The 57671-nt window shown below is 33.1% G+C and carries 48 protein-coding genes (1 of these 48 running past the window's edge); 19 read left to right on the plus strand and 29 right to left on the minus strand.

All coding sequences use genetic code 11. The features are described from left to right. The 3 genes from B6K90_RS17510 to B6K90_RS17520 all read right to left on the minus strand — a co-directional run. Window positions 1-1298: DEAD/DEAH box helicase (locus tag B6K90_RS17510; protein ID WP_139840754.1), on the minus strand; the 1298-nt coding region annotated here is incomplete at its 3' end. Window positions 1299-1652: 354 nt separating this feature from the next. Beyond that, entirely contained in the window at window positions 1653-5891 is a 4239-nt protein-coding gene (locus B6K90_RS17515; protein WP_088014056.1) for a S8 family serine peptidase, read from the minus strand. A 168-nt stretch (window positions 5892-6059) separates the two neighbouring features. Continuing rightward, on the minus strand, window positions 6060-7340 hold the full coding sequence (locus tag B6K90_RS17520) for a helix-turn-helix domain-containing protein (RefSeq protein ID WP_088014057.1): 1281 nt from the start codon (window positions 7338-7340) through the stop codon (window positions 6060-6062). 481 nt (window positions 7341-7821) lie between these two features. Between B6K90_RS17520 and B6K90_RS17525 the strand changes: the two genes are divergently transcribed. Beyond that, window positions 7822-8082 (plus strand): VOC family protein, encoded by a 261-nt coding sequence (locus B6K90_RS17525; RefSeq protein WP_167555415.1) that lies wholly within the window; start codon window positions 7822-7824, stop codon window positions 8080-8082. A 137-nt stretch (window positions 8083-8219) separates the two neighbouring features. On the opposite strand, the gene B6K90_RS17530 is transcribed toward B6K90_RS17525, so the two are convergent. Then, window positions 8220-9149 carry a DMT family transporter gene (locus tag B6K90_RS17530; protein ID WP_088014059.1) on the minus strand — a complete coding sequence of 310 codons (930 nt, stop codon included), beginning with the start codon at window positions 9147-9149 and terminating at the stop codon, window positions 8220-8222. A 139-nt stretch (window positions 9150-9288) separates the two neighbouring features. On the opposite strand from B6K90_RS17530, the gene pdxR reads away from it, so the two are divergent. Together pdxR and B6K90_RS17540 are read left to right on the plus strand one after the other, a co-directional pair. Continuing rightward, on the plus strand, window positions 9289-10722 hold the full coding sequence (gene pdxR / locus B6K90_RS17535) for a MocR-like pyridoxine biosynthesis transcription factor PdxR (protein WP_088014060.1): 1434 nt from the start codon (window positions 9289-9291) through the stop codon (window positions 10720-10722). Between the two features lie 30 nt (window positions 10723-10752). After that, window positions 10753-11607, plus strand: a complete 855-nt coding sequence (locus B6K90_RS17540; protein ID WP_139840756.1) for an FtsW/RodA/SpoVE family cell cycle protein — start codon at window positions 10753-10755, stop codon at window positions 11605-11607. 475 nt (window positions 11608-12082) lie between these two features. On the opposite strand, the gene B6K90_RS17545 is transcribed toward B6K90_RS17540, so the two are convergent. Together B6K90_RS17545 and B6K90_RS17550 are read right to left on the minus strand one after the other, a co-directional pair. Beyond that, window positions 12083-12943 carry a pentapeptide repeat-containing protein gene (locus B6K90_RS17545; protein ID WP_088014062.1) on the minus strand — a complete coding sequence of 287 codons (861 nt, stop codon included), beginning with the start codon at window positions 12941-12943 and terminating at the stop codon, window positions 12083-12085. 138 nt (window positions 12944-13081) lie between these two features. After that, on the minus strand, window positions 13082-14116 hold the full coding sequence (locus tag B6K90_RS17550) for a DUF3048 domain-containing protein (RefSeq protein WP_088014063.1): 1035 nt from the start codon (window positions 14114-14116) through the stop codon (window positions 13082-13084). Between the two features lie 223 nt (window positions 14117-14339). On the opposite strand from B6K90_RS17550, the gene B6K90_RS17555 reads away from it, so the two are divergent. Then, window positions 14340-14558 carry a hypothetical protein gene (locus B6K90_RS17555; RefSeq protein WP_088014064.1) on the plus strand — a complete coding sequence of 73 codons (219 nt, stop codon included), beginning with the start codon at window positions 14340-14342 and terminating at the stop codon, window positions 14556-14558. Window positions 14559-14750: 192 nt separating this feature from the next. After that, the gene (gene gloA2 / locus B6K90_RS17560; RefSeq protein ID WP_088014065.1) at window positions 14751-15137 is read left to right on the plus strand and encodes an SMU1112c/YaeR family gloxylase I-like metalloprotein; all 387 of its coding nucleotides are present in this window, start codon (window positions 14751-14753) and stop codon (window positions 15135-15137) included. Window positions 15138-15752: 615 nt separating this feature from the next. Here the strand turns inward: gloA2 and B6K90_RS17565 are convergent. The 8 genes from B6K90_RS17565 to B6K90_RS17600 form a co-directional block, all read right to left on the minus strand. Beyond that, window positions 15753-17936: a glycoside hydrolase family 65 protein gene (locus B6K90_RS17565; RefSeq protein WP_088014066.1), complete on the minus strand. Its 2184-nt coding sequence runs from the start codon at window positions 17934-17936 to the stop codon at window positions 15753-15755. Window positions 17937-18104: 168 nt separating this feature from the next. Next, window positions 18105-18506 carry a VOC family protein gene (locus B6K90_RS17570; protein WP_088014067.1) on the minus strand — a complete coding sequence of 134 codons (402 nt, stop codon included), beginning with the start codon at window positions 18504-18506 and terminating at the stop codon, window positions 18105-18107. Window positions 18507-18563: 57 nt separating this feature from the next. Then, complete coding sequence (locus tag B6K90_RS17575) at window positions 18564-19655, minus strand: threonine aldolase family protein (protein WP_235821838.1); 1092 nt, start codon at window positions 19653-19655, stop codon at window positions 18564-18566. Window positions 19656-19743: 88 nt separating this feature from the next. After that, window positions 19744-20352, minus strand: a complete 609-nt coding sequence (locus B6K90_RS17580) for a methyltransferase domain-containing protein (protein WP_088014069.1) — start codon at window positions 20350-20352, stop codon at window positions 19744-19746. Between the two features lie 94 nt (window positions 20353-20446). Next, window positions 20447-21511, minus strand: coding sequence for a DUF871 domain-containing protein (locus B6K90_RS17585; RefSeq protein ID WP_088014070.1), 1065 nt, complete (start codon window positions 21509-21511; stop codon window positions 20447-20449). A gap of 168 nt (window positions 21512-21679) precedes the next feature. After that, window positions 21680-24061 carry an immune inhibitor A domain-containing protein gene (locus B6K90_RS17590; RefSeq protein ID WP_088014071.1) on the minus strand — a complete coding sequence of 794 codons (2382 nt, stop codon included), beginning with the start codon at window positions 24059-24061 and terminating at the stop codon, window positions 21680-21682. A gap of 385 nt (window positions 24062-24446) precedes the next feature. Next, entirely contained in the window at window positions 24447-25301 is an 855-nt protein-coding gene (locus tag B6K90_RS17595; protein ID WP_088014072.1) for a MurR/RpiR family transcriptional regulator, read from the minus strand. 177 nt (window positions 25302-25478) lie between these two features. Beyond that, window positions 25479-28994: a S8 family serine peptidase gene (locus B6K90_RS17600; RefSeq protein ID WP_088014073.1), complete on the minus strand. Its 3516-nt coding sequence runs from the start codon at window positions 28992-28994 to the stop codon at window positions 25479-25481. A 912-nt stretch (window positions 28995-29906) separates the two neighbouring features. On the opposite strand from B6K90_RS17600, the gene B6K90_RS17605 reads away from it, so the two are divergent. The 6 genes from B6K90_RS17605 (at window position 29907) to B6K90_RS17630 (ending at window position 35338) form a co-directional block, all read left to right on the plus strand. Beyond that, the gene (locus B6K90_RS17605) at window positions 29907-30329 is read left to right on the plus strand and encodes a VOC family protein (protein ID WP_088014074.1); all 423 of its coding nucleotides are present in this window, start codon (window positions 29907-29909) and stop codon (window positions 30327-30329) included. A gap of 193 nt (window positions 30330-30522) precedes the next feature. Continuing rightward, entirely contained in the window at window positions 30523-31293 is a 771-nt protein-coding gene (locus tag B6K90_RS17610; protein WP_088014075.1) for a MurR/RpiR family transcriptional regulator, read from the plus strand. A 191-nt stretch (window positions 31294-31484) separates the two neighbouring features. Then, the gene (malX, locus tag B6K90_RS17615) at window positions 31485-33047 is read left to right on the plus strand and encodes a maltose/glucose-specific PTS transporter subunit IIBC (RefSeq protein ID WP_088014076.1); all 1563 of its coding nucleotides are present in this window, start codon (window positions 31485-31487) and stop codon (window positions 33045-33047) included. A 20-nt stretch (window positions 33048-33067) separates the two neighbouring features. Further along, the gene (locus tag B6K90_RS17620) at window positions 33068-34258 is read left to right on the plus strand and encodes a MalY/PatB family protein (RefSeq protein WP_088014077.1); all 1191 of its coding nucleotides are present in this window, start codon (window positions 33068-33070) and stop codon (window positions 34256-34258) included. A 176-nt stretch (window positions 34259-34434) separates the two neighbouring features. Continuing rightward, window positions 34435-35112, plus strand: a complete 678-nt coding sequence (locus B6K90_RS17625) for an MFS transporter (protein ID WP_088014078.1) — start codon at window positions 34435-34437, stop codon at window positions 35110-35112. After that, window positions 35084-35338, plus strand: a complete 255-nt coding sequence (locus B6K90_RS17630; protein WP_088014079.1) for a hypothetical protein — start codon at window positions 35084-35086, stop codon at window positions 35336-35338. Before B6K90_RS17625 ends, B6K90_RS17630 begins: the two co-directional genes overlap by 29 nt. A 45-nt stretch (window positions 35339-35383) precedes the next feature. On the opposite strand, the gene truA is transcribed toward B6K90_RS17630, so the two are convergent. Further along, window positions 35384-36127 carry a tRNA pseudouridine(38-40) synthase TruA gene (gene truA / locus B6K90_RS17635; protein ID WP_088014080.1) on the minus strand — a complete coding sequence of 248 codons (744 nt, stop codon included), beginning with the start codon at window positions 36125-36127 and terminating at the stop codon, window positions 35384-35386. Window positions 36128-36371: 244 nt separating this feature from the next. On the opposite strand from truA, the gene B6K90_RS17640 reads away from it, so the two are divergent. The 3 genes from B6K90_RS17640 (at window position 36372) to B6K90_RS17650 (ending at window position 40320) form a co-directional block, all read left to right on the plus strand. Further along, window positions 36372-37490: a CdaR family transcriptional regulator gene (locus tag B6K90_RS17640; protein WP_088014081.1), complete on the plus strand. Its 1119-nt coding sequence runs from the start codon at window positions 36372-36374 to the stop codon at window positions 37488-37490. Between the two features lie 86 nt (window positions 37491-37576). Continuing rightward, entirely contained in the window at window positions 37577-38989 is a 1413-nt protein-coding gene (gene glcD, locus B6K90_RS17645) for a glycolate oxidase subunit GlcD (protein WP_088014082.1), read from the plus strand. Continuing rightward, window positions 38986-40320, plus strand: a complete 1335-nt coding sequence (locus B6K90_RS17650) for a (Fe-S)-binding protein (RefSeq protein WP_088014083.1) — start codon at window positions 38986-38988, stop codon at window positions 40318-40320. The genes glcD and B6K90_RS17650 overlap by 4 nt, the downstream gene beginning before the upstream one ends. A 112-nt stretch (window positions 40321-40432) precedes the next feature. On the opposite strand, the gene B6K90_RS17655 is transcribed toward B6K90_RS17650, so the two are convergent. From B6K90_RS17655 to anmK, 13 genes are all read right to left on the minus strand, one after another. Next, the gene (locus tag B6K90_RS17655; protein WP_088014084.1) at window positions 40433-41860 is read right to left on the minus strand and encodes an Ig-like domain-containing protein; all 1428 of its coding nucleotides are present in this window, start codon (window positions 41858-41860) and stop codon (window positions 40433-40435) included. Between the two features lie 118 nt (window positions 41861-41978). Further along, on the minus strand, window positions 41979-42152 hold the full coding sequence (locus B6K90_RS23815; protein WP_167555416.1) for a hypothetical protein: 174 nt from the start codon (window positions 42150-42152) through the stop codon (window positions 41979-41981). Window positions 42153-42405: 253 nt separating this feature from the next. Further along, entirely contained in the window at window positions 42406-42783 is a 378-nt protein-coding gene (locus B6K90_RS17660; RefSeq protein ID WP_088014085.1) for a cysteine-rich CWC family protein, read from the minus strand. A 251-nt stretch (window positions 42784-43034) separates the two neighbouring features. After that, window positions 43035-43889 carry a MurR/RpiR family transcriptional regulator gene (locus B6K90_RS17665; RefSeq protein WP_170927400.1) on the minus strand — a complete coding sequence of 285 codons (855 nt, stop codon included), beginning with the start codon at window positions 43887-43889 and terminating at the stop codon, window positions 43035-43037. A 202-nt stretch (window positions 43890-44091) separates the two neighbouring features. Continuing rightward, window positions 44092-44982: an N-acetylmuramic acid 6-phosphate etherase gene (gene murQ / locus B6K90_RS17670; RefSeq protein ID WP_088014086.1), complete on the minus strand. Its 891-nt coding sequence runs from the start codon at window positions 44980-44982 to the stop codon at window positions 44092-44094. A gap of 81 nt (window positions 44983-45063) precedes the next feature. Further along, window positions 45064-45972 (minus strand): BadF/BadG/BcrA/BcrD ATPase family protein, encoded by a 909-nt coding sequence (locus B6K90_RS17675; RefSeq protein ID WP_088014087.1) that lies wholly within the window; start codon window positions 45970-45972, stop codon window positions 45064-45066. 55 nt (window positions 45973-46027) lie between these two features. Next, the gene (locus tag B6K90_RS17680; RefSeq protein WP_088014088.1) at window positions 46028-46345 is read right to left on the minus strand and encodes a PTS lactose/cellobiose transporter subunit IIA; all 318 of its coding nucleotides are present in this window, start codon (window positions 46343-46345) and stop codon (window positions 46028-46030) included. Between the two features lie 35 nt (window positions 46346-46380). Then, window positions 46381-47721 carry a 6-phospho-beta-glucosidase gene (locus B6K90_RS17685; protein WP_088014089.1) on the minus strand — a complete coding sequence of 447 codons (1341 nt, stop codon included), beginning with the start codon at window positions 47719-47721 and terminating at the stop codon, window positions 46381-46383. 30 nt (window positions 47722-47751) lie between these two features. Next, window positions 47752-48039 (minus strand): hypothetical protein, encoded by a 288-nt coding sequence (locus tag B6K90_RS17690; protein WP_088014090.1) that lies wholly within the window; start codon window positions 48037-48039, stop codon window positions 47752-47754. A gap of 80 nt (window positions 48040-48119) precedes the next feature. Further along, on the minus strand, window positions 48120-49418 hold the full coding sequence (locus B6K90_RS17695; RefSeq protein WP_088014091.1) for a PTS sugar transporter subunit IIC: 1299 nt from the start codon (window positions 49416-49418) through the stop codon (window positions 48120-48122). Between the two features lie 33 nt (window positions 49419-49451). Then, window positions 49452-49757, minus strand: coding sequence for a PTS sugar transporter subunit IIB (locus B6K90_RS17700; RefSeq protein WP_088014092.1), 306 nt, complete (start codon window positions 49755-49757; stop codon window positions 49452-49454). A 176-nt stretch (window positions 49758-49933) separates the two neighbouring features. Continuing rightward, window positions 49934-51028 (minus strand): DUF871 domain-containing protein, encoded by a 1095-nt coding sequence (locus tag B6K90_RS17705; protein WP_088014093.1) that lies wholly within the window; start codon window positions 51026-51028, stop codon window positions 49934-49936. An 11-nt stretch (window positions 51029-51039) separates the two neighbouring features. After that, window positions 51040-52188, minus strand: coding sequence for an anhydro-N-acetylmuramic acid kinase AnmK (gene anmK, locus B6K90_RS17710; protein WP_088014094.1), 1149 nt, complete (start codon window positions 52186-52188; stop codon window positions 51040-51042). Between the two features lie 371 nt (window positions 52189-52559). On the opposite strand from anmK, the gene B6K90_RS17715 reads away from it, so the two are divergent. Both B6K90_RS17715 and B6K90_RS17720 read left to right on the plus strand, forming a co-directional pair. Further along, on the plus strand, window positions 52560-53756 hold the full coding sequence (locus B6K90_RS17715) for a M20 metallopeptidase family protein (RefSeq protein ID WP_088014095.1): 1197 nt from the start codon (window positions 52560-52562) through the stop codon (window positions 53754-53756). A gap of 226 nt (window positions 53757-53982) precedes the next feature. Continuing rightward, complete coding sequence (locus B6K90_RS17720; protein ID WP_088014096.1) at window positions 53983-54747, plus strand: DUF2935 domain-containing protein; 765 nt, start codon at window positions 53983-53985, stop codon at window positions 54745-54747. A gap of 79 nt (window positions 54748-54826) precedes the next feature. Here B6K90_RS17720 and B6K90_RS17725 read toward each other — a convergent pair whose 3' ends face one another. After that, entirely contained in the window at window positions 54827-55513 is a 687-nt protein-coding gene (locus B6K90_RS17725; RefSeq protein ID WP_167555417.1) for a response regulator transcription factor, read from the minus strand. A 522-nt stretch (window positions 55514-56035) separates the two neighbouring features. Here B6K90_RS17725 and B6K90_RS17730 point away from each other — a divergent pair. From B6K90_RS17730 to B6K90_RS17740, 3 genes are all read left to right on the plus strand, one after another. Next, window positions 56036-56938 carry a LysR family transcriptional regulator gene (locus B6K90_RS17730; RefSeq protein WP_088014098.1) on the plus strand — a complete coding sequence of 301 codons (903 nt, stop codon included), beginning with the start codon at window positions 56036-56038 and terminating at the stop codon, window positions 56936-56938. A gap of 306 nt (window positions 56939-57244) precedes the next feature. Further along, on the plus strand, window positions 57245-57508 hold the full coding sequence (locus B6K90_RS17735) for a CD3324 family protein (protein ID WP_088014099.1): 264 nt from the start codon (window positions 57245-57247) through the stop codon (window positions 57506-57508). A 148-nt stretch (window positions 57509-57656) separates the two neighbouring features. After that, window positions 57657-57671: the start of a FusB/FusC family EF-G-binding protein gene (locus tag B6K90_RS17740; RefSeq protein WP_088014100.1), read on the plus strand. The gene runs 621 nt beyond the window's last position; only the first 15 of its 636 coding nucleotides appear in the window; its start codon is at window positions 57657-57659; its stop codon lies off the right edge, out of view.

Here is a 57671-nt window from a genome sequence, read left to right on the forward strand (position 1 = left end):
GTTCTTTCCGCTCTTCCTGTATTTCCTGTTCTTTCCGCTCTTCCTGCATTTCCTGTTCTTTCCGCTCTTCCTGTATTTCCTGATCTTTCCGTTCTTCCTGATCTTCCTGTTCTTCCTGATATTCCCGTTCTTCCTGATCTTTCAGTTCTTCCCGTTCTTCCTGATCTATCTGCACTCTCTGTTCTTTCTACTCTTTCCATTTCTTTTCTCTTAATTGAAAGATTAAGGTCTTTCTCAATCATTTTCATTTCTTGAAAATCTTTCGGAGTTACAAATGTAATTGCTGTACCAGTATCTCCTGCACGACCGGTTCTTCCTATTCGATGTACATAGCTTTCAGTATCTAGAGGGATATCATAGTTGAAAACATGAGTTACACCATCAACATCAATTCCTCTGGCTGCTACATCTGTTGCTACAAGATATTGTATTTTTGCTTCTCGGAACAACTTCATAACTTTTTCACGCTTTCCTTGCGTTAAATCTCCGTGAAGTTCCTCTGATAATAATCCTTTTCCTTTTAGCTGTTCATTTAACTTATTAGCTCTTCTCTTAGTTCTACAAAAAATGATTGCCAGGAAAGGTTCTGCCTCTTTAATTTGACTCAACAATGCATTATATTTTCCACGATCTGTTGTTTCAATTATTAATTGTTCAATTTCATCTAGTGTAATTCTCTTAGCTTTTACTTTAATAATCTCTGGCTTTTTCATGTAACGCTTTGCTAGTGATTGGATTTGATCTGGCATTGTAGCAGAAAATAATAGCGTTTGTCTCGATACAGGAGTTTGATTGATAATATCTTCTACCTCATGTAAAAAACCAATATGTAACATTTGATCTGCTTCATCAAGTACTAAAAAATCAACTTTATCTAATTTTATTGTCCCTCTTCTTAAATGGTCTAAAAGTCTACCAGGTGTAGCAATAATTAAATGTGCTCCACCTTTTAGCTTACGTGCTTGTTGTTCAACGTCTTGGCCACCATATACAGCAAGTACACCGAAGTCTTCACTAACAATCCTTTTCGCCTCAGCTGTTATTTGTAGAGCTAGTTCTCTTGTTGGAGCAACTACTAATGCTTGAGTATGTGGTAATTCTAAATTAATTCGTTCAAGGATTGGAAATAAGAATGCAAAAGTTTTACCCGTCCCTGTTTGTGCTTGACCTATCAAATCCTTCCCTTCAAAAACGATCGGAATTGCCTTCTCTTGAATCGGGGTTGGCTCATTTATACCCAATTCAGTTAAATACTCCGTCAACTCTTCGCTTAAACCTAAACTAGAAAATTTATTCATTATATTTACCTTGCTTTCTATTTTCTATCATTAACAATAATGGTTGTTTCATATATTTACTTATAAATGACTAATCTATTGTATCACAACGATTATTAAATCTTTTATAGAATAATCCTATTTAATTGAATTCGTAAATTCGGTCAGATATCTTCTGCATCAAGTTATTTTTCTCAATCTTTCGGCGAAATAAACAAGTATTTAAAGAAAAATTAAATATAGAGTTAAAGTAAAACAGGAAATGCAGTGACTAGGATATTCCAACCATTTAAAGGAGGTTAGAAAACATGCTTCAGATCAAAAAAAAACGGTAACCCTTTTAAAGGTTACCGTTTTTCTAGTTACACTATTAAATTACTCTAATCCTAGAGCTTCTAATACATCATCTAATGTTTTGCTCTTATACTTTTTAGCTGCTTTTGGTGAATTGTCATTCCATGGATTTTGCATTAGGTAGTTATTGATGACATATTGCATATCTTTTGCATCAACAACACCATCATAATTAATATCTGCCGCACGCTTATTTGTACCCCAATAAGTTTGGATGTATAAAGCATCTTTCACATCGATGACATTATCTTTATTCACATCTCCAGCAGGTGCATTTTCATAATAGAGAGCTTTCGAGTAAGGTTTCACTTCCCCATTTTCTTTCAGACCGATCGTGAAGGTTTTCTTAACAGTGAAATGTCCCGGAATATCTACCTCTAATGTAAATGGTTTATCCGTTATTGGCAGGTTAGATGTAAAGTGCCAAGGGAAACCACTATTACTTCCAAACGAGTTTGGATATTCTTTTCCTGCTTCATCTGTCACTTTGACTTTTGCACCTGCCTTTACATAATCCAATGTTGATGGCTCATCAAGTTGAGGAAGCATAAATGCTTCTCCATAAACCCATGATTTCATGAAGGAGTAAGTTCGTTCCACCTGATAAGGAAGACTAATACCAAAAGAGGATTTCGTTGTGCTATCCGTATTTGTGTACGATACATTGAATTGTGATAAACCTAGGCTTGTACTTTCAGAATCACCTTTCACTTTGTATGTTATATCTACCATTGGAACTTTTCCGGAAACTCCTGTTTGAGCTGCATCACCAATTAAAGTTGCAGTAATATCTGTTCTTTTTACCTTTATTCCGTCTACTTCCACATCTGTATTCACTGTCTGAATATCTACTTTTCCTTTCAATGCTGCATTTGGTTTAATACTTACTAACTCAGCATTCAATAAGCTTTGATCGTAAAATGAATACACGGCTTGCTTCATATTTGCCATATTGTTCATGGAAAGGGTAACTGTTACCGTTTCGCCTGCTTTTACTTTTTGTTTATCAGCGATAGCTGTTCCATACGGTGTCCCTTGTTTCACATAGTATAGGGATTTATGGCCATAATAGTTCTGTACTGTCGCCATGTTTTCCGCATACATGTCCACTTTAAATGGTTGGATTGTCTTGTTCAACGGGATTTGTGCAGTAAAATTGCCGTCACTGTTCACCGGAACCGAAACAGTCCCCCCTCCTAATAGTTTACTAGGAACCGAATAGAAAACTTTATTATTCCCTTGAGAAGCATTGATACCGCCAGTTTTCATATCGTCCACATCAGGATCATAGACTGAACCTGTTAACGATACGACTTGCTGATCAAGGCTATATTCATAGATGCCAGAATCCGAGTTTAGATTTAGTGTAGGCTGGGTAACGCTATAGTAAACGGGAGCGTCTGCGCTGAAGGTTTTTCCTTGATCATTTGTGCCTACAAGTCTGATTTTGTATAATCCTGGTGCAGTTTGTTCCTTATCATATGCAATTGGTTGATCTGGATCTCCTGTTAATGGATAATAATAACCTTCGTTCATTGCACCTCTTAAATAATATTCAATATTCTCATCCGCACCCATGCCGTCCAAAGTGCCAAGGAAGCCAATTTCTTTGTTCGTTTTCGGATCGAAAAGGAATAAATCCATCGTTCGCATATGAGAATTTAATTGGAAGTTAAGACCGATTGACCATCTTATTCCGTTATACCCCGCCTCTACCGCAGTCGTAAACGTAGGTGGATTTCCTGCAACATGGTGAATACCTTCTTTTACTGTATGAATCGCAAATGGAATTTTATATGTTTCATTCGGATCCTTTTGATTTGTATAAACCACATAACCTTCATATGTTCCAAGCTTTGCAGTTTTAGGTACATGAATCATTGCATCCATATTTGCACTGCTGTATCGTTTCACTTTTACAGATGACTTAACATCTAATGTAACGCCATTTTCAGCAGCATCTTGGTCTGCTCTAGAGTCATTTGTGAATCTTCCGTCCAATTTTTGGAATTGAACCTTTACATCATATGTTTTATCAACTGAGCTTTTATTAAATAAAGTCATAGAACGTTGATCTATAATATCTTTACTAGAAATAGCTTGTTCTCCAAAACTTAATGCACCAGTAATATTTTTAATTTGTTTAATTCCTTTACTCGCTAAAGTTGTTGCCTCATTATTACTTGCATTGTCCTTTACAGTTGAAGTTTTATCTTTCACTTGAATTTCCGTCTGAGCATGAACAGCATCATAAGGATTTACACGTCCTGCACCAACTTCATATACACTGTATTTATCAGATAATGGATCTGCTGTATTCATAAGTGTTGATTTAATATCTGAAGGAGACATGTCTGGGTGAGCTTGTTTTAATAATGCTGCTACCCCAACAACGTTAGGAGTTGCCATTGATGTTCCAGATAAACGCTCATATGCATATTGATAGTTCCCAATCTGATCTGCTCCATGCATATAAGAAGGAACAGTAGAGAAAACAGATACACCAGGTGCTGTTACTTCAGGCTTAATATCATATAGCACACGGGATGGACCACGTGAGCTGAATGGTGCCAACTTATCGCCCACAGTCACTGTTTGTTTCATATTACTAAATGTAAAGTCTAAAGGTATACCTGCTGATGCACCAAATAAAGGTAATTTAGCTGCGAGGGCTTTTCCTTGTGCGTTACTTAATAAAAATGTCGGAAGTAATCCGTAACCATCTCCAAGATACACATCACCTAATGGAACATCTGCATCATATAAAACTACTGCTTTTGCTCCATGTGATTTAGCTGTGGCAATAATTTGAGTAATTCCAATGCTACCTCTTTGCGCCAGCACAACTTTTCCCTTTACATCGATTGGAATCGAATTACCTTTACCATCACTCATAAAATAACTAGGGTCATTACCATATGCTACATTTACCATTTGCAAAGTTTGCCCTTCAAAGTCAGCTACGTTATCAGTTAAACCTTGGGCAGCTAACTTTAGATCAACAGGTATATCGCCTGTTGAAGGATGCAATGCACCTGAAAAACTTGGAATTGAAACAGATGTATCACTTGCACCAACTGTAATTGCTAAAGGAGCGTTACCAGGAGCACCAAGGGAATACATTCTATCTCCAGAGTTTCCTGCTGCGACAATCGCTGTTACACCTGTCAGTACAGCATTGTTTACCGCAATACTCGTAGGATATAATGGATCATTATAATTTGCTCCAAGTGACATATTAATAATGTCCATATCATCTGACACCGCTTTATCGATACCAGCCAAAATAGCTGAAGTAGATCCAGATCCATATGGTCCTAAAACACGATAAGAATATATATCAGCATCAGGTGCAACACCCTCTACAGCAAAATCTGCATTATTTTTTGCTTGTCCTGCAATAATTCCTGCAACATGTGTACCATGCTCAGTGTAGTAAGCTTCTCCGTTTGTAGCCAATTCAGGCTGACCAGACTTCTTCCAATCTGCATACGACGTTTCCATCGGGTCATTGTCATTATCGACGAAATCATATCCACCTTTAAAAGCACCTTTTAAATCTGGATGATTATAATCAATACCAGTATCAAGAATTCCAACTTTTACTCCTTTTCCTGTAAAACCCTCTTGGTGAAGTTTTTCAACGCCAGGAAATGTAACCATCGTATGAGTTGCAGCTTGCTTAGTCGTCGTCTCTTTAATTGAAGGTGGCTCTACTTGAACCTGCATATCACTCCATACTGCTTTTACAGCGCTAGATTTAAGTAGCGACTTTACTTTGTTAGCTGGTAGAGTCATAGAAACTCCGTTAAATGCTTTTTTATATGAACGCTTAATTGAATATGGATTTTTCTTCGCTTTTAATTCACTGCTAAAAATTGTTTTTAAGTCTTTTTGGAACGTTTCGTGTGAAGCATCCACTTTTTCCTTTGCGGCTTCTGCTGTTAGATTGACTCCATCCGATTCTGCTTCTAAAACTGCAGTCTGCTGAGGCTTGTCCTTAAACTCAACAATAATCGATGTAAGCTTGTCACTTGTTTGATCGACATCAGGAGACAATTGAAGTCCCTCTTTGTCACTCATCTTCAATTGCTTGATTGCCTCACGTTGCTGTGGAGTAAGTTGTGCTAGTACTTGCTCAATCTTTGAAGTTGCTTGTGCATGAACTTGGTGTGAAAAGGAACCTGGTGTCATTGTAGTACTAATAAGTCCTGTTGTTAATGCTAATGTTGTAACATTTCTAAACATTTTCTTTTTCAACTACTATCCCTACTTTCTTTTCTTAATAAGTTCATTATAATGAAATTTGATACAATTTAAGTTCCTGAAAATTATGTCAAGTTGCACTTTTTTTAAAAAATTTTTTTTACTATTAAATTCTATTAATCTATCGTTCATAATCTCAATTTCATCTAAACTAAATTAGTACTATATAAAGTTTCGAGTCGACCCCTCTTTGATACCATTAATACTTAATAATTGTATATACTTATTTATTTGGTCTGAATTAGCATGGTTCTTAAATCTCCAGTAAATCCGAAGACATTTATTAAATCGTTCTAAGTTACCTATTTGATTAGCTGTATAAGCCACATCTAGTAATTCATCCAATCCTTTTTGTACCTGTAAGCTTTCACACCAGTACAACGCATGTGCATAGCGAAACTCCAAAGATACCTTCTGTTTTAACCACGTTTCTCCATTTACAGATAACTCATCAATCGTATGTTGATATAAATCTAATATTCTCTTAGCATCGTCTAATCGGTTTAGTTGTATGTAAGCCTCAATCACCTTTGGTAAACCAACATATACATCCTCTCTATCTTCTAACCAAGTAAGATACTGGTCTACATACTCAAGATATCCATAGTCTAAATATGAAGCAAATCGATTTCCTCTAGCAAGATCAGCAAAATAATCATTTACTTGCGCATATTGTTCTGTTAGTTCAATTATTTCCTCAAGAGAGCCTCCTAGACGTGCCAACGCAAAGCTTTTATACATAAGAGCTCTCCCACAATACTCTCCGCCTTTAACTAGTTTCTTTAATCTTTCGGAATAATAAAGTACCTCTTCCCAATTCTCGCGCCTATAATAGAACGCAGTAATCCATAAATAAGCTTCTATCCTAATCTTTTTTGGCATACAAAATAGATACTCCAACACATACGTCAATGCATGCTGACCACTCTCGGTCATTCTTAAAATATAAAATCTCCTAAAATAACTAATTGCTAACTGTTCTAACATGTCTTTCGAATAATTTTCTATAATAAGATTATATAAAGTCAAAGCTTTTTCTTCTTTTCCAACTTTAAATAACTCTTCTGCAACGAAGAAAATGTAATGTAAATAAATGGTTCGCGCTGAATCTGATTTTTCAGTTGTCATAATTTGTAATAGATTTTGACAATGTTCTTCGTAACCATTAGTAAAACATTTAAATAAAAACTGTACAGTTTTACGCTTGTCCAACACCCATTCCTCATTAAAGCATTCCTCAACAAAATATGAATAAAGTGTGCCTTCCTCCAATCCAATAGCTTCTGAAATGGCATCCAAATATTTTAGTGTAAGCGAGCGCTTATGATTGAAAATACGACTTATTTCACTAATATGAATACCAGACTCCTGAGCCAAGTCTGTTTTTGTCCAGCCTTTCTCCCGGCATATACATTGAATTTCTTTATATAAAGCTGCGTTCATTCTTCTCACCTACTAATCATTTTCATAATGCTTCGATTTTTCTATTTATAAAAAATCCTAATTATCCAAGGATTACATTTTCATTATAACGAGACTTGATATGATTTTATTTCTGACAAATCTAGTCAATTCGTATTTAATCAGTAATAACATTTGAGTATTTAGTATCGAAAAAGGGCTCTCCATTCGTCACATAATGACTTATAGAGAACCCATTAATTAGTTAATATAATATGAATCTACATTGCAAGAAACCTAGGCATTAAAAAACTCTTTAACTGAAATACTTGAGATGTGATCCATTTTTTAATGATAAAAAAGGTTAGCATATACTCTGTAAAGAATAGATAATACAGTAAATATAAAGGAGCTGATTAAATGAATGGCGTTTTAGATATTGTTATTTTCTGTAAAGATACAAACTCTTCTAAAAATTGGTATGAAAAAAGTTGGGTTTGAATATTTAAGAGGTCACGATGATATGTATTGGTTTAAGGTTGGGATTGGCGAGCTAATACTCCATCCTACAGATACGCAATCAAATACTGATGCAGTCTTTCAATTAGTCGTAAAAGAAGTCGATCCACTATTTGAAAGTGTACTAGAAAAAGAATTGACACTATTAGACTTCCCAAATGGAGAAAAAGTCATCACAGAACCTACTGTTCAACCATGGGGCTATAAAGAATTTTACTTAAGAGATCCAGATGGTTACATATGGGCATTTGTTCAAAAAACATAATTATAGAATTATCTAAAGCGGCCCCAATAAATGAAGAAAACCCACAGGGTAATTCATTTTCCTAGTGGATTTTCTTTGTTCTATATGTTTTGTTCAAATAACTTGATTGCCCATTATATCGACGAAGTTCACGATCATTATTTGGAAATATTCACTTCTTTCTTAAATAGCCTTCCCTGCTTTCTATACATAGAAAAAGTTGACCAATTTGCAATGAATACACCAGATAATATTAATATACCGCCAATTGCCATAATTGGTTTAATCGGTTCATCCATTACGAAATAGCCTAAGACAGTAGCAATTAATGGTGATACATAAAGCCATGTTGATGGGAAGACTGGGTTTGTTTTCGATAGTAACCAACTGTATAATCCGTGTCCCCCAATTGACCCTATAAAAACTAGATACAATATTGGCCACTGAGCATCCCAGGAACTTAAACTTGCAATTTTCGGTTTTTCCAATAAAAACGAAAATAAAAGAAGAAATATTCCACCATATAACATTTGAAAAGCATTGATTAAAAATGGTGACACAGTACTAAATTCTGTTAATATTTCTTTTGAGGAAATCGATCCCAATCCGTAAAAAGCTTCTCCTAATAATACTGCGATACAAGCAGCAACCCATAAGTAAGAGACATGTTGACTTATACCAGGTAAACAAACAAAAACTACACCCGCAAAAGCCATTAATAACGCTATTAGTTGTTTACGCTCAATTCCCTTATTATTTCGCCTTAATTGGAAAAGTAAAATCATCATTGGACCAGTTGCAGACAAAACTGCAGCTAAACCCGATGTTATATATTGCTCAGCCCAATATAATGTTGAAAACGTCATAAAAGTTAAGCAGAATCCAATATACATAATTCGTTTTGAAAAAATAAATTTCTTCACATTTACTCCTTTGAGAAGGAAATATAAAATGACAATCAGTCCCGCTAATGTAAATCGAATGCCTGCTGAAAATAAAGGCGAAACTCCCGACTCGATCCCAAATTTTATTGCAAGAAATGTTGTACCGAAAATAATGCAAATAAAAATATAATTAATAATGATCATTTCATCACCCCTTTGATAAAAGTATTATATTAAAGTCGGAGTATAACAGTATAATAGAGCATATAACAGTTAGCTTTATTTGCATTGACGATTAATCTTTTTTCAATTAATTTATAACTAAAAAACTAGTGGTGAATAGATGAAAATTCAAATTCATAAAAAATCAACAGTTCCGATTTATCTCCAAGTAAGTACTCAGATTGCAGGTAGCATTCAAAGTGGCCTACTTTTGCCGAACGAAAAATTACCATCTTTGCGGATATTAGCCGAAGAACTATCAATAAGCGTTTTAACAGTTAGAAAGGCTTACAAATGGTTAGAGACTAACGGCTATGTTACAGTTGAGCCAGGTAAAGGTGTATTTATCAGTAAGAAAGTAAAAAAAACATCAAAAATGGATCCAAGTTCTAACTGGCAACAGACTTTAGGAATCAATATTGTAAGATCCCAATATTTAATAAATAGGGAACAGTTAAAATATGATTTTTCAAAGGCAGTTGTCTATCCACGTCTCCTTCCAAATAAATTTTTAGCAGATGAAATGCAAAAACTATTAAGAGATGATGCATCAATATTAACTACCTATGGACCTGTTCAAGGAGATTTTGAATTAAGAACGGAAATTATTAAACATTTATTTGAATTTCAAAAAATACGATCTAAAGCTGAAAATTTAATTATTACAAGCGGCGTTCAGCAAGGAATTGACTTAGTAGCACAGGCATTATTAAAACCTGGAGATTCGATTATAGTCGAAAGTCCATGCTACGGTGGTGCACTTGATATTTTTATAAATAAAGGGATTCATATAATACCTGTCGAGATGGATGAAGAGGGAATTCGATCAGACTTAATTGAAGATATGTGTATTAAATTTTTACCGAAATTAATTTACGTTAACCCGACCTTTCAAAATCCAACTGGAATCTCAATGAGTAATTGTCGTAGAAAAGAATTAATTGAACTAGCACAACTGTATCAATTTTTTATTCTGGAAGACGATTCGTTTAGTGATATTTATTTCGAAAAAGCAATTCAATATTACCCAATTAAGTATTATGATCAATCAGATCATGTCATCTACATTAAAGGATTTAGTAAAACGTTAGCACCTGGAGTTAGAATTGCTGCAATGCTAGCAAATGGACCAGTACTGGAATGGTTACTTGCAATTAAAGCCTCAATGGATGTAGGTAGCCCTTTACTTACACAAAAGGCGATTTTACCATTTCTACGAACCGATCGAATGCGAAGTCACGTTGAAAAACTACGAATCGCTCTACAAATCCGACGCGATACAAGTGTTGAAATACTTTCATCTCTTAGTGATCAGTTGTATTACCGGATCCCTGATGGTGGATTTAATTTGTGGCTCACATTTCATGAATCTAATCTAGATATTTTTAACTTATTAAGAAAAGCTAATCATGAAAATATTTCATTCTTACCTGGTGTAGCTTGTTTTAACAATAATACAGATATTTCTTCATTTCGTATTAGTTACTCACTTGTTAGCGAAAATGACTTATCCCAAGGTTTAGAGAAACTATGTAAAATAATCAAACAAATATAAATTTTGTAAAGGAAGGCTATTTAGAACAAGATGCTTAATTCAAAACTAATAAACTTATTACCACTCGTAATAGTCATGCCAGCAATGATAGTAGGAGTACTTGCTATGATCAATAACCAAGTGTCCCCATCCATTTACGGTCAAAATATTTTTATTTCTATTGTAGGAGGAATAATCTCCTTTTTAGTTCTGTTAAGAAATCAGAAATCCACTAAGAAAAAGACGAATATCATTGTCATAACATGCTTACTCATATTATTTTTGCTTACTTTTTTTGATGAAGGACTACTTGGTGTACATCGCTGGATAGCAATTGGTCCAATAAGGTTTAATATTGCTTTAGTTTTAGTTCCATTATTAATCATACAACTATCAAGCTTAATGAAATCAAAACAAATATGGGTCACTAATTGTTTCATACTATTTTTTACACTTTTGTTATTTTTTCAACCTGATGCATCTCAACTAACAGCCTTTACGATCTCTATCTCATTTTTATTACTAAATATGAAAAAAAGTAAAAGCATTCAAATACTCTTATTAATTGTTTTTATACTTTTACTTGTCTTAAGCTGGTCACATTTAGATCATCTCGCTCCAGTGTCTTATGTTGAGGACATTTTAAGTTTAGTAAAAGATATTGGAATTGGATGGCTAGTTATTGCGATAATTTCACTAATTATTTTACCAATGCCATTTTTCTTATTTCCTCCAGAAAGTGCAAAACTGTTATCGTTTAGTTTAGGGATTTATTTTACGACTAGTATTCTCTCAAGCTTTTTTGGAAACTTCCCAGTACCAATTATGGGTTACGGAACATCTCCTTTTATTGGTTACTTTATTGCTATGACTTGGTATGTAAACAAAATAAAAATGAACCACTAAAAAAGAACTTTGTCAATTAAGATGGAATTTTATCACTGATAAATAAGTTGAGTGATTTTGATTTCCACTACAGTGTGCTCGCTTTCCATGGGGCGAGATTCTTTAGCCTTCCCGCTAATCCCATAGGAGCCTGGCACCCTTTCGTTCCAATCAATTTCTTAATAAAAAAGAATATTCTAAATGAATTCCCTTAATAAATCTAATTGTTAGTCAAAAAAGAAATTTGTCACAATAATAACGTAAATTATGTTGAATTTTTGCAAGTTAATTAAAAAAATATATCATTAATCAATTGCAATAAGAGACGATTAAAAAATCATATTTAAAAATATTGCAAATTTCATCGTATATCATTAAATGTTCGTATTTTTTATATTGACTACAATATATTTCAACACTCTGAAAATCAGGATTTTGGAACTTTGTCTACACACTGAAATGAACCACTAAAATGGTTCATTTTTAATTTTTATATTCACCAGTGAGATGGTCTTTTCAGTGTAGTTGGTAATTTTGTATGATAATCTCCCTTTGCTGAGTTAATTTGGGCTTGAGTAAGAAAGATGCTTCCTGTAAGATCAGCTCCACTCAAATTAGCATCTCGTAAGTCTGCACCGATTAAGTCAGAACCTCTTAAATCGGCTCCTCTTAAATCAGCAGCAATTAGATAGGCTCCTCTTAAGTTTGCTCCGATAAAATTTGCATCCTTTAATTTAGCACCAATAAGGTCTAAAGCTCTTCCAGTAACTTTTTGATGCTTTTTATTCGAATTAAATTTTTTCAAAGCCACGGCCCTTGCTAGTTCACTAGCACGTAAAAGTAAAGAGTTAACTTCTGCACGGTGAGCTATAATATCTAAGTTTAATATTAATTCAGGGTCCATAAGTGTTAGCTTTTCAGTTTCTTCTAGAATTGTTTTTATTTCATGATGAATCTCATTTGCAGCAGGAAGCATCAAACATTCATTCAAATACCAGAGCATTTCATGCAGCTGCTTAATGATTGGAAATACTTCATACATATCATTAGCTAATTTAGGATTTTGTCTCCAATCTTTTCCATTAAAGGTTACTTGAGATACTTTTTGTCCCGCTCCAAAGCAATCAAAGACAGTACAGCCTTTGAAACCCAATTCTCTTAAATTATTGTGAACTCCGCACCGAAAGTCTGATTGTAAATTATGACAAGGTTTACCAGCAATTTTATCATTAGCAAAATCAGCTGAAGCGGCAAATGGTAATGCTACACAGCATAAGCCAAAACAACTTTCACAGTCCGCTTTTAGATCTTTATAACAATCGTCCACTAATCCTATATTTTCAAATTTTCCAGCCAAAATTGACCCTCCTTCCTGTTATAAATAAACAAGAATAATATTTTTTATCGTAACATCGTAAGTTTTTTTGGTCAAACATGGGTAGTTTTCATTCCTGAATAATAAAAAGCAGATAAAAATTATCTGCTTTTATGTAAACTATTTAATTGTTACATCCTTTAAAGACGGTACAAAGTTAATCCAAGTTTGACCTGGAGATAACTTTATTTCAGTACCATCTATTGTAAACGGAATAATTCGACCATCTACATTCTTCCATTGTATATTCATATACTTTCCATCAACAATATAATAACCTTTTCCACCATTTTCGATATCAATTGAACGTCGGCCATAGCTATCAATAATTTTATGAGTTGCTTCAACGACTAGTATATTTTTAATTTGAAGCCCCTTCCCGTTCAAGGCATCCTTTGCGACAATTCCATTTTGAACTCGCTGAAATTGTTTAGTTGAATTCGAATATTTGTAGGTTACATTATTTCTTGCATCATGAGAATATTTTATAAAAACTTCTGCAGCATTTTGCCAGGAGCTATCAAATGCTAATTCTTTCTGTGTAAAGTCTAATGGAATAACTTTTTCTGTATAAGCATAATGTCTTTGAGCAACTCCTTTTTCAATACCTTCTTTTAAAATATAAGAATTATGAGGTGCTTTTCTCGTTTTGTCTCTTTTAAATAAAGTACCGTCGTAGATTAGTCCGTTTAATGCATCAATCATCCCTGAATCCATCATTTGTTTCGCTTTTGGACTATTTCCATGACAAATAAATAATGCATGGTAACCATTTGCCAAATTGATGTAATAATCTCTCGCACTTCTTACAGGCCCAATCTTTTTTGGTATATTGCTCTGAAAAATGGCTAAAAATCTTGTAATATCTCCTTCTGCTAAAATTTCATAAACAACATCAGCATTACTTAGACCACTTTGAGGTCTAGCTAAATAATAATTATTCACCATAACTGCAACAGGTCTTTGTTCACTAGCTTGACTTATTGGTAATCCATTTAAAGGAGCATATATCGTATCAATTTCTTCTTTATCAATCACATGTTCATTCGAAGGATTTTTATTCTCATTATTAACTGTTTTTACAGACTTTTCGCCATGCTTACATCCTACTAGAAGCATACTTATCATAATGATCGATAAAATTTTCTTATGCATTGGCTACCTCACAATCTGTTATTTTCTTAAATTGTATTAAATAACTTTTAAAATAGAAATAATTTATTAGAATTTTTCAAAAATAAAACATTTATCTAACAATTCAATTTTTCCCTTAATATATGAACCTATATTGTTAAATAATCAGCTTAAATTTGTTCTTATTTTATTTAATCTTAAATATTGTATAAAGATAAGAATTGATTAGAGGAGTTGAAGCTATATGATTGTAGTTCACTATATTGAGAAAAACGTTGAACTATTAAACCAACTACTCAAAAATGTCCCCTCTGAGGGTGATGCTATTTTCATTAAAGGTCGAAAAGGAAAAGTATTAAGTGTTAACCAAATAAATGATAAACATGTTCATGTAATTGTAGAACTAGAAGTTATTAAAAAAGTACAGGTTTTAGCAAAAGATGATAAAAAAAGAAGAAGATAAAATTTTAAAACTTAATGGGAGATTATTCCCATTATTTTTTTTGAGTTTTACCCATTTTACACTTCACAAATCATTTTTCACTTAAAACTATGAACTATACTTTCCATATTAAATATATTCTTTTACCAAACATGCACTAATCATGATAAACTAGGAAAAGTTTGATTAATCAAAGCAAGAAGGAGTTTTAATATGGAGATTAAGAGCATCCACCATGTCGCTATTATTTGTTCTAATTATGAATTGTCTAAGCATTTTTACATAAATTTATTAGGGTGTAAGGTAATTAAGGAAACCTATCGAGAAGAGCGAGACTCTTATAAATTGGACTTAAGTATTGGAAATAATGGACAAATTGAGCTATTTTCATTTCCTAATCCACCGAAGCGAGTAACAAATCCAGAAGCAGTTGGGTTACGTCATTTAGCCTTTACAGTAAGTAATATAGAAGAAAGTGTTCAATACTTAAAACAAAATGATGTGTTTGTAGAACCAATTCGCATTGATGAGCAAACAAATAAAAGATTTACATTTTTCCATGATCCAGATGGCTTACCTTTAGAATTGTATGAAGAGTAGATTGAAAAAAATCAAAACAAAATCTTAATGAAAGATTGTCATGCTGTTGAAAAAGAACTTTGTCAATTAAGATGGAAATATATCACTGATAAATAAGTTGTGTGATCTTGATTTCCACTACAGTGTGCTCGCTTTCCATAGGGCGAGATTCTTTAGCCTCCTCGGTCCTCGGCGTTCTCCTGTGGGGTCTTTAGCCTTCCCGCTAATCCCATAGGAGTCGAGCACCTTTCCGTTCCAATCAACTTATTCATCAAAAAAAGTCTACAATTAAAATCTAATTTAGTATCCTTTACTTAGAGTAAAATATCAGTTTATTAAACAGTTTGTAGGTCAATATAGTTCGAACATTAACTTATAAACATACTATATAGGAAAAATCATCATATCTTGACCCTATAAATAATATTTTGAAAAGATGGTTCAAACAATTTTATCAACGAAATCATTATTATCAAAATCCCCTCCACAAAAACTACTACATTACAAAGAAAATCAAAAATTTGATGAAAAGAGTTCACTTAATGCTCGAACTTTTCAATATTGACTTTAATATATTTCAATCGCAAAAACAAAACACAATCTAAATCTAAGATTGTGCTTGTTTTCTCTCTTTTCTTAAAAAGATGTCTTTATTTTTTCTGTTAAATTAAATGTTTCACCATTAATTTCTAATGTTACTGGTGGACCATATTCTTTTGTGACTGTTATTGTTTTTTTTGCAATTGTGACTTCAAGTTTTGCTCCTTGCCATATGAAAGGAAAGATCATTTTATCCCAATTTGAAGGTAATTTTGGATCGATTTTTAAGCGATTTATGTCCATGGAGATATTTGCAAAGCCAAAGATTGCTACTAGCCAATTTGCTCCCATTGGCGCAGCATGAATTCCATCATCTGAAGATTTTGGATTTGGTCCTAAATCGATTAAACATCCTTCTTGAAATAATAGGTAAGACTCTTCTTGATAATCACATCTTGCAGCAACAATTGCGTGAATTGATTTACTAATTGGAGAATCATGAACAGTAAGCTCTTCATAGTATTCTAAATTCTTTTTAACGATTTCCGTTGAGAACAATTCAGGGAAAAGATAGAGCAACATTACAACATCGGCTTGTTTTAATATTTGTAGTTCGTTTAGTTCTTGTAGAGAATAATCTAATAAAATTTCCCGACTAGCAATAGATTGTCTATATTCCGTTAAATCAATCTCTGGTTTACTTAAAAATGTATCATCTTGTGGAATGATATTTTCATCATTAGGTTTAGGTAAATAAATTCGTTTTAGAAAATCATCACACTTTTGCGTTAATTCTGCATCTGGATCATTGTATTTTCTCATAAAATTTAACGCATTCTGCACATTAAAAAAAGCCATGTAGTTCGTATAAGCATTATTATCAACCTGAACAGTATATTCGTCTGGACCGATGACATTTTTAATGAATAAATCACCATTTTTATCGGTTGTCCTACTCACCCAAAAGCGCGCAGTTTCTTTGAGTAGTTCAAGTCCATCTTTGGCCATAAAACTTTCATCTAGCGTATTTTCATAATATTGTACGACAGCAAATGCAATATCAGCTACAATATGTTCACTTGATTTTGCTTCTGAACCTTTAATTGTTTCTTCTTTTCCGGAAAAAGCACTTGCACAAGGAAATAAAGTCCCCTCATAACCTGATTGATATGCATTTACTTTTGCTTCTTTAATATGATGATAGCGATATCTTAGCAATCTTTTTGCAATCTCTGGTTCAGTAAATAAGTGAAACGGTGCAATAAACATCTCTGTATCCCAAAATATTAAACCATTATTGCCCTCACCAGTTAATCCCCTTGCACTTATACTCAATCGATCATCATGCCCAGGAGTCATTGCTTCAATATGGTATAAAGAAAAATCTAGAGCTAACTGATCTGACTTATCCTTTGAAGTAATAACTATTCTTTTTTGCTTCCAAAAATCCTGCCACTTGATTGTCGTACTATCTCTTAAATTATCATAACCCTCTGATAAATATTTCTGTACAGTATTAACACTAGCTGCAGAAGGTTCTTCCCGTAACATATCATTAGAAGTATAAACTGAGCTAATTTTTGAAAACTCAACAGATCGCTCAACGACGAGCTCTTGTGTAATTGAGGCTAGAAGCTGATTATTTAATGTAAAATATGAAACTTCACTCTCATTAGGCGTTAAACAACATGTTGCGATAGCAATTTTATGCTTCGTCTCAGTTGTTTGATAAACACCATGCATAATTCTTTTATCCAGTATTCTTACTAATTCTTCAGTAAGTTCATTCTTTTGTTGCCTGACACACTCCGCATTAATACCTGTTTTTATTTTAATTAAGGCATTACAATCTAAAGCTGTGACAGTAATTTTTGAAGCAAGTAAATGTAAATCATCTTTTGAAACAAAACGCTGAAACAAAAAGTGGAACCGATTTCCATCTTTATTCTTCCAAATTACCTCTCTGATTAATTCGCCGGTCAGCATATTTAATTTTCGATCATAAAAAGTAAATTGACCAGTTTTGTTTGAAAAAATTTCACCATTTATTTCAATTTCCATTCCAATTAGATCTGGGAGAGTCACAATCTTTGTCGTTTGACTTGGAGATAGCTGATTATAGATACCTGCTATATACATCCCCCTAGTTTGTCCTTCATATTCTTCCTCATGACAAGATCGCAAACCTAAGTAACCATTACCTAATGCCATTAAACTTGCATATTTATTAATTAATTGTTCATCAAATTCCTTTTCAGTAATCATATTTACTTCATTCATATAGTTAAATTCTCACCTTTATAAAAATTCATATAGTAAAAGTTTGCAATAAATCTTCTTATTTTAAACTTGATATGATAAAAATATTGGATGATTTGTTAAAAATATGATTACTGACGGTAAAAAAAATCGTGTCACTGTTCAAACACGATTTTTTCTTGCACTTGTTTAATTATTTTTTACAAGAGTTAATTGCCAAGATACACCAAATTTATCATTTACCCATACAAATTTTTCACTGAATGGATATGACTGCAAAGGCATTAATACTTCTCCATCTTGGCTTAATTGTTTGTATGCATTTTCAATTTCTTCATCCGTTTCACAAGTCACATATAATGAAACAGCTGGAGTAAACGTAAATTTATGTTTAACAGTACTATCAATGCACATAAATTGTTGGCCGTTTAATGTGAAAGTAGCATGTATTACTTTCCCTTCAAACTCCCCCATATCTGCTCCGTAACGTGTAATATTCACAACCTCTGAATCTTTAAATAATGACATATAAAAATTCATTGCTTCTTCTGCTTGTCCTTCAAACATTAAAAATGTTGTAATTTTTTGCATTTAAGTCAACTCCCTTTTCATTTATATTAAAAATTCATTGCTTAAACAATTTTGGCTTTATAGTGATTTCATTTCCTCATTTAATTTCATAAAAATACTGTGAAGATCCTCTTTAGAGATCGTTGAATAGAGGTCTCCAATACTAATCTCGCAATAACAAACTTCTTCATTAACTGGCCTTAAGTTACCGGTAATACCAATTTTTGTTTCTTCCTGAATAGATTGAAGTATGTTTTTAACCTTTTCGAGCGGAGCATTAAAATGGACATGAAACATATTAGAAACAGGAATAGCTGGTACTGTATTGATTGCGTGACAACTATTAAACAATCTTGCTAACTCAACTGCATCGTCATAGTATTGGCCCATTTTATTTGCTCGTTGATCGAAATAAAAATTTGCACTTATTATGTAGGGATAAAGACTAATTAAATCTCCACCATGTCTTCTTTTCCAAACTTTTGATTCGTTGGTAAAATTTTGATCACCAGCAAGTATTGCGCCAGCGACTCCCCCAATGCCTTTATAAAATGATATATAAACACTATCAAATAAGCTACAAACTTCAGAAGCTGTCTTCTTATAGTATGGGAGTATTTCCATTAATCTAGCACCATCTAAATGCAATTTAATTCCCTTTTCACGGCAGTATGAAGAAATTGACTCTAGCGTTTCATATGTTGGTAGTTGTCCACCAATTTCTCGTTGTGGTAATTCTAGCAATAAACAAGAGATTTCCTCATCCATTGCCAATACATCCTCTAGCTCAATAACGCGACTTTTATCTGCTAGTAGAATGGGCTGTATATTATGTAGTTTTTTCAAACCATCTTCTTCATGAATTTCTAAATGTGATAAAGGATGGTAAGCAACTTTATTGATTCCTTTTTGATCACACCAAATTCTTAATGCGATTTGCTGAGCCATCGTACCGCTAGGAAAAAACACTGCTGATTCCTTTCCTAAAAACGCTGCCATTTTTTCTTGAAAATCTTCAATAAAATTCCCTACTCCATACAGATCGCTTTCTTCATTACCATTTAAGTCATTTAGCGCATCTTTTAGTACTTGAATATTTCTAAATCCATTACCCGCTAATTGTACATTTGTATTTTTAAAAGATTCTATAAAAGGATTAATATTATTCAAATTGAACTCTTCCTTCCGACTATTAAATTTACTTATATTCCACTTAAAAAAATTCTCCATAAAGACCAATAAATCCTTGAATGATAATTTAATAAGTTAATCGATAAACTAAAAATCTTTCATATTGATTTTTCTTATAAGCATCTGCTAGTATGAGCTCTTGTTTTAACTCAAAGGCTGTCTGGTTTTCCAAAAAGTAAATATAATCATCAGAACTATAATACAAAATGATCTCAACTTCTCTTTTTGATTGCTCAACTGATATTAAAATGTTATTAATGATATTCATAAAAATTTGGATTGAAAATGGATTAAAAAAATAGAAACGATTATCCAATGGATTAATTTGATAATCTTCAGCCAAGCAACAATAAAACAAAATCTTATCTTCATACATCTTTGTTTTCTTTATGTAATTCTTTTTATTTTGAACTGCATCGTAATAATATTTTTCATTCATTTCAATCCCAACAACAGTAGCATTAAATAAACTATTTATATAGAAGTTTAATCTCCCTTTACCGCATCCGAAATCAACTATTCGATCATTACTTGAAAGGATATATTGTTTAAATAATTGTTCTAATGCACTATAAGGTGTTGGCTCATACCGATGATAATGAAAGGATTCATTAAATCCTTTTTGCTCTCCCTCTGTTTTTATATTCAGTAGATCATCATAATACTTATCGTCCATCTTTCCACGACCATTCGAACTAATATTTTGTCTGTATCTTTATCATACCGTTTCTACATAGTTCAGTCTAACCTTACAAAAAGAAGCGTGTTATTTATACACGCTTTAACTTAAATTTCTTACCCGCTCCAATATATTGTAATAAAGATAGATCATCTTCAATAATCTTCCCAATTACATTTACTTTCTCATCACTTGGTAGATTAGTTAGCATAATTTGTAGCTCACCTCCGTATCTACCATATAATTCATTATCAATTGTCACTGAACCCTTTGCTCTATTAATCGTATTTGCTGGCTTTAAACTTTTTTCACCAAAACTACCGTATAATCTAGATTCCATTGATCGAAGACAATCGCGTGCAGGATCTTCACGATTCGTGTGAACTTGCTCCACTATGGAAAGCATTTCTTCTTCTTGGGAATATGGTTTATATCTTAATTGAATAAATTCTTTTGTTTTTGATAAAGCCTCCATCGTTTCTATTTTTATACTAATATCACCAACTAAAACTTTATCAACGTGACAGTTTTGAGTTAGATCTAAATAAGCCAGCAGAGGGTTTATTCCACGATGTTTTTCTAACGTTGGTAATCCTTTATATAGCGGTCCTCTCATTTCATCGTTTCCAGGAATAAATGCCATTGTTGAAATCCCACAGCTTTTTAACCATTTGTTTTTTTCGATTAAATAAGATGTTGCTAAACCTGTTTCTGGACGAGGATAAAAGTTATGCCAAGCCTCTACATTTTCTGTTTGTAATCCGTAATTAAGCAATTCGTCTAAAAATACAGGCGTAAGTGTACTAGCATTAAGTGCAATCTTCATTTTTTTAGAAAGATCTGCTATTTGGTTTTCATTTAATCCGTAATCTACTCGTAAACCAGTAACTCCCCAATTTTGTAATTCGCTTACGTTTGAGTAATCTAACCCTAAATGTGTAAGTGATTTTGCTGAAATATCTGCCATAAGCTCCATTTCATTTTCTATTGCCCATGTACCAAGTAGTTGAAGAAGTGTTTTATAAGTCGAAGGGTCATCTTCTGGTATGTGTAAAGACGTAAAAATTGAATGAAATCCATTATTTTTCGCTAATTCGATATATTTTTTATTCTTATCAATATTTTTTTCAGATAAATAGATTGATATACCCAACATAGTCACTTTCCCTCTTCCTTCTATTAGATTTAAACTATTTGGTTTTCATTTTAAACTCACGAAATTAAAAGTCAACAAAATATATAAAACAAATGAAATTTAGTTTCACAAAAAGATGTAAAAATAATAAAGAAAGGCAACATTACGTTGCCTTTCTGGAGTACATTCTTATTTATATACTACGATTGATCCAACTGATTTATCAGTAGATTGACCATTAACTCGAACTTTTAAGCCATAGTGTCCGATATTACGACCTGCATCTGGTAAGAATGCATTATTATAGTCTTTGCTATCATTAAATAAAGATACGCCTGCTTGACTTGGTGATGTCAATTTTTCACCTGTTGTATAACTAATGTTATAACCAGATGTTGAATTTAATCCAAATGCTGCATCCGCAACAGCGTAGCGTGAAATTGCTTGATCACCGTAGTTCCATAATAAATTCGTATCATCATGTGCGTCAACAACACCTAAGAAGCCATCACCTGGGTGAACACCTGTCCAGTTTTCTGTAAAGCTATCATCAACATACCATACTACTAAACCACCATCATAGCTTAATAGAGAGTTTCCGCGTCTAACATGAGCTAAACCTTCGTCAGCACCTTTATGGTTACGCCATTCTAATAAGTAGTAATGATTTGAATATTTATTACCATCGAATTTTGAGAATCCTTTTAATGTAAATGGAGATGTTGCACCTTCAGCACCATCATTCACAATTGTCGTACCATCTGCTACTACTTTAATATTATCTGCAAAGAATCCAACATTTGAAGTACCCCAGTCAGTTGCAGAACGTAAGCGAAGCTGAATTTTTTGGCCTTTATATGCTGATAAATCAAAGCTTTGTGCTTGCCATCCATTTGAATTACCAGTGAAGCCAGGCATAGAGTTTAAAATCGTCGGATAACCTTCAGAAACAACATCACTTCTAGTGTTACCGTTTCCTAATGATTTCCAAGTAGCTCCATTGTCAGTTGAAACTTGAACAAATGCGAAATCCCATTGAGCTTCCATATCGTACCAAGCGTCAAAAGTTAATGTTGCTGAAGCTTTTCCTGTTAAATCTACATTTGTTACTAAACTATTATCCATTTCATCTGCTTGTCCACCCCAGTATTCATAAGTGCCAGCAGCTGGAGTATTAACAGGTGTTACCTTTTTCGGTAAATTCACTTGAATCGCTTGGTTGTTTTGACCAAGTGGTGAATTTGCTTGATCTAATAAGAATTGAGTACCTTTTGTCGATACATCTTCCCAATTTACAACAGTTGGGTTTGTCCATTTTCCACCTAATGTTGATTGGAAATATGATTTAGCCCAAGGTGAGAAACCAGTTGGCTCTGTTCCAGGAATTTTTCCTGCCCAAGAACCTGCTGACATGATTGACCAATATTCAACTGCTTCACCAGCACCTGAGTAAATTGTATCGTACTCATCTGGTAAACCTAAATCATGACCGTATTCATGAGCAAATACACCTGTCGCTCCGTCTTCAGGCATTATTGTATAATCATAGAAACCTGGTAAACCTTCTCCACGTACATCTGTATCGTCAACATATTTAGCAGAGCGGTGTGACCAAATTGCATTGTCTCCTTGTGCTCCACCACCAGCTTCTTGTCCCATACCTGCGTGAATAATTTGAAGATGGTCAACTAAACCATCCGGCTCCCAGTAGTTTCCATCTCCATCTAAATCATGTGGATCTTCTAAATCATAATCTTGTAATGGAATTCCTGCAGCTAATGCAGCCTTATAAGTATCGACTATCAATTGTTTTGATCCGCCTGGCGCTACATTATCATGTCCAGATTTAGAATCTTGTCCGTAAAATACAGCCGTACCAGGTACCTTTAACCAACCATATGCTTGTCCGTCTACTGTATAAGTTCCACCAGATTGTTGTTCATAATATTGTTTTTGTGAAAGGAAAGTTTCTCCGTTTGGACCTTTCACACCATTTTCACCAAAAATCATATCTTCATAGTGTTGTGTAGTAAAATCTGGGTACCAGTTGTCTGTTTCTTCCTTCTTAATTTTGTTATGAGTAAGATCAGAATACTCTACCATTAATGTTAAAAGTTTACCCTTCTTTTGAACACCTGGTGAAGCTGATTCTTTAACTGGATCAGGATTTCCTTTTAAATGACCATTTTTCTTACCGTTTCCATGTAATAGGCCATTATTAAAATCTTTAAATTGACTATGTTTAGTAGCTTCTGCTTTCTTTACTTTACTAGCAAGTGGATCTTTATCTGTTACTAGATCCGCTTTACCTTTAACCTCTAAATATTTTTGTAATGCAGCTTGTTTCTGTGCTTGAGAAGCATTTCCAGAAATAACTCCACGTTTAACTAATGCAGCTAATAACCTTTCGTCATTAACTAACGATAAATCTAAAGTACTTTTTGAATGCTCAGCTAATGCACTATGTACTTTACTTAAACTTTCAGAAGATGCAGTTTGTAATGGAATTCCAGAAAATAAAGTTCCGGCAGCCATTACTGAAGCAAAACTAGATACTACAAACTTTTTCAAAATAAATCCCCCTTTAATCATTTTCAAAGCCTATTTTAATAATATTCTAAAAATTCTTTAAAAAACAGATGATTTTTTTCATCAAATTCTAACAAATTTCACAAAAAATTTACAAAATATTTACTTTTCAGTATAAAAAGCTGGCGAAACCAATCATTTTTTATAGATTGCTTTTTTTCAACTTCCGTCTATATTCTTATATTATTCTATCTATCTAGCATATTAAATTAGGTCTTTAGTATTATTAAAAATACATAAAATAAAATATTTTCAAATGTAAAATATGTAAATCTAACCAGAAAGGAAAGAAATGTCAAAAATTGAAAAGAGAAATTTATTTAACTTATTTCACAAAAAAAAGAAGATGACCTTAGCTCATCTTCCTTTACCTTCTTAATTTCCCCGCTTCTTCACTATACTCATGAAGCTTACTAGACACTTTGTTACCGATTCGATTAAAGCATATCACATATAAAGAATCGATTATATTTTGTTGTGCCATTTTAGAGGCTATACTTCCTATTCGATTATCTTGTTCCATATCAGGCGTGCAAAGCTTGATATCAGCTTCCTTAAATAACGGAGATTTGCCAAGTTTAGTAATCGCAATGATCGTTGCTCCCTTTTTCTTAGCAAAACGAGCAAGCTCTAATACATCCTTTGTTTTCCCTGAATTTGAAACGGCAACAAAAATATCGCCTTCTTCCATATGACCTACTAAAGTGATGACCATATGGAAGTCAGGAGACATTATGGCATGGTAGCCAATTTTTCCAAATTTATATGCTCCGTCCATAGCTGAAACGGCAGAACCGCCTACTCCATAAAAAATAATCTTTTTAGCTTTTACAATTTCTTCGGTTGCTTTTTCCAATTCTCTTTTATCTAAAGTTGAAACTGTAGCTTCAATAGCTGCTTTATTTACATATGTTACTTTATTAAATAAATCATACGGTGTGTCTTTCTTATCCATTACAGAAAAATCATTAATATTCATTTCAGCTACGGTCAAATCTCGAACTAATGCGATTTTAAAGGCTTTAAAACTACCGATTCCTATTGTTTTGCAAAATCTAACAACACTTGCTTCACTAGCTCCAGTATTATTCGAAATATCTTTAGTCGTTAAGTTGGGTACAATTTCAGCATGATCCATTATATATACCGCAATTTTCTTTTCGGCTTGCGTAAATCGATCCATATAATTTTCAATTTTCGATAAGATTGTTAAATGTTTCATTTACTAAACACCTTTCTGCTAAAAAACATACAAATTACTAATATTCTCTATTATGAACCAAATGTTCAGAAAATCATATTAATAACAAAATTAAAGTTGTTATTTAGTTCTTTGTACATTTAAAATTTTGTTAAATATAAAAAGTGTAGGAAACTATATTCCTACACTTTTACTTTTTTATTGTTTAACTGTAACTGTTTGTGGTGTTACTGAAACTTTAAATCCATCTTTACTAGATACATCCGCAGATATTGTATACGTTCCATCTGGTACATCTGCTTCGGGAGTCCATTTTAAGTGGATTTCATTATCATTTTGTACATCTATTGAATCAATTACCTTACCGTTTGAATCTTTAATATAAATTTTCCAATTTACATTGTTATTTGCAAACGCATTAATTCCAGCAGGTGTGCTAGCATTTACATTTTTATTTGGATACACACTGAAGTAACTAACAAGCATTCCCTCATTAATATATGAAGGATCTCCCCAAACTGTATAACTTTGGTTTAGTGCATAGTCTGCACCTAATACTACAATGCTCTTTGGCTCTTCTTTTACTAGCGTAGATGTTTCACCTTGAGCTAAAGGCTTATATTTGCCGTTATACCAAACGATTGCACCATTATAACCACTTCCAACATCATCCGCTTTAAACGAGATTTCGTATTGGCCGTCTTTAGGTGTTACTTTTATATCTGAAACAACTGGAGCAACTGAGTCAATATGCACTGGAAGTTTTACGATTTGTGGCTTCGCACCATTATAATCAAGCGTTGTTTTGATTACATAGTTATAAACGCCATCCTTTACTACTTGCCCATTTTGATCTTTTAAATCCCAACCATATCCAGTATTCAAATAGTCTCCAAAAGACATAATGTTTTTACGAAATTTCCATGGCTTACCAGTATATTCGCTAAAATCACCTAAATATTGAACTAACTTACCTTTTTGATTTTCTACGTACATTTCTGTTTTTGCTAAATTACGAAGTGCTGTAAATGATGGGTATACTTCTTTCAACGGAGTATTAGGAGACATAACAATTCGATCCATATTAAAACTTCCTGTTCTTGGATCATAACCTAATGGGAATACCCCTTCTGCCCCTATTTCATCATTCCAAAGTGTAGTATAACCTAAGAATGCATCTTTCTCATATGCTGCTGGATCAATATTTTTAGGCTCATCCCAATTACCATTAAAGCCCATATATGGCATTGTTAAAGGTACTGCCGAATCACTATTTTTCCCTGTTGGTACAAGTTTTACAAACCCTTCAACAAATTCATTTTTCTTTAATGTTCTAGGTAAGCGAATCTCTACATTTAAGTTCTTCTTTTGACCCGCTTTAATTTTTAATGTTGCACTTTCTGAACCAGTTAGTTTTTTACCGTTAACATATACAGATGCCCCTTCAATACGTTTGCTTGTTAAAGTTAAATAATCTTTTGTATCTAGTACCCCATCAGCATCTAAGTCGAACTGCTTCGTCTCAATACCATCTGTTAATAGGTCCACATCAACAGTGTACTCATATTCATCTTTCTCTTTCACTGTTTGAAGCGATTCAACGTTTAAACTAAAGATTGCTCTATCATTTTTAATTTCTTTTAATGCAACTGCTCCCGCCTGTTCAAGTGGTGTATTTTTTCTTGTAATGATTACAGGCGTTTTAATTGCATTTTGAATTTGCATTAAACCAGATCCTTGAACACGTGGTGAATATGGTACTTCATTATTCGTACGAGGATCCTGTACTAGTTTAGAAGTGTTCATTAAAGCAATTTTCGCCTTTAATGCTGTACTTTCTGAATGTTTTAACCCTTTTTCATAAAGCGATTGTAATACTAATGCTGAACCACCAGCAACATGTGGAGATGCCATTGATGTACCGCTCATTACTTCATATCCATTGTCTGGTACAGTAGAGTAAATATTACCTCCTGGTGCAGATATTTCAGGCTTAAAGTCTAAAGTATGTGGAGCCCCATAAGATGAGAAATATGACATCGTATTCTTATTTGGGTTTTCAACATATACCCCTTTAGATGGTTTCATTTTTACAACATAACCACTTTTTAACTTAGTAATTAATGCATTGCCAAGCGCTTTACTTGTTGTAGCTGCTTGCACATTAAAATAAGGGCTCCAATAAACTAATGGATAGTCAATATCATCTTCAGCAGGAACAAGAATTATTGCTTTTGCGTTCTTTTTCTTCGCTTCTGATTGAATATAATTATAAGTAGCATATCTTTCATTTGGTTTTGCTACTACAATTTTACCTGTTAAGTCAGGAAGATTTTTGAAATCAGCCGTTTTACCTTCTCCAACATATACCATTTCATATGAATCTAATGGTGATAACACTTTTGACAGGTTAAAGCTATATTGTGATTGGTCTTGGTATGGAAGCTGTATTCCATTTTCTTCTTTTAGCGTATTCATATGTATATTTGTATTTTCATATGAAGCAACAGATAACGCGAAAGGACTTACACCAGGTTCTCCTACCGTACCAATATCAGGATTTTCAGCATATGGTTTTAAAGCAGATTGCAGTAAATTATTTTGTGTACTATAAGCAGAGTTTCCACCCGCTACAACTACAAGCGTACCTTGCTCAGTTGCTTCACGGATCACTTTTTGAATCGGATCATCTACTTCACTAACAAATCCTGAATCAGTTCCTAAACTCATATTAATGACATCTGCTCCCATTGTTACCGCATGCTCAATCCCTGCAATGATGTCATCCTCATATGCTCCATTTGCTGTATCAGAGAATACTTTTTCTGCTAATAGCTGTACGCCTGGGGCAATACCTGCAACACCATCATTTGAATCATCACCATTTGCACCAACTGTACCTGCCACGTGCATACCGTGCTCATTTCCTGTACCATGTGGAATGACATCTGTATCATGATCCGCCCAGTCATACCCGGTTGGAACTTTGTCGCTATACCAAACATCTGGGGCACTCGTTTGATCCAGCTTACTTTGAATAGTTTCTTTCGTCCACTTCTCTTTTGCTTTACCTTTTTCAGTGATTGTCATATCTTTATGTGTATAATCGATTCCAGTATCGACAACAGCTACTAGCAATCCTTCACCTTGGTATCCGTAACTTTGCCAAACTTTTTGAGCTTGTACTAATTCTTTACTTGCCCCCATAGATGGTTGGAACTTTCTAGCGATATGTACATTCGTTACACCTGGTGTTGCTTGAATATCCTTTAAATTACGATATTCAGTTTCCAAACTAAATCCGTTGAAGCCTTCATAAAAACGTTGCTTTATTTTAGGAGCTGATCTTTCCTTTGAAATTTGTGATATTACTTGATCCTGCTTTTGTTTAAAACGTGTTTTCTTTGCTTGAGTACTTGTATCTGTAGTCGCTGGCTCTTCTACTTCAACAATTACACGTACTTTATCAGTTGGTTTATAAGCTTGGACATTTTTTAAATCTTTATATCCAAATGGGTCTACAGCTTCTTCCCCGACCGATTTCTTCTGCTCCTGTGCAAAAATATTTTGACCATGTTTTGCAATTTCTTCTAAACTTGGAGCTGGCACTTGATTTTCGTTTGTTCCTTCTGCAAATCCAGTTGATGTAAATAACATAGAAGCTAAAGTTGTCGTTGCAAGGACTTTGTAAGGAAAGCTTTTTCTCTTCTTCATTTCTAATCTCCTCTTTTAGTAACTTTAATGTTCTTAATCTATTAAAATAAAAATAGATTCAAACTAAACCGATCCAATAAATTGTTATTACTTATTAATAAACTTGATACTATATTAATTTTAATTACGTTCACTCTATAATCATATTGGGTTATTCTTTCAGACTTTTGGCATATTCTATTTGGAGAAAACTTAGAGAATTAAGGTAGAAAAAAAGAGGATTCTGGCATATCCAGTCGAAAAAGTTCGAAAAAAGTTTATAAACTCGGGAGAATTAAATTAATAGGTTGAGACATTTTAAGGTTTATATAAAATAAAAGAAGCATTTTCTAATTTCCAATCCAGGTCTATTATTTTTAGAAATAGGTAAATATATGGCATCAACAATAGTCTGAATAATCTATCTTTACTATTTTTATGACAAGTTTCTACTTATTTTTCACCTGAACATTTGTAATGCTGGTGAGTTACTCTAAAATGGAGCATTTTTTATTAAAATTGAAGGTAATTTACTAGAATCGAATAAAACTTGATCGTTTGGATGTCTTTATTGGTTATTCCCTTGTTTTAATTGCTATTATGTTGTTTTATTTGCGATACTTCTATTTTAATTGCGGTTTCACTTTTTTAATTGCGAATCCAAGATTTTAATTGCGATTCTCGAATTTTAATTGTTATTACTTTTTTAATTGCGTCCCGAGATTTTAATTGGGATTCAACATTGCGGTTTCACTTTTTTTAATTGCTCTCCCTCAAGATTAATAAGGTTTCTCCTCTTCATCCCCCCTTAAATAAAAATCAGAAATTTCCATACATTCTCTAAATCTTAGTTTGTTAAATTACCTTTTTTTGGATAGAATGGATTTGTAGGCTTTAGGAGTCTTGAATACATAACATTAGGAGAGTGAAAAAATGCCAATCGATGTTTATTTAAATTTTAATGGAAATACTCGTGAAGCAGTTGAATTCTATGCAACTGTATTTAACACAGAAAAACCAAAAATTATGACTTTCGGTGAAGCACCTGCAAATCCAGAATATCCACTACCTGAAGAAGCGAAAAATTTAGTTATGCATACTAGACTTAATATTAGCGGTAGCAACGTTATGTTCTCTGATACATTCCCTGGTTTCCCTTTTAACCAAGGCAATAATATTCATTTATCTTTCTTAAGTGAGGACCTAGAAGAACTTAGATCTGTCTTTAGTAAGTTAAGTGATGGCGGTAAAGTAGAAATGGAGCTACAAGAAACATTTTGGAGTAAAGCTTATGGTAGCCTAACAGATAAATTTGGCATTCATTGGATGTTTAATCACGGAACTGGTGAATTTTAATTAAGATATAAAATAAATAAAGGAAATGAACCCTATATTAAAAGGATTCATTTCCTTTTTTATTTTCATCCATCTCTATTCCACTTCGTTTTACGGGTCATCTTTCCTTTCTCCGATCAATATTTCTGTTCATTCAAAATAATTACTATATAATAAGATATATTTCTAGTTCTCTAAAAGTAGGTGAGATTTTATGCAAATACTATTAAAACGTTTATCACAAAATAGAGAAAAACTTAGCCAGCTTGAAAAACAAGTATTGGATTATATTTTACAAAATACTGATTATATTACGAAGCTTAATCTTGATGAATTATCAAAAGAACTTTATGTATCTACAGCAACAATTAGTAGAACATGCCAGCAATTAGGATTTCGTGGGTTTCAAGACTTAAAATATACTCTTTCAATGGAAACTAATAAGGTTCAAAGTCCAGTATCTTCTACCTCTTATCTCCTTAATACGCATATTGAGAGAATGAAAGAAGAAATGGAAAAAACATTGGAATATATTGATGAAGAAAAGATTAAGTTAGCTGCTAATTATTTAAAACAGAGTACACATGTTGAAATATTTGGAGTTGGTAACTCTCTTCCCGCTTGTGTCGACGCTTCTAGAAAACTCATGTTTGCAGGAAAATTATGTAACGCGCGCACTGATTGGGACGAACTACGTAGTGCTGCAAATAGTTTAACAGAAAACGATTTGGCTATACTAGTTTCATATAGTGGAGAGACTTTACATATGCTAGAATTTGCTCATATTTTAAAAAATAGGAACGTTAAAACGATTGCTATAACTGGAAACCACTCGAATCGTTTACAAAAAGAAGTGAATCTATCACTTCAAGCTTTTATTACAAACACTTACTTTGGTGAGCTTGATATGACTTCAAGGTTTCCATTAAGCATGGTACTAGATTTCATTATTATTGCTTATTTAAACGAAATGAAAATATGTTAGTTAATTAAAGGAGACAGAAGTAGTCTATTATTAGACCACTAATGGCTCTTTTTATTTATCAATTTATTTATCTACTTAAAGTAAGCAATATACAAAAAATGTACACGCTTACATAAACACCTCAAACGGTTGTTAAACGTTTTTGCCGTGAGTATTCTTAAGACATAATAAAAAACGAAGGAGCTAAAAACATGGCAAAGAAAAAGTCCGTTAAATCACAACTTTGGGAATTTTTTCAAGGGCTAGGTAAGACTTTTATGGTGCCCGTAGCTTTATTAGCTTTTATGGGTCTTATTTTAGGAATCGGAAGCTCATTTACTAGTCCAACAACAATTGAGACATTCCCATTTTTAGGAAACTCCGTACTCCAGGTTATTTTTAGCTTTATGTCCACTATTGGTGGATTTGCATTTTCATACTTACCAGTATTGTTTGCAATGGCCATTCCGTTTGGACTTGTACGATATGAAAAAGGGGTCGCTGCTTTCTCTGGATTTGTTGGTTATGTCATCATGCACTTATCGATTAATTTTTATTTAACTGAAACAGATCAGTTAGTAGCAGCAGATAAAATGCGCCAAGCTGGTCAAGGCATGGTTATGGGTATACAAACAATTGAAATGGGTGTATTAGGCGGAATCATCGCCGGAATAATTGTCTATTTATTGCACAACCGCTTTTATAATATAAAACTTCCAGATGCATTTGCATTTTTTGGTGGTGCTCGCTTTGTTCCCATCGTAACGACACTTGCATTATCAGTTGTTGGGATCATCATTCCGATGATCTGGCCAATTTTCGCAATTGCCATTACAGGAATCGGAAGTTTAATTCAAAAATCTGGCGTTTTCGGGCCATTTTTATTTGGTGCCGGTGAGCGTTTGCTATTACCATTTGGGCTTCACCATATTTTAGTTGCAATGATTCGATTCACAGAAGCTGGTGGTACTGAAGTCGTTAACGGTCAAACGGTTTCTGGAGCTCTAAATATTTTCTATGCACAATTAAAAGCCGGTGCTCCGATCAGTCCTATGGCGACAGCTTTCTTATCACAAGGGAAAATGCCAACTTTTATGTTTGGTTTACCTGCAGTAGCACTTGCGATTTATCACACTGCCCGACCAGAAAATCGGAATAAAATTAAAGGACTATTAATTTCTGGTGTTATTGCAACTTTTGTAACCGGTATCACAGAGCCAATTGAATTTTTATTCTTGTTCATTTCTCCACCTTTATATTTCATTCATGTTATTTTAACGGGACTAGGTTTTATGGTAATGGCTTTATTACATTTAACAATTGGTAACACAGACGGTGGAATATTAGACTTTATTATCTTTGGCGTTTTACAAGGAGTTAAAACAAAATGGTATCTCGTACCAGTAGTAGGAGCAATTTGGTTTGCCGTATACTATTCAGTTTTCAGATACGCAATTTTAAAATTTAATTTAAAAACTCCTGGTAGAGAAGAAGTGACTGATGAACAACAAAGTGAGGAACCATTGGTTAAAGGTACGAATGCTCAAGCTTTAAAAATTCTTACTGCCTTAGGTGGGAAAGAGAACATTCAATCACTTGATAACTGCATTACAAGATTAAGACTTGTAGTAGACAATATGAATATTATTAATGAAAAAGTTTTAAAGGATTGCGGTGCACTTGGTGTTGTGAAATTAGATGAACACAATTTACAAGTCGTTATTGGTCCACAAGTAGGAATTCTTAAATCACAAATAGAAAAATTATCATCATAAAAAAATTGGGGTTGTACGCAATGAAATACAAATTTGATCAGACAGTTGATCGAACTGGAACTTATTGTACACAGTGGGACTATATTGAAGATCGATTTGGAGTACCAGATTTACTCCCATTCTCGATTTCAGATACTGACTTTCAATGTCCTGATGAAATAATACAGACTTTACAAAAACGAATGCAGCACGGTATATTTGGCTATACGCGATGGAATCATGCTGAATTTAAAGAATCAATTATTAATTGGTATCGTAATCGATTCTCTTGTGAAATAAAAGAACATTGGATTGTTTATAGCCCTAGTGTCATTTATTCAATCTCGAAAATAATCAAATACTTAACGAATGAAGATGATCATGTCGTAATACAAACTCCAGCATATGATGCGTTCTTTAAAGTAATTCAAGATAACAATCGTTTCATTTCTGACAATCAATTAATCTACGAAAATGGTAAATATCGAATTGACTTTAATGATTTAGAACAAAAACTATCTCATGAACGTGCCAAAGTTCTTCTACTATGTAGTCCGCATAATCCTACGGGTCGTGTTTGGACAAAGCATGAATTAGAAACAATCGTAGGTTTATGTAATAAACATAATGTATTTATCATTTCTGATGAAATTCATATGGATATCGTTTATGAACCTAATGCCCATATTCCGATTATTAACACTAGCATCAATTTGAAGAATGTATGTATTTGTACTTCTGCAAGTAAAACGTTTAACACTCCTGGGCTAGGTGGATCATATATGATTTTACCTAATGAAATGATAAATAACGACTTTCTTCTATCTTTAAAAAATCGAGATGGCCTTTCATCTGCAAGCGTTTTTGGGACGTTAGCAACAATCGAAGCCTACAAAACCTGTGGGGACTGGGTTGATGAATTGGTCGAATATATTCAAGATAATTTAAAAACAGTCGAAAACTACCTTAACAAACATCTTCCAAAACTGAAATTTACCTTACCAGAATCAACATACCTAGCATGGATTGATATTTCAGAGCTATCTTTTTCTAGCGAGCAAATACAACACGCCCTTGTTCATCAAGCAAAAGTAGCTATCATGCCTGGAGAGACATATGGTGAGGTGGGAAAAGGATTTATCCGTATGAATATCGGATGTCCAAAATCCAAGATCCTTGAAGGATTAGATAGGCTAAAAAAAGCAATAGATTACTTAGAAAGTAATAAATAGTTAATTTAATAAACCTCTAAAAGGAAAAAGATCAAAATCTACTTTTAGAGGTTTATTATTTGAAGAATTAGTTAAAAATTGCTTATTCAAATTTTTGATCAAGTAGTTATTAATTATAAGCAACATATATTCTATTAAATCGTTTTTTTTAGAATATATATTAGGGAAGTGTTTGAATGACGTCCACTGAAGTTTCTAAGCCATTCTCAAACTGGCATGTCTTACTTTCTTTTGCTGTACTTGCTGGAATTAGTCAAATGCTTTGGTTAAATTTTGCACCTTTGATCTCATTTTTTAAATCACATTATGAAGTTTCAGAGTCAGATATTAATTGGTTATTGATTGTATTTCCTTTGATTTATATTTTACTTTCAATTCACTCCGGTAAAGTAATTGACCGAACCGGATATCGATTTAGTGTTTTAATAGGTGGCATTTTCATGACAGTTTTTTCTACTATTAGAATAATTGATTCAAGCTTCTCATTTTTACTAATTGGTCAAATAGGAATTGCAATCAGCCAACCTTATATTTTAAATGCAATATCAAGTTTAGTAGTTGACTGGTTTCCTAAAAATAAACAAGCTACCGCCACTGGCATTGGAACAAACGGTATGTTCATCGGTATGGCAGTAGCTTTAGCAGGGACACCGCTTCTTGTAGATTTTTTTGGATTCCAACCAACGTTAGTCATCATGGCTATTTTTACAATCCTTGCAACACTCGTCTTCTACTTCATCGGTCGCCATAATACAGATTTCAAACAAGATCCTAGTACTTGGGAGTGTCCTTGGATTCATATTTTTACCGGCATTTGCTTTACTATTGTCAGCTACAGAAGAGCTAGTTGGTGAAAAAGTATCTGGTGTAGCGACAGGACTACTTTTAATGGCAGGAAATTTAGGTGCCGTAATTGTAATCGGAGCGATGCAACTATTTAAAGGCGAACAGTCAACGTGGAATCATTCGGTTCTTTTTATGCTAATTTTAATGTTAATTGGTTTTTTCCTTATGATTTTATTTAAAGAAAGAGCTACTTTGGTGTTGGGTAACAAGAAAAATGATGACGAACAAAAGTAAAAAAAGCATTGGAAACATAAATTCCAATGCTTTTTTATTATAAAGTTATGACTTAAATTCAATTTTCTCCAAATATAAACCGCCAGGATCTGCAAGATTACTCACTTGAGCACGATCCTTTAATTCAATAATTTTCGATATATTTTCTGCTTGTAATCTACCTGCTCCAACTTCAATTAGTGTTCCTACAATTTTTCTTACCATATTGTAAAGGAAACCATTTCCACTTATTCTTATTTGAATAAATCCGTCTATCTTTTCAAAATCAATTGAGTAGATTTCTCGTACCATTGACTTCTTTTTAGATTTAGCATTTGAGAATGCTGTAAAATCATGTTCACCTAAAAAGTACTCAGCTGCCGCTTTCATTTTTTTGAGATCTAGTTTTTCTTCTACATGCATACTATATTTGCGCATAAACGGATTCGTATATTCCTCATTCCAAATTTTATATATATACGTTTTCGCACTAGTATTATATCTTGAATGGAAACGGTCAGATTCAATCGAAACTTCTTTTATACTAATATCTCTAGGTAAATAACGATTTAAATAACTTCTAATTTCTAATTCTGGTATGTTCTCTTTTATTTTAAAATTAGCAACCTGTTCAAATGCGTGTACACCTGCATCCGTTCGACTGCTACCAATAATTTCAATTTCTTTCCCTACCATTTCTGATATTACATTTTCGATTTTACCTTGAATTGTATTTTCACCATTACCAAGTCTTTGCCAGCCTTTATAACGGCCCCCATCATACTGAATGACTAATTTATAATTGTTCATCTCTTGCTCCTTTATCTAACTCTATGTATGTACTATTTTCATTTTACTTAAATATCTTAAAACTTATCTTTTATTATTCCTGCTCTTAACACTTTACCACTTTTTTATTACATATCCTATTTTTAGCCTATTAGCTCTTAATTCATAACTTTTTTCACTTTTTCACAAACTACTTTAAGACTATATAGTAGAAAAGAGACTTTTTACATTATACTAATAGTAACAATTGTGATGGGAGTTTGACATGGTACTTGATGAGTTGGCATTAAAGATCATTAATGAAGTTAGAAAGTTAATAAAAGAGGATATCATTATTATTAATACAGACGGCATCATTATAGCCAGTACAGACCCAGCACGAACTGGTACATTTCATGAAGGATCTTTAATTGCAATTAATGAGAGAAAAACGTTTACGATTACATCTGATGATGAAAATCGTTTAAATGGTGTGAAGGCTGGAATTAATCTTCCTATTTATTTTCAAAATGAAATAGTTGGAGTAATTGGAATTACAGGAAATCCAGAACAAATTTCTCCTTTTGGAGAAATGCTTCGTAGGATGACAGAATTATTAATTAGAGAAAACTATTATACAGATCAAATTGATTTGCACCAAAGAGCTTTAGAAGCATTTGTATTTGATTGGATTCAAGATATGGAGTGGGATGATTATTTTTATGAACGTTCTACTATGCTAAATATTGATTTAAACTATATTAGGCAGGTTATTATTTTTGAATGGGAAAATTCCAATATGATCCCAATCGATACAAGACAGTTAATAATTGATTTAACAAATCGAAATAAAGATGACGTATTTGTTCGTTGGGGCAATAATCGAATTGTATTTTTGATGAAAGTTGATAAGACGAATAAAGATATTCATAAACTACAAAGAATGAATGAACTTTATGAGATCATAAAAAGCCGATTAAACTCCCCCATTGCAGCAGGCGTTGGGCAACAGATCACTCCAAAACAATTACATAAATCTTATCATCAAGCGGCTCGAGCATTAAAAGTTGCATTAAAAACTAATTCAATTATTTTCGATGAAGATTTAACAATTGATTTAATTCTGCAGGAACTTTCACAAGAGATTAAGAAAACATTTATAGAACGGACAATTGCACCTATATTAAGTGAAGAGGATTTATATATTACAATTAAAGAATATTTAAATCAAAATCAATCTCTTAAAAATACCGCACAATCTTTACATATTCATATAAACACACTTCTGTATCGCCTAGGTAAAATTACTGAATTAACGAAATTGAATCCTAAGGATATCCAAGATTTAGTTAAATTGTATATCGGAACATACCTATTAGATGATTCTACAAAAAAACACCGATAAATGGTGTTTTTTCTGTATGTTCCTCTATAGTAAATTCATCTATTAACTCTTTATACTTGAATTAAGATAATGGGGGGAATTTATTTATGATTACAAATGACATTGCTCAAAGATTAATAGCAATTGTTGGAAAAGAAAATTTTGATGATTCAAAAGTGGAAAGACTCGTATATTCTTACGATGCTACACCGAATTTGCAATCTCTCCCGGATGCAGTCATTAGTCCTCGTTCTACAAAAGAAGTATCCGAAATTGTTAAAATCTGTAACGAGCATCACATTCCGATTGTACCTAGAGGCTCTGGTACGAATTTATGCGGTGGTACTTGTCCAACAGATGGCGGGATCGTTATTTTATTTAAACACTTAAACAATATTCTTGAGATAGATGAAGAAAACTTAACAATTACAGTTCAGCCTGGTGTAGTGACTCTTGATATGATTAATAAAATCGAAGAAAAAGGTTTATTTTATCCACCAGATCCCAGCTCAATGAAAATTTCTACAATAGGTGGAAATATTAATGAAAATTCAGGTGGCTTACGTGGATTAAAATATGGTGTAACTCGTGATTATGTCATTGCACTTGAAATTGTATTAGCAAACGGAGACATTATTCGAACTGGTGGAAAGCTAGCAAAAGATGTTGCAGGATATGATTTTACTCGTTTATTTGTTGGATCTGAAGGAACTTTAGGTATTATTACTGAAGCTACATTAAAGCTTATTCCAATGCCAGAAACGAAAAAAACAATGCTAGCATTATATGATAGCCTGGAAGATGCAGCCAAAACAGTTTCTAAAATTATCGCTAATAAAATTATTCCTACTTCACTTGAATTTATGGATCAACCTACTCTAGAGGTTGTTGAAAACTTTGCGCAGATTGGGCTACCAACCGATGTAAAAGCTGTTTTATTAATTGAGCAAGATGGTCCAAATGAAGTTGTAAACAGAGATATCGAATTAATAAAATTAATTTGTCAGCAAGAAAAATGTATTTCAGTTAGCGTAGCTAAGTCTGAAGAAGAAGCAGTAGCATTACGTACGGCTAGACGCTCTGCTCTTTCAGCTCTTGCACAATTAAGACCAACAACAATTTTAGAGGATGCAACTGTCCCTCGTTCTAAAATTGCTGAAATGGTCTCTGCAATTAATGTGATTGCTGAAAAACATAATGTAAAAATTTGTACATTTGGTCATGCAGGTGATGGAAATCTACACCCTACTTGTCCTACCGATGCTCGTGATCACGAAGAAATGGAACGAGTGGAAATGGCCTTTGCAGAGATATTTGAAAAAGCAATTGAACTAGGTGGTACGATTACTGGTGAACACGGTGTTGGCATCGTAAAAGCTCCTTACCTTGAATTAAAGCTTGGTAAAGAAGGCATTAACGCAATGCTTGCTGTCAAATCAGCTTTAGATCCGAATCATATTATGAACCCGGGTAAGGTCTTTGCAAAAGACAGTCGTAAAAGAATGGTGGTGTCAAAATGACAACACTTCAAGAACAACAAGCTATCGGTCAACAATTTAAAGAGCGAATGAACGAAGACGAGCTTTTAAACTGTATGCGATGCGGTTTTTGTTTACCAAGCTGTCCAACTTATATTGAATCTGGTCAAAAAGAATCACACTCACCGCGTGGGCGCATCGCTTTAATGAAAGCAGTAACGGATGGATTAATTGAACCAGATGAGGATGTGGAACGTACACTTGAGCTTTGTCTTGGTTGTCGTGCATGTGAGCCTGTTTGCCCTTCTGGCGTGAAATACGGCCATTTACTAGAAGAAGCTAGAGATATTATTGCACAACACAAAAAGCATTCACTTCCTGCACGAGCTGTTCGTAAAGTTGTTTTTAAAGAACTTTTCCCGCATCAAAAGCGTATGAGACTTGCTGTTGGTCTATTAGGCTTATATCAACGAACAGGCCTTCAAGTCGTTGCTAGAAAAGCTGGAATTATGAAGCTTATACCAAATAATTTATCTGCAATGGAAAAGGTTTTACCTAAGGTCCCGACTATGAAACAAATGAAGTCACGCCCTGACTATTTGCCACCATTAAAAGAAAAAGTTAAGAAAGTTGCATTTTTCTCTGGATGTTTAATGGATACAATGTTCCTAGAAACAAACAATGCAACGATGAAGCTTTTACAATTAGCTGGTTGTGAAATTGTCATTCCAAAAGACCAGGCGTGTTGTGGTGCATTACATGGTCATAGTGGTGAAAAATCAATTGCAAAAGATATGGCAAAGAAAAACATCGAGGCTTTTGAAAATCTTGAAGTAGATTATATTATTACAAATGCAGGTGGCTGTGGTGGTTTCCTAATTGACTATGATCACCTTCTTAAAGACGATCCAAATTGGAAAGATCGAGCTCTTTCGTTTAAAAATAGACTAAAAGATATATCTGAAATTCTCGTAGAAGTTGAATTTCATAAAAAAGTAAAATTAAGTTTACCAGAACAAATTATTACGTATCAGGATTCATGCCATTTAAGAAATGTCATGAAAACCGCTTCTGCTCCAAGAACATTATTGAAGTCAATTCAAAATGTATACTATCATGAAATGAAAGATGCAGATCGTTGCTGCGGCTCAGCTGGTATTTATAATATCGTCGAATCCGAAATGTCGATGCAAATACTAGATTACAAGATGAAGCAAGCAACAAAAACACAAGCTACTACAATTGTAACGGCTAACCCTGGATGCTTACTACAAATGAAGCTAGGTGTCGATCGAGAAAATCAATCAGAACATATGGAAGTTGTACACATCGTTGATTTACTTTTAAAAGCAGCTGAATATAAAGCAAACTAATTCTAAAAAAACACGAGGAACTTAATTTTCCTTGTGTTTTTTACTGCCATACTACGTCATGACTTTATACAATAAAAAGCCAAGGAATAAATCCTTGGCTCCTATATAAATATTAATGTTTTACAACTGTGTATGTTGTAGCAGCACTAGTATTTCCTGCTTTATCTTTTGCAGTTACAGAAATAACTGTTCCTTTTTTCTGTGCTTTAATACTAACTGAATAAACTCCGCTAGTATTAGTTGTTGCAGTTCCTAATACCGTAGTACCCTTCTTAACCGTCACAATTGAACCTTTTTCAGCTTTTCCAGTTACTTTTAAATCATTGTCGTCTACTTTATTAATTGTTGGTTTGCCTGGAGGGATTCCATCAACAACAGTTACAGTATTTGCTACACTTGTATTTCCTGCAGCATCTTTAGCAGTTACCGTTAATTTTGTACCAGCTAATTGAACGGCGATTTTCGCTGAAAACGTTCCAGTAGATGTCGCCTTTACAGTCGCTAGTGTAGTTGTACCTCTCTTAATCGCAACAGTAGAACCCGCTTCCGCTTTACCTGTTACAACTACATCGTTATTATCAACTCTGTTAACAGTTGGTTTTGCAGGCGCAATAACATCAACAACTTTTGTTGTACCAGCTACACCAGTATTACCCGCTGAATCCTTTGCATAAACACTTAACGTAACACCAGCTTTTTGAGCAGCACTAATCTTAACTGAATAAGTTCCAGTAGATGTCGCTGTGCCAGTTCCTAATACCGTACTACCGTTTTTAACTGTTACAGTAGAACTAGCTTCGGCCTTACCAGTCACAACTACATCATTATTATCAACTTTATTCACAGTCGGCTTACTTGGAGCAACATTGTCCTCAAATTCAGTTGCAATCAAATATTGGTCATCTTCTGTGTTATTATCAATGTCTTCATCTTCATCATAATCATAAACTTCTACATAATAAGTACCGGCTTTTGCCTGATATACTTGGTATTCAATCCCTTCTTCTTCCCAGTTATCTAAATATTCTAATCTATCACTCTCAACATAATCTTTTTCCCAGGCTGCAAATGATAGATCAATATTATCTGAGTTAGCAACCCCAGCTACATATAAAAGTCCATCTTTTGGTACGACTACTTTATGTAAATCATAATCATAATACTCATCAGAAGATAGTAATTGACCAAGTAACGGTTTTTCGTATGAAGTATTATCTGCATTTTCAAACTCCTCATTTGGCTCTACTTCAAATATAAAATCATCATCTGAACTTGTGGAATTTCTCATAATACCCATAGTACTCATAGTATTCATTTTATTAAAGCTTTTTACTGAAGAGGATTGCGAATATTTAATTTCTTTTTCAAGGTGGTTAATCGTATGTAAATCAAGAATGCCAGTTTGGAGAGGCTTTTTATCCTGACGTTCAATCATCTTCTTTGATAAGTTATATCCGTTTTCTTCTGCATGGACAGTTCCTAAAGTCAGTGGTGAAGCTAATAAACCTAAAGTTGCTAGAGATAAAATTCCTTTTTTCATCTTAATGTTCTTTCCCCTCTTTATTTCGTTCGTTATAGTGAACCTCTTATTAGTATCCTTTAATAATTTCTCAAGCGCAATAAAAATTTTGCCTTATACTAATAAAACTTTATGCCCTCTAAACAGTGCTTAAGTTAGTAGTATCATAACTTGTTGTGATTGTAACTAACCACTTCATTTCTGATATCACCTCCCCTAGTGAATGGATTACACCAACCACAATAGCATGTTCGTTTTTTCTTCCTTCCTGAACAGTTCCCCAATCCTCCTTTATGTTTTTGATGTTAATCATATTCTACCTACGTACCCTATCATTTTTTTGAGTACCAGACTGATTTTCAAATCAACTCTCTTAAAAATAGAATCTGTTAAACTAAAATGTTGATTTTTACCTACAAAAAAAAGACTGTTTTAACAGATATTATCCCCTTATAGTAGACACGAGAAAATACCTATCCCTTTTAATGGATAGGTATTCTACAAATAGTGATTAGAATTTGGAGTGTCTTCCATTGAACCTTGTTGAAAATGTTCATATTCCATTATTAACACCCCAGATTATTATTACGTTCTTCTGTACAGCTTAGGTAATTAGCACATTTCTCTTTGAAACAGATAGTTACTGTTCCTGGTTTAAGTTTATCTTTAAACTTCTCATAGCAGTAACATACTTCATCGTCCTGTTTAGGTGCATTCTTTCGACTAAAGACCATTGGTCCGATATCAGAAGGTTTTAAATCTTCTATTCTGTTATCTTCTTTATACTTATCTAAACACGACTTACATATACAAGATCTTCTTACCTCTTCTGATGGTATCCGATTAAATATCTCTCTTGGGAAATACTCATCATTACACCAACAAGTCTTCCCACTTGAGCACTTATTCTCATTACCACACATGGGACAGAGCTTAATTGCCATTATATCCCCTCCTCAATACTCTGGTTAACAAAAGGAATTTACCTTTAATTCTGTTCAATCATTAAATTGGTTTACTAAATTTATCCATTTAATTATATCATTCCTTATTAATCTAAGGTGCCATATAGTTGAATAAGAAATTCAACTATCTACTTTAACAGAGCTTAAAAATAAAAACACAAGGAACTTTGATTTCCTTGTGCTTTTTCTTAAATTACCTAAACCCTGTTTTTACCTAATCCCGCACTATCTTACTTTTTTAATGAAGAAATAGCCGTTCTTGTTTGATCGATATACTGAATTGTTTGATCGTACTCTTGTGTCGCGACAGCCATAAATAAAATATCGATGACATGTAGTTGAGCCATCCTTGATGACGTTGCTCCACTTCGAAATGTTGCTTCCCTATGTGGAGAATTGAATAATTTAATGTCTGCTAAGTTTGATACAGAATTGGAACCAAAACCCGTGATACTAATGGTGTTGACGCTGTTTTCCTTTGCAATTTTAAGAGCTTTTTGAACCTCTAGTGTTTCTCCAGAAAATGATATTCCTACTAGGACATCATTCTCCTCATGGTTCGCTATTTGAACAGCTAACAAATGCAAGTCAGTAAAGGCAGATGTGTATTTTTTTATACGCAAGAACTTTTGTTGTGCATCTAAGGCAACTACCATTGAGCCACCTACTCCAAAGAAATAAATATTTCTAGCTTTTGTTAAAGCTTGTACTGCTTCCTCTAAATCACTTACATTAATAATATCGCTAGTATCTTTAATCGCTTGAATATTGTTGTTCGTCATCTTTTTAATGATGGAAGCAGTTGATTCTCCTAAATTGATATCTCTTGATCCTACCTCTGTTGTCGTGATGATGTCGCCTGCGATTCTTAACTTAAGCTCTTGAAATCCTTTTAGACCTAATGAGCGACATAATCTAATAATTGCAGAATTACTTGTTTGACTCTTTTCTGCAAGTTCAAAAACTGTATATTGAATTGACTTTTCCGGATTTTCAATTATATATTTAGCCGCCCTTCTTTCAGAAGGTGGAAGTTTATATAGCATTTCCTTTAACATGATTAAACCGCCATTTAGTGCATTCATTTTATCTACTCAACTCTCTCTATATTTGTATAAAATGATGAATTATAAAAGTCTTCAACTTGCGTTTATTGCTTCTTTAGTCGTAATGATCACATGATTACAACCAAATTATAAAGTATAAATTAGAAAATCTAAATCATATTTTGATTTGAAATAGAAAAGCGACATACTAGCGTAAAAATGACTAGTTGTCGCCCTCTAATTAATTTTTAACTACCTTGCTAATAAAACCTCTAGCTTTATTCAAACTAATGATTGCTTCATCATAATTCATTCCCGTTAAAATCATGACGATTGCTACTTTCGTTTGATTATTTGCTTTCATTAGATAATTACTTGCCGTTTCATAATCACAGCCAGTAGCTTCAACAATTATTCTTTTCGCTCGATCAACTAGTTTAATATTCGTTAGTTGAAGGTCTACCATTAGATTTTTATATACTTTTCCAATTCCAATCATCGAAGCTGTCGAAATCATATTACAAATTAACTTTTGAGATGTTCCAGCTTTTAATCGGGTTGAACCTGTTAACACTTCTGGACCATTATCTACTTCAATTTTTCGAAAGGCAACCTCTCCAATTTTTGAACCTTTATTACATGCTACCGCTACAGTTTTTGCTCCAATCTCGTTCGCATACTTTAAAGCACCTAGTACGTAAGGCGTTCGACCTGATGCTGCAATACCGATCACGATATCATTTTTTGTAAGTGATATTCGTAATAGGTCCTCCTTACCTAGCTCTTCGCTATCTTCAGCACCTTCAACCGCTTTAATAAAGGCTCTCTCCCCTCCTGCAATTAATCCAACCACTTCACTAGGATTCGTTCCAAATGTAGGTGGGCATTCAACCGCATCTAGTAGACCAATTCGTCCGCTTGTACCAGCCCCTGTATAAATTAAACGTCCTCCATTTTGAAATGCTTCAACAACTAGTTGAACTACCTTTGAAATTACCGGAATTTGTTCTCTAACTGCTAGAGCTACCTTTTGGTCCTCTTCATTCATTATATTTAAAAACTCATCGACGCTTAGCTGATCTAAGTTACTCGTACGATTGTTTCTAATTTCGGTTGTTAAATTCTCTAACACAATTACACCCCAATCATAGGGCAGGATTTTTAACACATTCTCTTTTGTACTTCCTGCTCTTCTTGTTTTTACAGCACTTAATTATACATTATGTGAATTTACTTCTTTCATAGCTAATAAATATCCTCCGAAGGTCGAAGAGATTTCGTCAGTGTAAAATATTGCTGTTGGATAGTGTTCATGAATTGTTTGAATAAATGTTTTCTGAACGACCAGTATTCGACTAAGAATACTTCCTTTAATTGCAACTCGTGGCTCTTCTCGAAGATTTAACTTTTTTATGGCTTGGACTGTCGTTTTCCCAAGAAGTTGACCAGCTCTTTCTAGAACTGTTAAGGCCATTAAATCACCCATGGTGGCCATTTCAACTATAAATGGAACATGTGAAGCAATCTCAGCTTTTGTATTGTGATAAATATACTTTTTAAGATCTTCAGCTTCTTTTAACTGCAATTTTTCCAGCATTTTCAATGATAAATAACTTAACGGAATACCTTCATCAAATTCCTGTGTAATCTTCTTAAAGATTTCCATACAAATCCAATATCCGCTTCCTTCATCCCCTAAAAGATGTCCCCATCCACCTGCCGTAACAGTACGTTCTTTATGCATTCCGATACAAATTGAACCCGTACCAGCGATTGTTAATACACCACTTTGTCCATTTAGCAATGCTGCATGTGCAATTTGTGCATCGTTAACAATTTTAAAAGGGATACGAAAAGCTTCATTCAGTGCCTTTTCTAAAGGACCTAGATCTTTCACTCCACCAATCCCAGCAATTCCTAAAAATAAGAACAGGCAATTCTCTTTTGATAAAGGGCTCAAGCAATTTTTGATTGCTTCTATAATGTGATTAATTCCATCTTCTTCATTGATTAGTAAATTACTAAAACCAGAATAACCTTGACTAATAATTTCACCTTCTAAATTATAAGCAATAGCTTCTGACTTAGTTCCTCCACCATCAAGACCTATAACATATTTCACTAAAAACTGCCCCCTACATACAATCTTTCGTCTATTCTATTAATATATGAATCGATTATTTCTCGGCTAATTTTTTATGTAAACGAATGATATGCTCTATTAGCTTTTGTTCACTCATTGCAGTCATTAAATGATCCTGAGCATGAATCATTAATAAAGACTTTTCACACGGCTTACCATTTAATTCAGCTTGTATTAAAGTCGTTTGTGTTTTATGTGCGTGACCAATTTCTTTGTGAGACTCTTCAATTAAGCGATCTGCTGTTTCGAAATCATTTTTTTCTGCAGCCTCTAACGCTTCGTATGCTAGTGATCTTGCATTCCCACCGTGTGAAATAATCTCAAAAATTTCTTGTTCGTTAGTCATCATCATATTCATACTCCTTAATTTTTGTTTTTTATTTATCCTTATCGAACTACCAATTCTTCTTTATAAAATAATGGTAAGTATTCTTTATGAGCTGCTAAAAGTGCATCTAGTACATCCTTTGCAACTTCATCACTTGGAACTAAAGGATTAATCGTTAGTGCCAATAATGCCTTCTCATAAGATCCAGTAACAGCCGCCTCAGCTCCAACTCGTTCAAATGATTTAATTTGCTGAACTAAACCATTTATTTGAGGTGGTAATTCACCTACTGATATCGGAATTGGTCCTTGCTTTGTAACTATACAATTTACTTCTACAGCTGATTCATTCGGAATCCCTTGTATTGAACCATTATTTTGAACGTTTAATACTTGGATATCTTTTTTATCGTTATAAATAGATGTAATTAAGCTACAAGCGGCATCACTGTAATATGCTCCACCTCGTTTTTCAAGTTGAGGCGGTTTAATCGCTAAATTCTCATCTTTATATAACACAAATAAATCATCTTCCAACTTCTTAACAACCTCTGCTCGAGTAGTACCTGTTTTGAAAGATTCTAATTCTTCATCTAATATATGTTTCGTTTTGTAATAGTAACGATGGTATGGACAAGGAAGTACTCCTAATGACATAAGAAATTCCTTTTGCCATGGTAATGGCGCGATATTTTTCATTGTCATTTGTATTTCTGGATTTGCTAATAATGCTAAAACATGTTCAGTCACTTCTTTTCCATCAACATAAACATGAAGCCCATAAACCATATGGTTTAAACCGGCAAAATCAATATGTACACGACTTATATCCACTTCTAACAATTGAGCAATTGTCATTGTCATATTAATTGGTACATTACAAACCCCAATCACCTTTTTATGTTTACTATAACGAAGTAATGCTTCTGTAACCATTCCAGCAGGATTTGTGAAGTTAATCAACCAAGCATCTGGGCATAGTTGCTGCATTTCTTCAGCAATTTCAAGTAATACAGGAATTGTTCTTAGACCTTTAAATAGACCACCTGCACCGTTCGTTTCTTGACCAATCATACCGAATTGTAAAGGTATACGTTCATCTTTAATCCGTGCCCCTAGTAGTCCAACACGCATTTGAGTCGTTACAAAATCTGCATTCTTTAATGCTAATTTTCGATCAAGAGTTAAATGAATTTCCATTGGAACTCCCGCTTCTTTTACCATTCGTTTAGCCAAATTACCAACGATTTCTAACTTTTCTTTACCTGCTTCTATATCAACCAACCATAACTCACTTACAGGTAGCTCGTTATATCTTTTAATAAAGCCTTCAACTAGTTCTGGAGTGTAACTAGAGCCACCGCCTATTGTTACGATTTTAATTCCGCTTTTTTTATTCATGTAAAACACACCTTCATTTCATATTTTTTCTTATGAATTGAATACAACGAGATAACAAGTCACTGTGCAGAAAATTAATAATGTAAAAAATAAAATTAAAGCTTGTTTCTTATTCTTAAACTTACCTTCAATAAATACAATCACGCCTGTAAGTCCTACACTCAAACCAATACTATTCGTAATAAATACAGCAAGATCTCTAGATATTCCAATAAAGAGTAGAACAGGATTAAAGATAAGATTAAACGCAAGAATAAATACAAAAAATGCAAATGCACCTTTATAACTAAAAAAATGGAGATTCTTTGTAGTGTTCATATTAAGCTTCCTTTCTTGATTACTTGGTAATAAATAAAGGAAGCTGGGATCAATTATCCCACACTCCCTTTACTATGAATTTATAAAGATACTTTTACACCTTTATCGATTTCAATTGTAGATTCTTGCGCTAACAATTTTTTATCGTACATTTTGAAGAATGGTAAATAAATAACGACAGATATTGCCAGATTGATTACTACTAGAATAATAGCTCTCCAATCTCCACCAGTTGATAAATATGCACCTATTGGAGCAGGTAGAGTCCACGGAACCATTACATATGTTGGGTTAACTAATCCTCCTGCAGTTGCTAGGTAAGATATTGTTGCACCAATTATTGGAACGATCATAAAAGGAATAATTAATACAGGGTTTAATACGATCGGCATACCGAAAATTACTGGCTCATTAATGTTAAAAATACTTGGGATAATTGCTGTTCTTCCAAGAGCCTTTGAGTAACTAGATTTCCCTGCAATTAACATAGCAATTACTAAGCCTAATGTTGCACCTGAACCACCAATCCAAATAAACCACTGGAAGAAAGTTTCAGGAGCAATGTGTGGTAACTGACTCCCAACTTTACCAGCTGCAACAGCTGCAGAGTTATTAGCTAAATAAACTTCCCAAACAGGTCGTGCAACTGCACCTACTACTGATACCCCATGGATACCAAATGCCCAGAAAAATGTGATTAAGAATACAGGTACTAATACACCCGGTAATGAATCACCCGCACTAATTAGCGGAGCTACAGCTTTGTCTACAAGTGAATGTGTATCAACCTTAAATACAACTGTAATTAAAGTCATTACTGTTAAAACAAACGTAACAGGAATAAGTGCTTCAAAAGAACGTGCGACAGAACTTGGCACTGAATCAGGCATTTTAATCGTAATATTTTTGGTTTTACAAAAACGTAATACTTCAACTGCAAAAATAGAAGTAATCATACCTACGAAAAGACCGTGTCCACCCATGTTCGCCATTGGTAATACAAATCCTACTTTATCGATCATTTGAACCCCTGTTGTAAATAAAAACGCGGAGCCGGCTAATAATGCCCCAGAAAGCGGGTCTAGTTTATAGCTCTGAGACAAGCTATATCCAATCCCGAAAGTAATATAAAGGGTCATTATGTACATTGTAAGTCGGTACGGAATTAAAATATCCGCAGCATGTTTTGCTGCCCATACCCCAACCGCAGAATCTGCAGGCACTGGCGGAAAGGCAATAATTAAGAACAAGCTTCCAAAAATGATAAATGGTAAAGCAGAAACTACACCATCACGAATTGCACGTAAATGCTTTTGTTCGGATAGTTTTGCCATTGGTGTTGATAAATTGTTTTCCAAAAATGAAATAAACTTATCCATTTGTTCTTCTCCTTTATATGATAAATTATTAAACTATTTAACTAGTTCTTGTACTAATTTTAATAATGTAGGACCTCCAAGTGGGCTATACGCCTGTGGTGGAATAACAGCACAAGGTACATTCGCCTCGTCAGATGAAGCTTTAAAACCATCAAATCGGTGTCTTACTTGTGGAGCAACCATTGCTACATCCCAACCATTTTTAACTTCCTCAGCAAACTCTTGAGTTCCAACTGCTAATACATCTAAATTTAATCCGTTCTTTTCTCCTTCTTTTTTTAGAGCGTTTACAACAATCGCACTAGACATTCCGCCTGCACATACAAATAATACCTTCATACTCTTAGCCTCCTAGTTTTAATTTAAAAAATAAAAGATTCAAAAAACTGAAAACGTTTTCTATGAAGCTATTATATTCTTAATAAAATAAAATTTCAATTATTTCCAATAAAAAATGAAATAAAATTTTAAAAAGATGTAAAAAAAAATTTTACATCTTCTTAAATAGCTATCATTTAATTTTCCTTAAACTGAAACTTACTCCAAGGATGTAAGAAATCTAGTAGGAATATTTCTTCTTCAACAATACGTCCTACTACATTCGTTTTCCCTGAATTCTCCATATCTTGTAGAGCTATTTGTAATTCACCTTTATACTGACCATATAATTCATTTTCTATTAAAATATCACCTTTACGAATATGTGGTGTGTAAGTAGGTTTAAATTCTTCGTCTCTATATTTAACGCGAGACTGGGTTGAACGAATTAAGTAATCTGATACATCCCCGCGATAAAAATGAAACTCATCTAAAACAATCTTTTTCTCTAAATCTGTGATTGAATCATGTAAGTCAATAGTTAGTGTAAATAAGTCTTTACCATTCTCATTAAGTTCCATAAGCTGTTTGAACTCTTCTTCGGATGCATAAGCATTTGCAATAATAACATCATCAATTAAGTCTGAATAAAATAAATGTTTTGCTTGAGTTATGACTGATAAATTACGGTGCATTTCTAAAGTACAAAGTCCTTCTGATACAGGCCAAGGTCCATATGTTGCAGCTTGTGAATTAATAAATGCTGCTGTACGAATACCATGTTTTTTAAACTCTTCACTACATTTTACAAAATGTGTATAGCTTAAACCTGCATAACGATGTGGATAAAAATTATGAGATCCAATTAAATTAGACTGGTTTGGCTTATAGGCTAATATGTTTTCTAAATATTTCGTAGCATTACTCATGTTAATTTCAATTTTTAATCCATAAGGATTATAAGTCATAATGGACTCTTCATTCCCAGTAAACCCCATATCAAGTCTAATTCCATGAGCTCCTAAGTCAGCGAAAAATGATAGATCATTATATGAAATATCCAGTGTGCCAAATACTCGAGGGGCAATATCAACAATTACTTCCATCTCTAAACTATTTGCATAATCAATTATTTCTTTGAACTCTTTTAAAATCTGTTCCTTATCACCATTTACTGATAATAAACAAGTAAAAATTCGTTTAAAACCATATTGATGAGCTAATTTAATATAAGCCTTGTCTTTTTCAACGGTTGAGTGCTCTGGGTAAATTGAAATTCCTAATTTTTTCACGATTAATCCTCCTAATAGGGTATTGGTGTAATATTTCCTAAAACAACTAAACGAGTTGCTTTTGTTGCTCCAGGTACATTACTAGGTAAACCATTTAAAGTTTCATTTGCTAAAATCGCAAAGGCAATTGCTTCTTTTGCATCCGAAGAAAAACCAATATCTTCTTGTACTAATACTTTCGAATCTTCACCTAATAATTCTTGAAGCATGTGTAGAAGCGATTTATTATGACTACCTCCGCCGCCTACAATTACCTCGTCAATTGGATGGTTCGGCAAAATAAACTTTTTATAATTTTCAGCGATTGATTTTGCAGTAAACATCGTCATTGTAGTCACTAAATCAATCGGTGAAATATCACTAAACTCTTCTAATATTTCATCAACAAACTGTGTACCAAATAACTCTCTTCCTGTTGTTTTAGGTATAGGTGCTAAAATATAAGGAATACTCATACATCTTTCTAGTAATCTCTCATTTACTTTACCTTTAGCAGCCAATTCACCATTTGCATCATATGGCACATTAAAATAGTGCTTACAAATTTCATCAATCATCATATTTCCTGGTCCCGTATCAAAGGCTACTATATCATCGATTGTAGAATTCCTTGGAATGATTGTAACATTACCAATCCCACCAATATTTTGTAGTAAACGAGTTTTCGTTTTACTTTTATAAAGTAATAACTCAGAATGAGGAACTAAAGGTGCTCCATACCCACCTGCTGCCATATCCATCACTCGAAAATTAGAAACAACTTTCGTTTTTGTTTCATAGGCAATAACCGCCGGCTCCCCTAATTGCAATGTAGATTGAATGAAATTCCCCTCAGCTTCAGGTTGGTGATAAATTGTTTGACCATGCGACCCGATAAACTCAAGTTGATCTAATGAAAATTCGTTTTTACTACAAATTTGCTTTACTGCATCTGCAAAAGCATAGCCAAGCTTAAAGTTTAAACTACATAAATGCTGAGCGTTTGAAGAAACAAGTGTAATAGCATCTTGAATTTCTTTTAATAAGCCTTCCTCAAGCGGAACCGTCATAAAATCAATCAATCTTACTTCTGTCTCAGGTCCAAATCCAGTGATTTCTACTAAAGCTGCATCGATTCCATCTAAAGATGTACCTGACATTAATCCAACTGCATATCCCAATTCGTTCACTCCTTCATATTTTTATTAATAATACCTTAAAACAGAATTTCAAATTTGTAAAAGAAAAGAATGAAAGTTTATTTAGAAATTTCAAAAAGAAATCTTTAATGTTTTTAAGAAATTAGTAAGTAGGAAAATTCTCCTATAATGCATTATTACTCATTTCACCATCTTCCATAAAAATATTCAATAATAAAATTTTATCTAATATCATATCTAAAAAACCGTTGATTACATTGATAAAATAGTCATTTATTATCTTATAAAAAATCGTAACTAGTAAAAAAGTATTGAACGAACAATAGAATAATTATACAATGCTTTACATAATAAACAAAAAAAACTTATCGTTCAAATAAGGAGAATTTAAAATGAACCATTTAGAAACACAAATAGATGAATTAGCAGATCAATATTTTACAAGACTATTAGAAATACGTAGACATTTGCATATGTATCCAGAATTAAGTAATCAAGAATTCAAAACAACGAAATTTATAAATCAAGAATTAGAAAAAGCTAATATCAAAAATATACAGTTGAATAGTCAAACAGGAACTGCCGCCGAAATAAGTGGCAACGCAGGGCCGATTGTTGCACTCCGAGCAGATATTGACGCACTTCCAATTCAAGAGGAATCTGATTTACCATTTCGTTCAGTTATTGACGGAATCGCTCATATGTGTGGACATGATGTTCATACTACTATTGCACTAGGAGTTGGATTTATTTTACAGGAATTAAAGCACCTGCTTCCCGGTACGATTCGATTGATCTTTCAACCTGCTGAGGAATCTGAAGGTGGCGCTGAAGAAATGATCGCTGAAGGCTTACTTAACGATGTAAAATCAATTATAGGACTTCACAATATGCCGGACCTTCCAGTTGGTACGATTGGAATTAAAGAAGGCTTCCTAATGGCTAGTGTAGATGATTTTACAGTTAAGATTAAAGGTAAAGGCGGTCACGCAGCACTTCCTGAAAAAGCAATTGATCCGATTGTGATTGGTAGTTCAGTGGTCAACCTTCTACAAACACTAGTTAGCAGATCAATTTCTCCAAGAGAATCTGCTGTCATAACTGTTGGATCGTTTCAGTCTGGGAATACTAATAATGTAATCCCTGAATTTGCAGTTTTAAAAGGCACAGTTCGAACTTCTAATGAAACAATTCGAAAGCAAATTCAAGAAAACTTTCAAACACTAGTTCAAAACCTTGTACATTCACTAGGAGGAGAAGTAGAAATAGATTATCAAGTATTACTGCCACCCGTATTTAATCATTCGAAAGTTACTTCAGTTGTACGAGAAGCAGCAATCTCAACAGTCGGAGTAGAAAATGTTGTGACAGCAGAATCGACAATGGGCGGAGAAGATTTTTCATTCTATCAACAAAAAGTCCCTGGCTGTTATATATGGTTAGGCTCTGGAAATAAAGAAAAAGATATAATGTATGGATGGCATCACCCAAAATTTATGGTCGATGAAGACGCAATAAAAATCGGTGTAAAACTAATGGCACGATCAGTATTTAAACTATTAACGGATACAACCCTTAATAAACAATAGACCTAAAAGGTGAAATCATTGATTGAACAATGTTTTCACTTTTTTTCATATATTGGCTCTATCCTTTCTCATTAAAACTATACCTCTCTTTAGACAAAAAAATCTTAGAAATAACTAAAGATACTCCAGATATCCACTGCCTTTTCTAACACTTCCTGCTTCTAATTTAATATTTTTGGACATTCATTAATATAATTACTTTGTAGAGTTTATAGGGGGGGATTATATGCCAGATTTTGTACAAACTGCCAATTTTGAGCATTCGTTTTGGTTGCATGTGTTAAGAGATCATTCACATTTTATATTGGATGCTTTGCCGTCAAAGCAAGAGGAAGAAATAAAGATTGCAAAATCATTTTACGTAATTTTTAATAATTTATTTACTAGGGTAAACAACAATGAAAATATGAACGAAATTACAATTCAAGCAGAAAAAAGTGCCTTAGCTCTGCGCGAATTTAAACTTTCATTGCTAACGAAACATATTACTGACGCTAATTTTAAGATTTACTTAACACCTACATTTTTAAACCATATGGTTAATGAATTGGAAGAATATTTATTAGTACTATCCTACTTAAAACAAAATCAAATCCCACCTATCTTCAATGAACTTCATCATCATTTATTATGGGTGCTTGATGCGGCAGGTCATGCAGATGCCATTTATACTAATCTCGATAGTACAGAAAATATGCTAAGAAAGAAAAGTCACGAATTTACAAAGCATTTTGAACACTTCTATCTTAAAGCAGTAGAACTAACCGGATATTTACGTACAAAACTAAGTACATTTCCTGCATTAAAAAAGATGAATCAAGACGTAAAATTAGAAATTCAGCTATTTCAAATTTTTCTAAAAGAAATTGAAGAATTAGATATTTCAAGCGAAATGTTGAGTAACTTTTCTGCATTAATGGCAGATCATATGTACAGAGAAGAAATGTACTTCTTAAAAAAATTAGAAGAATCTGCATCCATTAATAATTAATTTATGAAAATTAAAGCACTCTATTTAACACGCAATATGTTCTATGTGTTAAATAGAGTGCTATTTTACTTTAATTAAACTATTGTTTTATTGAAATCCAGTTATTTTTGATTACTTTTATTACTGCATTTAAGCGATCTGGAACGTCTAATTTCATTAAAATATTGGCGACGTGATTTTTTACCGTTTTATTTGAAATAAATAATTCCTTACCAATTTGAATATTAGAAAACCCCTTTACTAAAAGGTGAAGTATTTCGTATTCTCTATTCGTAAGCAACTCTTTTATATATGAATCATTGGGCGGCATAAAATGGATTGAGTTATCCTTAAGATACTTGTATTCTTTTATCAATTCATTTGTAAAGCGATTATCTACCATGAATTGTCCACTTTGTACTAGCTTAACAGTATTCACTAAATATGCTTCGTCAACATCTGTTAAACAAATACCTTTTACTCCTACTTTCAATAAACGATCTATTTCATAAAAGTCCAAAGAGTTTTTAATGGTAATTATTTTCGAAGAATCATCATGTAACATTATACTTCTTGCACGCTTTACCATTTCTTCTCCTGAAACTTGAGTTATAAGAATTGAATTACTTACTTCCTGGAAAGAAAAATTATCTTCTAAATTAATTTTAATAGCATTTATTTGATTAAATTCTAATATCGTGCGAATACCAGCGACGAAAAGTGAATTCTCAACAAAAATAACAGTATTATTATTTCTTGGATGATTTGTAATTAATTTTGCTAACATTACTGCCACCTCCAATTTGCAATTTTTTATAGCAACATTTGTATTGTACATATTTGAATTAATTAAATAAATTAAATATTTTTGAAATTAAAGTTAAGTACTTCTTAAACAAAAGATTATTGTTATTAAAATTTAAACTAAAACGTTAAAATAAAGGTTTCAAAAACTTACAGTCTTATATTATGATATTTATGTACAGATATTTTTTTATTACTATAATTTTCCCCAGGAAAAATTTTACTTTGTAACGTTTCAACTTCTTGCTTTTTAAATAAAAAGAGAATATGAACAAAATTTAAGAATTATTTTAATAATATAAATACAACTATGCACAAGATTTTCCAGTAAAAAAGGTGTATCATTAAAATGTTTTCTTATTTTAAGTGTTCCTTCATACCGTATCCACAATATAATTTTATTAGCTCCTCTAAATTAATGAAATTACTAGATTTTTTTAACCAACCATGTCCACTATCTTTTAGGTTTTTATGTATTAGAATTTTTTATTATTAGGAGATTACTATGAATTTCGAACAATTAGAGTATATTGTTTATGTAGCAAATGAAAAATCAATATCTAAAGCTGCCGAAAAGTTATATATCTCTACATCAGCGATAAGCCAATCTATTTCACAACTAGAAAGAGAATTAAATATAACAATATTTAATCGCTCCAGAATAGGAACTACTCCTACTCCCGAAGGAAATATTGTTATTACGAAGGCAATAAATATATTATCGAATATTAAGCAATTAAACGAGGAACTTTTTAGCTTAAATATAAAAAAAGAAAAACAGTTAAAGATCGTCGCAGCAACTGCATTTTTTGATATTTTTCAAGAAGCAGTAACGAACTTCAATTTAGAAAATCCTCAAATCTCAATTGACGTTGAAGAAATGCTTCAAGAGCAGTTACTAAAAAGTTTTAATCCAGATCGTTATGATGTTGGCTTCCTACCAATAGAGAAAGAAGAACTAGATAAATATCCAAAATTAGGTAAAAAGTTAATTAATCGTGCAAGAATTGGTGTTGTAGTTGGAAAAAATTCTAAATTATTCAACTATGAATATGTAACACCTGCAGATTTAAATAACGAGAAAATAGCAGTCTTAAAAAATACAAAAAATAGCATAGTAAAAAAGTTTTCAAAATGTATTACTAATCATGTCATCTTAACTACAAATAATCCTAGACTACTCTTAAATGTCGTCAAGGAAAGTGCTGGTTTTTCTTTTATTCATGAGTTTACAGTAAAAAACTATCCAACATTTCGTAATGATGAACTTAAGGTAATACCGATTACTTATACTGACGAAACGAATTACATATATCAGGATATATGGGCTATTTATTCTCGAGAACATGGGTTATCAAGCTCATCCAGTGAGATTATAAAGCACATATTATTTCAGTTAAATAAATAATGAAAAGGAATAGGAACAATCCATCTATAAGGCTTTCTATTCCTTTTTCATTTAATTCGTAAGTAACCAATGCAATCCAAGCAAATATAATTTATAATAAATAAAAAGTTTTCATGATTTCTTTAGGAGGTGATCTATTATGACAAATAATGTTAGTTTGTCAGATAAATCAGCATCCCATGCAAAGCCTAGTTTTAGAAAGGCGATACTTTGCATGGGTAGGTTTTAACTAATCGCCCAAGTAAGCAGTTCTGATTCAACGGCTTTGCACCTTATTTACTAAATAAGAATAAGGGGCTGGCAAAGATGGCATATATAAAAGCAACTGCTATTTTACCTGAAAAGTTATTATTGGAAATACAAAAATACGTACAGGGAGAAACACTTTATATTCCAAAATCTGAAAAAGTTCAAAAAAAATGGGGCTCCCTTTCAGGTACAAGAAAGCTAATTGATAATCGAAATAAAGCGATAAAAGAAGCATTTAAAAATGGACATTCAATTGAGCAATTAGCTAAAGAATACTTTCTCTCAGTCGAAACGATAAAAAAAATTGTATATACTAAATAAATATAAAAACACTGATTTTAAATCAGTGTTTTTTTATGGCAACTTTGTTTCATAAATAAACTCAACATATTAAAACCCACTTTTTTGATGTAAATTAAAGATGTTAAGTTATAAATCGAACTTTCCTGTCAAATTAGGAGTGATATAAATGAAACCTTTTATT

This window comes from Gottfriedia acidiceleris (assembly GCF_002128425.1).
Classification (GTDB): Bacteria; Bacillota; Bacilli; order Bacillales; family Bacillaceae_G; genus Gottfriedia; species Gottfriedia acidiceleris.

Bases quoted from the DNA above. Each gene is read 5' to 3' on its own strand.
- B6K90_RS17520 (WP_088014057.1), bottom strand. From the start codon at position 7,340: ATGAACGCAGCTTTATATAAAGAAATTCAATGTATATGCCGGGAGAAA.
- B6K90_RS17525 (WP_167555415.1), top strand. From the start codon at position 7,822: ATGTATTGGTTTAAGGTTGGGATTGGCGAGCTAATACTCCATCCTACA.
- B6K90_RS17530 (WP_088014059.1), bottom strand. From the start codon at position 9,149: ATGATCATTATTAATTATATTTTTATTTGCATTATTTTCGGTACAACA.
- pdxR (WP_088014060.1), top strand. From the start codon at position 9,289: ATGAAAATTCAAATTCATAAAAAATCAACAGTTCCGATTTATCTCCAA.
- B6K90_RS17540 (WP_139840756.1), top strand. From the start codon at position 10,753: ATGCTTAATTCAAAACTAATAAACTTATTACCACTCGTAATAGTCATG.
- B6K90_RS17550 (WP_088014063.1), bottom strand. From the start codon at position 14,116: ATGCATAAGAAAATTTTATCGATCATTATGATAAGTATGCTTCTAGTA.
- B6K90_RS17555 (WP_088014064.1), top strand. From the start codon at position 14,340: ATGATTGTAGTTCACTATATTGAGAAAAACGTTGAACTATTAAACCAA.
- gloA2 (WP_088014065.1), top strand. From the start codon at position 14,751: ATGGAGATTAAGAGCATCCACCATGTCGCTATTATTTGTTCTAATTAT.
- B6K90_RS17565 (WP_088014066.1), bottom strand. From the start codon at position 17,936: ATGAATGAAGTAAATATGATTACTGAAAAGGAATTTGATGAACAATTA.
- B6K90_RS17570 (WP_088014067.1), bottom strand. From the start codon at position 18,506: ATGCAAAAAATTACAACATTTTTAATGTTTGAAGGACAAGCAGAAGAA.
- B6K90_RS17580 (WP_088014069.1), bottom strand. From the start codon at position 20,352: ATGGACGATAAGTATTATGATGATCTACTGAATATAAAAACAGAGGGA.
- B6K90_RS17585 (WP_088014070.1), bottom strand. From the start codon at position 21,511: ATGTTGGGTATATCAATCTATTTATCTGAAAAAAATATTGATAAGAAT.
- B6K90_RS17595 (WP_088014072.1), bottom strand. From the start codon at position 25,301: ATGAAACATTTAACAATCTTATCGAAAATTGAAAATTATATGGATCGA.
- B6K90_RS17600 (WP_088014073.1), bottom strand. From the start codon at position 28,994: ATGAAGAAGAGAAAAAGCTTTCCTTACAAAGTCCTTGCAACGACAACT.
- B6K90_RS17605 (WP_088014074.1), top strand. From the start codon at position 29,907: ATGCCAATCGATGTTTATTTAAATTTTAATGGAAATACTCGTGAAGCA.
- B6K90_RS17610 (WP_088014075.1), top strand. From the start codon at position 30,523: ATGCAAATACTATTAAAACGTTTATCACAAAATAGAGAAAAACTTAGC.
- malX (WP_088014076.1), top strand. From the start codon at position 31,485: ATGGCAAAGAAAAAGTCCGTTAAATCACAACTTTGGGAATTTTTTCAA.
- B6K90_RS17620 (WP_088014077.1), top strand. From the start codon at position 33,068: ATGAAATACAAATTTGATCAGACAGTTGATCGAACTGGAACTTATTGT.
- B6K90_RS17625 (WP_088014078.1), top strand. From the start codon at position 34,435: ATGACGTCCACTGAAGTTTCTAAGCCATTCTCAAACTGGCATGTCTTA.
- truA (WP_088014080.1), bottom strand. From the start codon at position 36,127: ATGAACAATTATAAATTAGTCATTCAGTATGATGGGGGCCGTTATAAA.
- B6K90_RS17640 (WP_088014081.1), top strand. From the start codon at position 36,372: ATGGTACTTGATGAGTTGGCATTAAAGATCATTAATGAAGTTAGAAAG.
- glcD (WP_088014082.1), top strand. From the start codon at position 37,577: ATGATTACAAATGACATTGCTCAAAGATTAATAGCAATTGTTGGAAAA.
- B6K90_RS17650 (WP_088014083.1), top strand. From the start codon at position 38,986: ATGACAACACTTCAAGAACAACAAGCTATCGGTCAACAATTTAAAGAG.
- B6K90_RS17655 (WP_088014084.1), bottom strand. From the start codon at position 41,860: ATGAAAAAAGGAATTTTATCTCTAGCAACTTTAGGTTTATTAGCTTCA.
- B6K90_RS23815 (WP_167555416.1), bottom strand. From the start codon at position 42,152: ATGATTAACATCAAAAACATAAAGGAGGATTGGGGAACTGTTCAGGAA.
- B6K90_RS17660 (WP_088014085.1), bottom strand. From the start codon at position 42,783: ATGGCAATTAAGCTCTGTCCCATGTGTGGTAATGAGAATAAGTGCTCA.
- B6K90_RS17665 (WP_170927400.1), bottom strand. From the start codon at position 43,889: ATGAATGCACTAAATGGCGGTTTAATCATGTTAAAGGAAATGCTATAT.
- B6K90_RS17680 (WP_088014088.1), bottom strand. From the start codon at position 46,345: ATGATGATGACTAACGAACAAGAAATTTTTGAGATTATTTCACACGGT.
- B6K90_RS17685 (WP_088014089.1), bottom strand. From the start codon at position 47,721: ATGAATAAAAAAAGCGGAATTAAAATCGTAACAATAGGCGGTGGCTCT.
- B6K90_RS17690 (WP_088014090.1), bottom strand. From the start codon at position 48,039: ATGAACACTACAAAGAATCTCCATTTTTTTAGTTATAAAGGTGCATTT.
- B6K90_RS17695 (WP_088014091.1), bottom strand. From the start codon at position 49,418: ATGGATAAGTTTATTTCATTTTTGGAAAACAATTTATCAACACCAATG.
- B6K90_RS17700 (WP_088014092.1), bottom strand. From the start codon at position 49,757: ATGAAGGTATTATTTGTATGTGCAGGCGGAATGTCTAGTGCGATTGTT.
- B6K90_RS17715 (WP_088014095.1), top strand. From the start codon at position 52,560: ATGAACCATTTAGAAACACAAATAGATGAATTAGCAGATCAATATTTT.
- B6K90_RS17720 (WP_088014096.1), top strand. From the start codon at position 53,983: ATGCCAGATTTTGTACAAACTGCCAATTTTGAGCATTCGTTTTGGTTG.
- B6K90_RS17725 (WP_167555417.1), bottom strand. From the start codon at position 55,513: ATGTTAGCAAAATTAATTACAAATCATCCAAGAAATAATAATACTGTT.
- B6K90_RS17730 (WP_088014098.1), top strand. From the start codon at position 56,036: ATGAATTTCGAACAATTAGAGTATATTGTTTATGTAGCAAATGAAAAA.
- B6K90_RS17735 (WP_088014099.1), top strand. From the start codon at position 57,245: ATGGCATATATAAAAGCAACTGCTATTTTACCTGAAAAGTTATTATTG.